Raw genomic sequence first — 57,671 nt, forward strand, 5'->3', positions numbered from 1 at the left:
CTCTGGTCCTCTCAATGGGCCAGAGCTTACTTCAAAATGGATTATTTCAACGGGGCAAGGTCATCCCCCGAAACCGGTTCCTACTTTCGGGAGACATGCTCTAGACGCAATTATGTAGTGAGTTCCGCGATTAGGTGATTTAAAGCCATTCTAAGTTAATAGTGTATTCGGTAGGTAGCCCAGGATAGTATAATTTGAACTATACCGAAAATAACCTCAGAGTATATTTATCTCACCGTGTTGATCGGTCTCGTTGCGAAAATTTGATCGGCATGTAGCACGCCTTAACGTGACAATACCTTTATCTGCTATTTATCAAGTGTTTGTTGAGTAATTTTTGCGAAATCAGCGGGCGTTTTGTTCAGGTCCCGTGCTGGCTCTTCCGCATCAATCAGGGGCGATGGAGACGCAAATGCCTTAAGTTTTTCATAATCGATAATCTTAACAGCTGATGCCTGCACGCTTACACCATGTGCGCCAAGATTGGCAAAGCTGCGCGAGAGGTTCTCCGGCGTCATGCCGAGATATGCCGCCAGTATGCGTTTTTCATAAGGAATGGTAACGACATCCGTTCCGTTGTTGGCGAGAGATTCCTTGACGATCCAGTTGGCTAACCGCTGGATACTGTTGCGCAATTTCTGCGTCTTAAGTTCCTTGACGAGCCGCCGGTAAGACCGCGCCAGTTCGAAAACGATGGCCTGCATAAAGCCTGAATCTTCGCTCATCATTGAGCGAACGAGCGATGACGGGATCATCAATACGCGCGCTGTGGTCAATGTCTGCGCACTCTGCAGACAGACATCATTGTTCAAAGATGCAGCCAGGATGAACACATCGCCTGAGCGCAGAATTTCCAGTGCCGTTTCAACTTCATCCGAGCGGGCGGACATCAAGACCAAACCATCAAGCACGACGAAGAGAAAGTCAGACGGCTGATTTTCTTCTATCAATGTTGTTCGTGGCGGAAAGGACTGCGCAAAGCTGGGAGCTATGAGGAACTCGAAAGTGGTCTCCTGCATCTCAAGAAAGAGCGGAAGTGTCTTTAGAGCTAGGATATCCTCACAGCGCATTTAAACCCTACCTTTCATATCTAGTTTTATTATAGCAAAATTATTGATAAATATCAATCAACAAGTATTGTTTTATCAATTATGCCGTAAAATTAAATCTATTTTTGGTTGGTGACTATAATCAATCATAAAATCTCTTGATTGATTTTCAAATGTTGATCTTAATCAATGTATTCATCTGAAAGTCGACGCATAAGTGCATACGAAACCTCCCATGGTATTCAATTCGGAGTACGCCTATGCAACATGTCGCAGGGGAAAATCCCAGGGCGCAGACCACGGCGCTAGCGATGAGTACGACCGCTTTCACAGTGTGTTTTGCGGTCTGGACCATCTTTGCAATCATCGGCATTGAAATTCGATCCGAGCTGGGCTTAAGCGAAACCCAGTTCGGCCTGCTCGTCGGTACGCCGATCCTGACGGGATCGCTGATCCGCGTCATTCTGGGCATCTGGGCTGATCGCTATGGCGGTCGGGCCATCTTCACGCTCACAATGCTGGTCTCGGCGGTTGCCACCTATCTTCTGACCTACGCCACCACCTATCCGCAAATGCTGATTGCAGCGCTTGGCGTTGGCGTGGCGGGCGGGTCGTTCTCGGTTGGCGTTGCCTATGTCTCGCGCTGGTATCCGCCGGAAAAGCAGGGCGTTGCGCTTGGCATTTTCGGCGCGGGCAATGTTGGAGCGGCGGTGACGAAGTTCTTCGCGCCGATGGTCATGGTTGCATTCGGCTGGCATACGGTTGCCGAAGTCTGGGCGGCCGCGATGGTCGTCATGGCGCTGATTTTCTATTTCACCACGAGCGACGATCCGGTCCTGGTCGAGCGTCGGCGCAAGGGCGAAAAACCCGCCAGCACCTTGATGGAGCTGGAACCGCTGAAGAATATTCAGGTCTGGCGTTTCTCGCTTTACTATTTCTTCGTCTTCGGCGCCTTCGTGGCTCTCGCGCTGTGGCTGCCGCAATATCTGATCCATGTCTATGGCGTCGATATTCGCCTCGCAGGTATTATCGCTGCGTTCTTCTCTGTCCCGGCAAGTCTTTTCCGCGCCTATGGCGGACATCTTTCGGATGTCTATGGCGCGCGCCGGGTCATGTACTGGACCTTCGCCGTCTCGCTGGTCGCGACATTCATACTGTCCTATCCGCCGACCGATTATGTCATCCAGAGCGATAATGGCCCACTGGCCTTCCATGCCGAAATGGGCGTGATCGGCTTCACGATCACCGTCTTCATCCTCGGCTTCTTCATGGCCTTGGGCAAAGCAGCCGTCTTCAAGCACATTCCGGTCTATTATCCGGGCAATGTCGGCTCCGTCGGTGGTCTGGTGGGCATGATCGGCGGTCTTGGCGGCTTCATCCTGCCGATCCTGTTCGGTGTACTTCTGGACCAGACCGGCCTCTGGACGAGCTGCTTCATGCTGCTCTTTGTCATCGTCGCGGTTTCCTTTGCGTGGATGCATGTCTCGATCCGCCAGATGGAGCGCGCAGCCGAGGGCAAGACGACGGAAGAGCTTCCGGCCTTTGCTGAATTGCAGGGCTTGAAGAAAGCCGACGTCAAGCCGGCAAAGGGCGATTCCGTCCTGACCGACTGGCGTCCGGACGATCCGACCTTCTGGGAAGAGAAGGGAAGGAGGATCGCCAAGCGCAACCTGTGGCTTTCGATCCCGGCACTGCTTCTGTCCTTCGCCATCTGGCAGGTCTGGTCCGTGGTGGTAGCAAAGCTGCCGCTGGTGGGCTACCAGTTCACGACCGATCAGCTGTTCTGGCTGGCGGCGCTCCCCGGCATTTCGGGCGCGACCTTCCGCATCTTCTATTCCTTCATGGTGCCGATCTTCGGCGGCCGCCTGTGGACCACACTGACCACCTGGTCGCTGGTCATTCCGGCCATCGGTATCGGCTATGCCGTGCAGAACCCGAATACGCCTTACTTCATCTTCCTGCTGCTGGCGCTCTGCTGCGGCTTCGGCGGCGGTAACTTCGCCTCCTCCATGTCCAACATTTCCTTCTTCTTCCCGAAGAAAGAGAAGGGCAATGCGGCAGCGCTCAATGCGGGCCTCGGCAATCTCGGCGTCAGCGTCGTGCAGTTCGTGGTTCCGCTGGTCATCACCGCCGGTATCTTCGGCAAGCTTGGCGGCGATCCGTCAATGGTTGCGACCGAAGCGGGCAGCACGCCACTCTGGCTGCAGAATGCCGGCTTCTTCTTCGTACCGTTCATCATCATAACGGCTTTCGCCAACTGGTTCGGCATGAACGATATCGCGTCGGCCAAGGCTTCCTTTGCCGATCAGGCCGTCATTTTCCGCCGCAGGCACAATTGGATCATGTGCTGGCTCTATACCGGCACGTTCGGCTCGTTCATCGGTTATTCGGCTGGCTTCCCGCTTCTGACCAACATCCTGTTTCCTGAGGTGAATGCGCTTCAGTTCGCCTTCCTTGGACCTCTCGTCGGCGCACTGTCGCGATCGGGTTCGGGCTGGCTTGCCGATAAATACGGCGGCGGACGCGTCACCATCTGGGCTTTCGTCCTGATGATGATCGGCGTGGCGGGCGTGCTGTACTTCGTCGGCATCAAGGATCAGCCGAATGCGTTCTGGGGCTTCTTTGCTTCCTTCATCCTGCTGTTCTTTGCAACCGGCATCGGCAATGCCTCCACCTTCCAGATGATCCCGGCGATCATGTCGAAAGAGATGGACAGGCTTATGCCCAATGCCACCCCGGAACAACGCCGTCACGAAGCAGACAAGGAATCTGCGGCCATCACCGGCTTCACCTCGGCCATTGCTGCTTTCGGTGCTTTCTTCATCCCGAAGGGTTACGGCACCTCGATCAGCATGACCGGCGGACCGGAAGCTGCGCTCTGGGCCTTCCTGATCTTCTACGTGACCTGCCTCGTTATCACCTGGGGCGTCTACACCCGAAAAGGCGGTCTGCTCTACGACGTGGAGCACCGCAGCAAACCAGCCGCTGCAGCTGCCTAACGATATAAAGTGAGGATAAAATCATGAGTCTACTCCTCGATCGCCTGAATTTTCTTGCGCGGAAGAATGTCGGCACCTTCTCGGAAGGTCATGGCGTCACGACCAATGAGAACCGTGACTGGGAAGACGCCTATCGCAAGCGCTGGCAGCACGACAAGATTGTCCGCTCCACCCATGGTGTGAACTGTACCGGCTCCTGCTCGTGGAAAGTCTACGTCAAGGGCGGCATCATCACCTGGGAAACCCAGCAGACGGATTATCCGCGCACCCGGGCCGACCTGCCGAACCATGAGCCACGCGGCTGTTCGCGCGGGGCAAGCTATAGCTGGTATGTCTATTCTGCCAACCGGGTGAAATATCCGCTGATCCGCTCCCGTCTCCTGAAGCTGTGGCGCAAGGAACGCACGCTGAAAACGCCTGTCGCGGCTTGGGCCGCGATCCAGCAGGATCCCGCCAAGCGTGCCGACTATATGAAGGTGCGTGGTCTCGGCGGCTTCGTTCGCGCGACGTGGGAAGAGGTCAACGAGATCATCGCCGCGGCCAATGCCTATACGGCCAAGACCTATGGACCGGACCGCGTGATCGGCTTCTCGCCAATCCCGGCCATGTCGATGGTGTCCTATGCGGCAGGCTCACGTTACCTGTCGCTGCTCGGCGGCGTCTGCATGTCGTTCTATGACTGGTATTGCGATCTGCCGCCCGCTTCGCCCATGACATGGGGCGAACAGACCGATGTGCCGGAATCGGCAGACTGGTACAATGCCGGTTTCCTGATGCTCTGGGGTTCCAACGTACCGCAGACCCGCACGCCGGATGCGCATTTCTATACGGAAGTGCGTTACAAGGGTACCAAGTCGGTCGTGGTCTCGCCCGACTATTCGGAAGCAGCGAAGTTCTCCGATCTGTGGCTGCATCCCAAGCAGGGCACCGATGCCGCGCTTGCCATGGCGCTTGGCCATGTGATCCTGCGCGAATATCACCTTGACCGGCAGGTTCCCTATTTCGAGAATTACTGCCGTAAATATTCCGACTTCCCGATGCTGGTCATACTCTCGAAGAAGGACGGACGTTATGTGCCGGACCGCTTCCTGCGCGCTTCCGACTTCAAGGGCGATCTCGGCGAAGGCAACAATCCAGACTGGAAGACGGTCGCCTTCGACCCGAAGTCGGGCGCCTATGTTGCGCCGCAGGGCTCCATCGGCTTCCGCTGGGGTGACGATGGCCAGTGGAACCTCGAAGAAAAGGACGGCAAGGGCAAGGATGTGGAACTTGCCAAGAGCTTCATCGACAAGGACAGCCATGATGCCGTCGCCGATGTGGCTTTCCCATATTTCGGCAACCGTGAGCACGATTATTTTGAAGGCACGGACCATGACAGCGTGCTGGTGCGCAAGGTTCCGGCCCGCAAGCTGAAGATCAAGGGCGGCGACGTCATGGTTGCGACGGTGTTCGACCTGTTCGCGGCCAATTACGGCCTCGATCGCGGGCTTGGCGACGAGAATTCCGCCAAATCATACGACGAAGGCCTGCCATATACCCCGGCCTGGGCGGAGAAGATCACAGGTGTCCCGCGCGACCAGATCATTGCTGTCGCCCGCGAATTCGCAACCAATGCCGAAAAGACTAATGGTCGTTCCATGGTCATCCTCGGTGCCGGTCTCAACCACTGGTACCACATGGACATGAACTATCGTGGCATCATCAACATGCTGGTGATGTGCGGCTGTATCGGCCAGTCCGGCGGCGGCTGGAGCCATTATGTGGGGCAGGAAAAGCTGCGCCCGCAGACCGGCTGGACAGCGCTTGCCTTCGCGCTCGACTGGAACCGTCCGCCGCGTCATATGAACTCCACCTCGTTCTTCTATGCGCATACTGATCAGTGGCGCTACGAGACCGTGAAGGTGCAGGACATCCTTTCGCCCACCGCACCCGATGGTGCGTGGGACGGCACGATGATCGACTACAACATCCGGGCCGAGCGCATGGGCTGGCTGCCTTCCGCGCCGCAACTCCAGACCAACCCGCTGGAGCTTGCCAAAGAGGCAGCCGCATCCGGCAAGGAGCCGAAAGACTTCATCGCGAATGCTTTGAAGAACGGCACTGTCACCATGTCCTGCGAGGACCCCGACCACGAGGCCAACTGGCCGCGCAACATGTTCGTCTGGCGCTCGAACCTGCTTGGTTCGTCGGGCAAGGGGCATGAGTATTTCCTGAAGCACCTGCTCGGCACGTCGAACGGCCTGCTTGGCAAGGATCTGGGTCAGGAAGGCGCGCAGGAAAGCCGTGAGGCCGTGTGGCATGAGAATGCTCCGGAAGGAAAGCTGGACCTTCTGGTCACGCTCGATTTCCGCATGTCCACAACTTGCGTCTATTCCGATATCGTTCTGCCGACTGCCACCTGGTACGAGAAGAACGACCTCAATACTTCCGACATGCATCCCTTCATCCATCCGCTGTCAAGCGCAGCCGACCCGGCTTGGGAAGCACGCAGCGACTGGGAAATCTTCAAGGGTATCGCGAAGAAGTTCTCGGAAGTGGCGCCGGAAGTGCTGGGTGTCGAGAAGGACATTGTTCTCGTGCCGACCCTGCATGACACGGCGGGCGAACTGGCGCAGCCCAAGGACGTTCTCGACTGGAAGAAGGGCGAAGTCGAGCCGATCCCCGGCAAGACCATGCCATCGGTCGTGGTTGTGGAGCGCGATTATCCGAACCTCTACAAGCGTTACACCTCCGTTGGACCGCTTCTCGACAAGCTGGGCAATGGCGGCAAGGGTATTTCGTGGAACACCGAACACGAGGTTGACCTGCTCGGCAAGCTGAACGGCAAGGTCCAGGAGCCGGGGGTAAGTGAGGGACGTCCGCGTATCTATACTGACGTCGACGCAACCGAGGTTATTCTGTCGCTCGCGCCGGAAACCAACGGTGAAGTGGCGGTAAAGGCATGGGAAGCGCTGTCGAAGTTCACAGGTCGTGACCATTCGCATCTCGCGATCCCTAAGGAAGACGAGAAGATCCGCTATCGCGATATTGTTGCGCAGCCGCGCAAGATCATCTCCTCGCCAACCTGGTCGGGCATTGAATCCGAAACCGTCTGCTACAATGCAGGCTATACCAACGTGCACGAGCTGATCCCGTGGCGCACGCTGACCGGCCGTCAGCAGCTCTATCAGGATCATCTGTGGATGCGCGCTTTCGGCGAAGGCTTCTGCGTCTATCGCCCGCCAATCGATACCAAGACGGTCAATCCGGCAATCCGTGAAAAGGCGGACGGCCAGCCGCATCTGGTGCTGAACTTCATCACGCCGCACCAGAAATGGGGCATCCACTCCACCTATACGGACAATCTCCTGATGCTGACGCTCAATCGCGGCGGGCCGGTTGTCTGGATTTCGGAGCCGGATGCCGCAAAGGCTGGCATCGTCGATAATGACTGGGTGGAAGTCTACAACGCCAACGGCGCCATTGTGGCCCGTGCGGTCGTCTCCCAGCGCATGAAGGACGGAACCGTCTTCATGTATCACGCACAGGAGAAGATCGTGAATACGCCCGGCTCGCCGCTCACCGGCCAGCGCGGCGGCATTCACAACTCCGTCACCCGCATCATCACCAAGCCGACGCATATGATCGGCGGCTACGCCCACCAGTCCTATGGTTTCAACTATTACGGAACCGTCGGCTCAAACCGCGACGAGTTCGTGGTCGTGCGCAAGCTTGAGAAAGTGGACTGGATGGAAGGTCCGCTTGAAGAAGGCAACCAGAGCTCCGCAGCGAAGGAGGCAGCAGAATGAAAATCCGTGCGCAAATTGGAATGGTGCTCAATCTCGACAAGTGCATCGGCTGCCACACCTGCTCCGTGACGTGCAAGAACGTCTGGACCAATCGTGAAGGCGTGGAATATGCCTGGTTCAACAATGTCGAGACCAAGCCCGGCATCGGTTTTCCGAAGGAATGGGAAAACCAGAAAAAGTGGAACGGCGGCTGGGTTCGCAAGAAGAACGGCAAGATCGAGCCGAAGATGGGCTCCAAGTGGCGCATCCTCGCCAAGATTTTCGCCAATCCGGACCTGCCTGAAATCGATGACTATTACGAGCCGTTCGACTTCGATTATGGCCATCTCCAGACGGCAGGCGAAAGCAAGACCATGCCGACCGCCCGTCCGCGCTCGCTGATTTCCGGCGAGCGGATGGAAAAGATCGAATGGGGTCCGAACTGGGAAGAAATTCTCGGCGGTGAATTCGCCAAGCGTTCGAAGGATTACAATTTCGAAGGCGTGGAAAAGGAAATCTACGGCCAGTTCGAAAACACCTTCATGATGTATCTGCCGCGCCTTTGCGAGCACTGCCTCAATCCAACCTGCGTTGCGGCCTGCCCGTCGGGTGCGATCTACAAGCGCGAGGATGACGGCATTGTCCTGATCGATCAGGAAAAGTGCCGCGGCTGGCGCATGTGCGTCTCCGGCTGCCCTTACAAGAAAATTTACTACAACTGGAGCTCCGGCAAGTCCGAGAAGTGCATCTTCTGCTATCCGCGCATCGAAGCCGGCCAGCCGACCGTATGTTCGGAAACCTGCGTTGGCCGCATCCGTTATCTGGGTGTGATGCTCTATGATGCCGACCGTATTTCGGAGGCCGCTTCCACGGCCAATGAACAGGATCTCTATGAGGAACAGCTCAATATCTTCCTCGATCCGAATGATCCTGCCGTGATCGAACAGGCGCGCAAGGATGGTGTGCCGGAAGCCTGGCTGGAATCCGCCAAGCATTCGCCGGTCTACAAGATGGCGATGGACTGGAAGATCGCCTTCCCGCTCCATCCTGAATATCGCACCCTGCCTATGGTCTGGTACGTACCGCCGCTCTCGCCGCTCCAGTCGGCTGCCGCTGCGGGCAAGCTTGGCATGGATGGTCCGCTGCCGGATGTCCGTTCCATGCGTATCCCGGTCCGCTACCTTGCTAATCTTCTGACGGCAGGCAAGGAAGAGCCGGTCATCTCGGCGCTGGAACGTATGCTCGCCATGCGTGCCTATATGCGCGCCAAGACCGTCGATGGTGTTATCGATGAGGCGATTGCCGACCGCGTCGGCATGAGCAGCGCGATGATCGAGGAAATGTACCACATCATGGCGATTGCCAATTACGAAGACCGCTTCGTCATCCCGACCACGCATCGTGAAATCACCGAGGATGCCTATGACGTGCGCGGCTCCTGCGGCTTCACCTTCGGCAATGGCTGTTCGGGTGGAACGTCGACCGAAGACCTGTTCGGCTCCAAGCGCCAGAAGGTGGTCCAGACGCCAACCGATATTTTCAGGGAGCGGGTGTAATGAACAAGACCCTGAAAATCATTTCGCTGCTGCTTTCCTATCCGACCGCAGAGTTGCAACTCGGCGGCGAGGAACTGAAAACAGCATTGGCCGGGGAAAAGCTTTCCCCCGGCATCCGCAGGCTGCTCGACAGCCTTGTCGATTATGTCTGCGACTGCGATCTCTATGAGGCGCAGGAACGTTACGTGCATCTTTTTGACCGCACGCGCTCGCTGTCGCTGCATCTTTTCGAGCATGTGCATGGTGAAAGCCGCGACCGCGGCCAGGCCATGGTCGATCTCATGAAGATGTATGACGACAACGGCTTTGTCGTCGATGCCAAGGAACTGCCTGACTATCTGCCGCTGTTCCTCGAATTCCTGTCGACACGCTCGCCGGAGGAAATCCACGATCTCCTCACCCAGACCGGCCATATCTCGGCTGCTATCGGTGAGCGTCTGCGCAAGCGTCAGTCGCCTTATGCCAACGCCTTTGCGGCGCTGCTGCATGTCGCCAATGCCAAGCCGGACAAGAACCTCGTCGGAGAATTGCTTCGGCAAGAGGAAGACGACCCGAACGATCTCGCCGCGCTTGACCGCATCTGGGAAGAAGAAGCGGTAACGTTTGGCGGCAATGCGGGCGACAATTCCTGCGGCCCGGACCGGTTGCGGACGCAGATGCGTGCAGCACAGCGCAAGCCCGGCAACCCGTCCAACCCTTCACATATATAGGAGACGGAAAATGGCTTATCTCCATATGTTTCTTTTCGGCATCTATCCCTACATCGCGCTGAGCGTGCTCGTGCTCGGTTCGATCTTCCGCTACGACCGCGAGCCCTATACGTGGCGTTCCGGCTCAAGCCAGCTCTTGCGGCGCAAGCAGCTCATGTGGGGTTCGGTTCTGTTCCACCTTGGTGTGCTGTTCATCTTCGCCGGTCATTTCGTCGGCCTGCTGACGCCGATCTGGGTTTTCGACATGCTCGGCGTCAGCCATGAGGCAAAGCAGCTTCTCGCTGTCGTGGCGGGTGGCATTGCCGGTGTGATGGCAATCGTTGGCGCCAGCATGCTGGTACATCGCCGCTTGTATGATCCGCGCGTTCGTGCGTCCTCGCGGCCATCCGACACGCTGATCATCATTCTGTTGTGGTTGCAGCTTTTGCTGGGTCTCAGCACCATTCCGATCTCGCTGCAGCATCTGGACGGCGGCGAAATGGTGACATTCATGAACTGGGCGCAAGGTATCTTTACCTTCAATCCGGCTGCATCAAGCTACATCACCAATGCGTCGATCATCTTCAAGATGCATATCTTCTTAGGCTTGACCATTTTCCTGCTGTTCCCGTTCACGCGTCTTGTGCATATGTTGAGCGCGCCGGTGCGCTACATCTGGCGTCCGGGCTATCAGGTCGTGCGTGAGCGCAACCATACCGCTCAGCCCTCGCATCTGCGTATTCCTGCGGAGTAAGGCTCATGACGACGCTTTTTGATCGAAAACAGCCAAACGAACAGCCGCACGGCGCACATGCTCATAATACGGGCTACACCACCTATCAGGCACCGGATACGCGCGTGCCACCGAAGCCGCGCCCGGTCTTCGATGCGGTGTCCGTCAATGGTGTGGCGATCAACGAAACCGACATTCTGACGGAGGCGCAAAACCATCCGTCGGAAAATCCCGGTTCGGCGCTGCTTGCCGCAGCGCGGGCGCTCGCGGTCCGTGAGCTTCTTCTGCAGCGTGCAAGGGAAACCGGCATCGTACCCGAACACGAGAAGGATGCAGAAGGGCGCAGCGAGACCGACGAGGATGCGCTGGTGCGCATGGTGATCGAACGGGAGGTCGAAGTGCCTTCCGCCACGCGCGAGGAAGCCTTGCGCTTCTACGAAAACAACCGCCATCGCTTCACCAGTGCGCCCATTCTGGAGGCAAGCCATATCCTGATCGCTGCTGATCCTGCCGACCAGCAGGAACGTGAGAAGGCCCGCACCACCGCATCCCATCTGGCGTCCTCGGTGATTGCCGCGCCTGCCACTTTTGCCTCGGTTGCGCATGAATATTCGTCCTGCCCTTCGGGCGCGCAAGGCGGCAATCTCGGTCAGCTCACACGCGGCAGCACGGTGCCTGAGTTCGAGCGGGCGCTGGAGCGCCTCACAGTTGGTGAAATAACGCCAGCCCCGATTGAAAGCCGTTTCGGCTTTCATATCGTGCGGCTTGACCGCCGTATTGAGGGCGAGGAACTGCCCTTCGATTATGTCGCCGACAGGATTGCCGGCTGGCTGGAGGCCTCCACCTGGTCGAAGGCCGTGTCGCAATATATCGCGATCCTCGCAGCCGATGCCGACATTACCGGCATCGATCTGCTGTCGAACGAGGGAGCCGAGGCATGACCCGCGAACCGACACTTGCAGCCATCCTGGCCGCAAGTGTCAGTGGACTGACTGTTGGGGGTGCGGATAAAAACTTGGACTGGTTTTACGTTACAATGCCAAGACTGTTTCGATATTCGATTGGGCTTCGTGCTCCAAGTGATGTCTTGATCCGCTTCTCGTTGTACCACCGAATGTAGCTATCAACTTCTTTGATAAAATGCTCGAGCGTGGTTGTCTTCCAATCGCGGGGGTAAAAGAGCTCCGTTTTCAGTCTTCCGAAGAAGCCTTCGCACGCAGCGTTATCTGGGGAGCACGCCTTGCGGGACATTGAGCGCACCAGCTTCGCATCACTGATCCCCTATAGCCAACCCGGCCAGCGATAGTGTGCACCGCGATCAGAATGTAATATTGGCCGCTCATCTTTACCTGTGACGGTTTCGATGGCAGCATCGAGCATGCTGTTGACCAATTCCGCATCTGGTCTCGTTCCGATAGACCAGCTGATAACCAAGCCATCGAAACAGTCGATGATGGGTGAGAGATATACCTTGCCAGCCGGGATATGGAATTCTGTGATATCGGTCAGCCATTTCTCGTTCGGGGCTGTGGCCTGGAAGTCGCGATTTATGAGGTTCTCAGGTGCCGGACTGATTTCTCCGAGATAAGAGCGATATCGCCGCCGCTTTGGCGTGGCAACGATCAGGTTCTCCTGCTTCATCAAGCGCTACACAACCTTCTCTGAAATTGTAACGGATTGTTTGGCTAATGACGCCTGTAGCCTGCGGTAGCCATAGCATCGACGGTTGGCTTCGAAGATTTCGGTGATGTTTTGACGAATAATGAGGTACTTGTGGCTCATCCTCATGCGGGCTCGATGGTAAAAATATGAGCTGCGCGCCAGTCCCAACTGGGCAAGCAGATCGGGGAGTTGATAAAGGTATTTGAGGGCGTCAACCAACAGCGTTTTCTCCCGATTATTCAGGAGTTGCAGATCGACGCCCAGGTCTTTTTTTAGAATTTCATTCGCTTTCTTCAAAAGGTCGTGCTCAAGCTGCAGTTTCTGAATATCGTGCTGCAGTGTTTCGAGCTGGCGCTCTAATTCTTTTCGCTCTGGCACTGGCGGTGAGTTGTTCTTGTGTTTCATGATTGCGGGAGCCTCCGGACCAAGTAACTGGCTTTTCCAGTTATACAGTGTCGGTCTGCATACGCCGAGCTTTTCGGCTAAGGCCTGCGCGCTTTCTTGCCGATTATAAAGTCCGACGACGCCAGCCTTCTTCAATGCGTCAGGGTATCGTGGACGTCCAGTTCTTCCAGTGACAGCTTTGCTAGTTTCGGGAAACGCCTCACGAACCCATGCTGTCAACGTTGCACGACCTGGATAGCCTAAGGCGCGCATCGTTGCAGAAACACAACGACCATGCGTGCGGTAGTGCTCAACAGCCGCTTCCTTCTGGGCCTGTGTGAACTTTGGGGCTCGAGGCGCAAATCCTAAACGCAGATCAAGATGGTGCTCATATTCCAGGTACCAGCCCTTCAAAGCATTCTTGCTTGGATAGCCCAACTGGCGAATAGTCGCTTTCGGGTGCTTTCCCAGCTTGATGTAAAGCGCAACAGCTCGCATCCGATCTTCGTAGGAATACATGAACTAACTCCATGATAGTCCAAGTTTTCGTCCGCACCCCCAACGGGAAACCGATCGCCGCGCTCAAGCGCATTGCGAGCGCGGTCCATGTTGGAAGGATGCTACATGCCTCCTCCTGATGCATCATTTGACAGGAGGATAGCGTTCTGTCTGAACCCTCGTAATAGACAGAAACTGAACACTGACTATGAGTGATCGTTCATCTGCTGAACGGAGTTATCTGACGCCTGCCTTTGTAGCTATTTGAAATATATATGTTTTTATAGCTGGCATGAGGATTGCTGTTTCCTAGTGGCGACGGGGCCATTCCCGCCATGGAGGAGACACCGCAATGAAGGCACAGGTACTGACGAACTGTGACTACGCGCTGACCGCGGACCAGTGGGGTACATTGCAGGATGTCACAGACCCGAAAATCGAGAAGTCGACGGATGTGATCGTTCGGATCGGTGGCGCAGGCGCGTGCCGCACGGATCTGCACATTATTGAAGGCGCCTGGCGTCCGCATGTGGACCCCATAGGAGATAGCCTCCTGCCCCTGATGATCGGGCACGAGAATGTCGGGTGGGTCGAAGCGGTCGGAAAGGATGCGGAGGGAAACAAGATCGGTGATCCGGTTATCGATCATCCGAAGATATCCGGGGACACCTACCTTGCCTGCCGCCACAGTTTCGACATGCATGGGCCGGGTAAGCTCCCCGGTCTCGACTGCAACAGCGGTTACTCCGAGTTTCTCTGCGCGTCTGAACGCAATATCGTCCCGCTACCCAAGATGCTGACTCCGAAGGAGGCCGCAACCTATTCGGACGCAAGCCTCACCGCGTATCGTGCGGTAAAGAAGGCGACGCGGCACCTGCTTCCCGGTGAGAGCTGCGTCGTGATCGGCGCTGGCGGGCTAGGCCATATCGGCATCCAGTGCCTGAGAGCGATGTGCGCTGCCGACATCGTCGTCATCGACAAGTCAGACGCTTCGCTCGCCCATCGCGGGCTCATCGATCTGACAACTGTCGAATACCGTCTCGCCGACGCCAATCAGGCTCTGAAGGACCTGCACGACGGCAAGATTCATGGACGCGCGGTTCTGAATTCCTGTGTTCCTTGAAGTTCCAAACAGTGGGAGGAGACCACACATGACAAGAAAGCAGTTCTTGAAGGCATCCATCTGCGCCTTGGCGATCTCGTTCGTCCAAAGCGCGGCGGCTGCCGATATCGACTACAGAAAATTCGGCGACTACGCCAAATACGGCTCAACACCGGATGTCGCCGGCGCCTGCTCCTATGAGGCGATCGACCAGAAGGACTATTCTGGTCGCACGTTGAAAGTGATCAGCCATGCCGTGCCCGTCATCGGCGAGCCGACCGACCTGCATGCGAAGCAATTCGAGGCGCTGACCGGTGCTAAGGTCGATGTCGTGCATATTCCTTTCGGCGATCTCTACCAGCGCATCATGATCCCGTTCCAGACGCAGCAGGCCGCTTATGACGTGCTGTTCTATCCATCGCTTTGGATCGGTGATCTGCACAATTTCCTCGCCCCCGTTCCGCCCACCTATATGGAGGTGAGTGGCATGAAGGACGTGACTGCCAACTACCGGGACGTCGCGACCTGGGGGGACGAGATGGTGCAGTATCCGGTCGACGGCGACCGGCACTACATGAAGTACCGCTCCGATATCTTCGACAACCCCGATATGCAGGCGAAATTCAAGGCCGAGACGGGCAGTGACCTGCGCGTGCCGCAAACCTGGGAAGAGTACAACGCGGTTGCAAAGTTCTTTTCGGGATGGGATTGGGCTGGAGATGGTCAGCAGCATTTCGGTAGTGCTGAGGTCACCAAGCGCGATGACCTGATGTTCTCGGCGTTCATCAGCCGTGTGGCAGCCTACGCGAAAAACCCGAACGTCAAGGGCGGCTTCTTCTTCGATTTGGAAACCATGGAACCACAGGTCAACAATCCGGGTTGGGTCAAGGGCCTGGAAATGTTCATCGATGCGCAGAAGGCCTTCCCCCCCGGCGGCGGCAATTTCGGCCTGGGTGACGAGATCTTCTCGTTCGGCGGTGGGCAGACGCTCATGAGCTATTCCTGGGACGATGCTTTTATCCAGGCGCAGGAAGCCGACAGCCCGATCCGTAACAAGGTGGCGGCAGCGCCCCTGCCGGGTGCCAACGAGGTATGGAATCGCACGACCAAGAGCTGGGACAAGTTCGAGACGCCCAACGCACCACCCTACATCACCTGGGGCTGGACCTCCGCCGTGGCCAAAGCATCGAAGAACCAGGATATGGCCTTCGATTATCTCTGCTTCTTCTCGAACGAGGCGAATACCACGCTCGATCTGCAGATCGGCCGATTTGGGGTGAATCCTTATAGGACGACGCATTTCGACTCGAAGTTCTGGCAGGAGAAGCTCGGCTGGGAACAAAAGGTGGCGGAAACCTACGTTCAGACCCTCAGCGGTATGGATGACAGCACCAACCGCGTCTTCGATCTACGCGTGCCGGGCGTCAATCAGTTCATGTCTTCGCTCGCCAATGGTGTGGCCGAAGCTATGGCTGGCCAGAAGAGCGCACAGGAAGCGCTTGATGGCGTTGCGGCGCAGTGGAAGGAAATCCGCGACAAGATTGGTGCTGATCGCGTGCAGGAAGCCTATGCCAACGTCGTAGTGCTTGAGGATCGCGGCCGCTAGGGCGCGTTTCCCCGACTGCCCGGGGCTTCTCGCAGGGCGGGGCGGCGTTGACGCCTCGCCGGATCTCTCTCTCATAATCAAAACGGACGGCCCGTCATGGATCAGACTGGACTTCGGTTCTACAAGACTTCCTTTCTCTTGCCAGGTTTACTGGTGCTGCTGGCAATCATCCTCTTTCCGTTGATCTTCACCATCCGCGTGTCGCTCTCCGGCTGGGATGCCATTTCGCCGGGACTCGACTGGGCAGGTATCAAGAACTATGCCGTCGTATTCTCCGATCGTCGGTTCTGGGAAGCAATGATCAGGCTCTCCGCGATGGCAGTCGGGACTGTGCTCGCGCAATATGTCCTCGGTTTCGCACTTGCCCTGCTCGTGTGGCGGGAGGTGCGGTTCCGCCGTTTCTTCCGCGTCCTGTTTCTTATCCCGATGATGACCACGCCGGTCATCATGTCGGTGATCTGGCGCACGATCTTTCACGAGTCGCTCGGGCCAGCGAATGATTTCCTCGGCCTGTTCGGCCTTGGCCCCTATCCATGGCTGACCTCGACCAACTGGGCGTTCGCGGCAGTGATGCTCGTCGAGATATGGCAGTGGACGCCGTTCATGTTTCTGCTGCTTCTTGCCGGCCTTCTCAGCCTGCCGCGTGAGCCGTTCCTGGCTGCGGCAATCGATGGCGCAGGTCCGGTTCGCACCTTCTTCAACGTGACATTCCCGATGCTCGCGCCGGTCTCCATCGGAGCGCTTGTTATCCGCTTGATCGAAGCTTCGAAACTCATGGAAACTGTTTACGTGCTCACGTCCGGTGGGCCTGGAACGGCCACCGAGACGGCAGGCTACTATATCTACATCCGCGGTCTGCGCGACTTCGAGATTGGCTATGCCGCAGCACTTTCAATCACTTACCTGGTCGTGATGATCGTCCTGATGACAATCGTCGCCAAGCTTCTCGTACACGTTCTTATTGGAAGGAGCGCCTGATGTCCCTTATCTCCACCATGAAATATGTTGCCATCCTCGCCTGGAGTTCCTTCGTGCTGGCACCCCTCATGTGGGCCTTGACGACGAGTTTCAAGACGGCGAACGCTGTTACCAGCGGTCCGACCTACTTGCCCTGGATCGGCTATGAGCCGTCGCTTGCCGGCTGGCGAAGCCTTTTCGGCGGAACCGGCGGCATCGATATAGTCCGGCCCTATCTTAACAGCGTGATTGTTACCGGCAGCGCCAGCCTGATATCCATTGTGCTGGGCACACTTGCGGCCTACGGTCTGTCGCGCTTCACCTATCGCGCGGGCTTCGTCAGAAACGCGGATATCGTGTTCTTCTTCATTTCCCAACGCATCATGCCGCCGATCGTGCTCGCGATCCCCTTTTTCCTGATGCTACAATTCCTTGGACTGCTGGATACTAAGTTCGGGCTTATCGTCGTTTATATCGCACTCCTGCTGCCGATCGCCGTATGGATCATGGTAGACTTTTTCGACGGTGTACCGCGACAGATCGACGAGATGGCGATGCTTGACGGCTGTACGCCGTTTGAAGCCTTCCTACGTGTGGTGCTGCCGAATTCTTTTTCGGGCGTGCTGGTGGCTTCGATGTTCTGCCTGATCTTCGGCTGGAACGACTTCTTCTTCGCCTTCACGTTGACCTTTACCGATACCCAGCTTCTGCCCGTGGCGGTGGTCTCGCTAAATTCGTCCGTGACACCATGGTGGAGTTTGTCCGCTTCGGCCCTGATATCCGTTGCTCCCCTGATTCTGATCGCGGTGGTCGTCGAGCGTCTTCTTTCACGCGGCACGCTTGCCGGTGCTATTCGTTAGGATATCCAATGAGTCTGGTGCTTAACTCCCTTTCGCTCGCCCGTAACGGCGAGATTCATCTCGACGATGTTTCCTTGGATTTCGACCGTGGTTGCCTCACAACTGTGCTTGGCCGAACGCTTTCAGGCAAGACGACGCTGATGCGTGCCATAGCAGGCCTTCAGGAGATCGACAGCGGAACACTGATGCGGGATGGCCACTCCTTTGGTGATCTGCCAGCCTGGAAGCGCGACGTTGCAATGGTCTACCAGCAGTTCATCAACTACCCTCATCTGAACGTCTTCGAGAACGTGGCTTTTCCCTTGCGTAAGCGAAAGGTGGCGGAGGAAGAGATGCGCCTTCGTGTGAACGCAGTACTCGATACGGTCGGGCTGGGCGCACTTCTGGAGCGCAAACCATCGCAGCTTTCCGGTGGGCAGCAGCAGCGCGTCGCACTGGCCCGTGCGCTCGTTCGCAACGCTGATGTGCTTCTCCTCGATGAGCCGCTGGTTAACCTGGACTACAAATTGCGCGAGCAGCTTCGGGAGGAATTCCGTGGGCTTTTGACGAGTCGAGCCGACGCAACTGTGATCTACAGCACCACGGAGCCGGCGGAGGCGATGATGTTGGGCGATCGCCTCGTCGTGATGCACGAGGGGCGCGTGCTCCAAGTCGGGGCACCGATGGCCGTCTTCCAGCGCCCTGCCTCGGCGTTGGTCGCGCGCATTGTCACTGATCCGCCGATGACGATCGTTACCGGCGACCTGTTGGACGGTCGTATCCTCTTCGAGGGTGGTCTCGTTCTGGCTGCACCCGCAGGATTGGCCACTTTGGAACAGGGGTGTTATCGCTTCGGCATCCGGGCGAACGAGATTGAGCCGGTGGATAACGGTGGTATTGCCGGACGTGTAACTTTCGGTGAGGTGTCCGGATCGGAAACGTTCCTCCATGTCGATACGGTGCTGGGGGAATCCGTTGTTCAACTTGAGGGTGTGCACCGGATTGAAATTGGCAGTTCACTCGGTCTGTCCCTTGCGCCCGAGCGGCTTTTTATCTTCGCGCCCGAGGGCGAGGGCGCATTGTTACGCGCTCCCGGAATTGGAGAAAGTTGATGGCGACGATACATCTTGAACAGATCGGTCATTCCTATGGCGCCGCAGTATACGCGCTGGAGAAGACGGATATATTTTTCGAGGATGGCAAGACATACGCGCTGCTTGGCCCCTCCGGCTGCGGCAAGACGACGATGCTCAATATCATATCGGGCCTGCTCTATCCCTCGGACGGTCGTGTTCTTGTCGGCGGCAAGGACATGACGCGCACGCCGACCGCGAAACGCAACATTGCGCAGGTTTTTCAGTTTCCCGTCATCTACCAGTCAAAGACTGTCTATGAAAACCTGGCCTTTCCGCTACTATGCCGAGGCTGGGACAAGGCGCGTATAGGGCCGCGCGTGGCTGAAATCGCCGAGCTCCTCGGGCTTTCTTCTAGGCTCGGCCAGTCATCGCGGCGACTGACCGCAGATGAGAAGCAGCTCATATCGCTCGGCCGGGGGCTGGTGCGAAACGACGTTTCAGCGCTCCTGATGGACGAACCTCTCACAGTTATCGACCCGCACATGAAGTTCGACCTGCGCCGCCGTATCAAGCAAGCGAATGACAAGACCCGGCACACTGTCGTCTACGTGACGCATGACCAAAACGAGGCGATGACATTTGCGGACGAGGTTCTCGTCATGAGTGCTGGCCGGATCCTACAGCAGGGCACACCGCAGGATTTGTTCGAGAACCCTTGCAATCGATATGTCGGCAACTTCATCGGCTCCCCCGGCATGAACTTCCTTAACATGCGGCGCAAAAATGACCAGCTTCAGTGGCAAGGCCATCCGATCCATATCGACCGCAGCCTTGTTGGCCTGCCAGCGGAACAATTCGTTCTGGTCGGTATCCGGCCGGAACATGTCAGCCTTGCCGCTGCGGGTGAAGAGGGGATTCCTGCCTTGGTGCAAGGCGTCCAACATCAAGGCAGCATGAGTGTCGTCGATGTGGCAGTCGGAAGTGAACGGCTGAAATTCAAGGTGAAAAGCGATGTTGCCATGCCGGAGGGCAGGATACACATCACTCTGCCGCCGAACAAAATCCGAATCTACGTCAACGATGCGCTGATATAGAGATACGGAGGGGAGGCGGTCGGTCGGCCGGTATATCTCCCCAGACACATTACGATCGATGGAAGATTGCTTTAACCTTGATATAGGTCCGGTCAGCTCCGAAGAGAGGATAGAGCTGACGCTGTACCAAAGCTTGAGGTGCAAGAGATCATCATCCGTGAGCGAACGGCTGCCTGAGCGAGACGCACCTCCTCCGGCTTACTTCTGGGTGAAAATCAACAGCAGATGTGTATTGTAGGAGATCGCCCGCAGATTTCTGCATTCATTGCCCGCCACGGCAACAAAGTCGGGATTGTTCAAATGCTAATCTCGGCCTTACGTTTTTAAGGCATCGTGCCATAACGTTTCGCTATACGTACCAGTATGGCATTGAGGTCCTGGATAACGGGACGGAGGTCATTCCTTCGCCACGCGAGCGCGGAGGGGGTTGGCGGAAGATCGATTTCGACAAAGCTGATACCGGGCGTAGTATAATAGTTTCCTGCGCGTTTGGTGAGCATTACCAGCCCCTGTCTGGAGGCAACCGCGGCAATGGCTTCGCGGATGGTGCGCACCACCGGACCTTGAGCAATCGTCTTGCCAGCAGGCGTATGTTTGGGAAAGTGGAAGTTGTCCCACTCCTCCGTCACTGATCCGGGTGTAACTCGAACCAGCATTTCCTCGGAAAGATATTCAGGATTAAGCAGCGAGAACTTTGTAAATGGATGGCCGTCCGGAACGCACAACATGCGTTGATCACGCATCACCACCGGCCCATGTTGCAGGCTTTCCGCCCCCAACGGAAGGCGGCAAAATCCTATATCCACAGTGCCATCGGCGATGGCTGAAAACTGATTGAGATATGATAGTTCGACAAATTCAAGCTTTATGTCAGGGTGTCGCTCTTCAAACTCGATTACCAGGGGTGAATGAAGTTCATAGAAACCGCCGCCAAGAAATCCGATCCGCAATTGCCGCATTTTGCCCGCTGCTTGTCTTTTGCAATCCAAGTAGACTGCGCGCAGCGCTATAATAGCGGGTTCGCTTCCATTCTTCAGATTTTCACCAAGTCGCGTCAATGAAACTCGACGGCTGGTGCGATCGAAAAGTGTCCCTCCGAGAAGTCTTTCGAGTGCTTTAATTGTTTCTGAAATACTAGATTGGCTCATTCCGATTTTTTCGGCAGCTCTTCCGAAATGAAGCTCCTGTGCAACAGCCAAAAAGCACTCGAGTTGGCGCAGTTCCATGATTTTCCTCGGACTTTTTCTACAAGCGTCAGATATTCGTTTTATCTACCTTTAGAATAACGTTCCCTTAACGAAAATCAATCGGCAATTCCGATCAATGTGGTTCAAAATTCACCTTGATCGTACCGAGCTCGCATGAAATTGAATTAAAACGCTGATGTATTAGTGTATTTTGCAGGGAGGAGTTATGATGTCTCACGCATCTGGTGCCAAAATTGCTGCCAATAGATCGGCAGAGCCGATTGAATTCGTTGTGGAAGGAAGTCGTATACGAGGCACATTCTACAAGCCTCATGAAGCAGCACAGAAGTCGCCTGTGGTGGTTTTTGCTCATGGCTGGGGTATGGTGGCTGGTGGCGATCTTGAGGACTATGCGGCAAAAGCTGTTAATGCAGGTCTTGCGGCACTAACGTTTGATTTCCGCAATTTGGGTCTCAGTGAGGGTATACCTCGTCAGGAGATTGATCCGCATCGCCAGGTAGAAGATATCCGCGCGGCAATCTCTTATGTAAGGACCCGACCGGACGTCGATTACGACAAGATCGGCCTATGGGGTTCAAGCTATAGCGGCGGCCATGCCCTCTACGTCGCCGCTATCGATAGGCGCGTGAAATGTGTCGTTGCGCAGGTTCCCACCATCAGCGGGTTTCGTGCTGCAAGACGTCGTGCAAGTGGTGACAAGGCAACAGCAATGCGCCTTGCATTCGAAGCTGACCGTGAAGCCCGCTTTGCAGGTGCGGCTCCTGCTACGATCCAGACCGTCGATCCAGACCCGAACGCATCAGTGGCCTATCCGGGGCCTGAATCTCATGATTACATGATGAGTGAAGCGGAACGTTGCCCGAGCTGGGTCAACAAAATCACCCTCCGGTCTCTTGAACTCGCCCGCACCTATGAGCCAGGGGCTTATATCAAGCGCATTGCGCCGACACCGATGTTGATGATTGTCGCAACAGACGATGCGCTCACACCGAGTGACTTGCAGCAAGAAGCTTTCAATGAAGCTTACGAACCCAAAAAGCTCATGCTTCTGTCGGGCGGGCACTACTGCGTTTATCGAGAGCATTTCGACAAGACAAGCACCGCTGCTGCCGATTGGTTCACAGAGCACCTGCTGTGACGCGGCGTATACTGAATTCAGGGAGGATTAATAAATGACGACAATGATCGACAGGCAACAACGCCTTAAATCACTGCGTGCTGTTTCAGCAGGCAATGCGCTCGAATGGTTTGACTGGACGCTTTATGGAATTTTCTCTGTATATCTCGCGCGCAATCTGTTCGACAATTCAGACAAGGCATCCGCTTTGCTTGCTACATTGGGGGTTTTTGCAGGCGGATTCATCGCCCGTCCGATAGGCGGATGGGTGTTTGGTATGCTCGGCGACCGTTATGGCCGCAAGCTCACACTGGTGTTAACCATGAGCCTGTTGGCGCTTACCAGCCTTGGAATTGCGCTTATTCCTTCTTATGAAACGATAGGTGTTGGCGCTTCCGTTCTTTTGTTTCTGTGCCGTCTCACCCAAGGGCTCGCTCATGGCGGGGAATCCGGTGTTGCGTTCGCCTATGTCGCCGAAATCGCACCAAAGGAACGTCGTGGTTTCTGGTCAAGCAGCGTTTTCGTCAGTGTGACACTCGGGGTGATGGCTGCTACGGCGCTCGCAGCACTTTTGAGCTCTTCGCTCAGCCCAGAAGCCATGGAGACGTGGGGCTGGCGCGTCGGCTTTGCGACAGGAGCATTGCTCGGACTTTACGCACTGATCCTGCGTCGTAGCGCTGCCGAATCCGAAGTCTTTGAGGCGGCTTCGGAAGATGCCAGCCGTGCCAAACTGGAGATAACCGGACGTCAGGCTGCAAGGATTGCTGTTAACATCATCATGCTGGGTGCTGCTACCAATGCAGCTTATTACACTTGGGTCACGTTCGCGCCTGCAACGGCGATAGCCACCCGTGGTATGAACCCTTCAGGAGCATATTTTGCCAGCCTGCTTGCGCAGGTCGCCTGTATCATCTGGCTACCGATCTGTGGCTTGCTTTCCGACCGTTTCGGTCGCAAACCAATGGTCATGGCCTGGGGGCTCGCCGTTATCATCTTTACAATTCCGATCGATCGCATTGTTACCGATGAACCGTGGACCTTGTTTGTCGCTCAGTTGATGGGACTGGGTTCATGGGCGCTCCTCGCAGCTATTTTCCCGGCCCTAGTTGCTGAACAGGTTCCCACACAGGCGAGAGCTAGAGGTATTGGCTTTGTAACCTCCTTTTCAGTTGCGATTTTCGGAGGAACAGCGCCCTATCTCAATACATGGCTCAATTCAACGGGATATGGCTATATCTATCTCGGTTACGTGATGGTACTCGGCTTGATTGCCTGCATAGCGTCGATGATGATCCGGGAAACAGCAGGTGTCGATCTCAACGACATTACGGTTCCTGCATCGGACAAAATTTTATCCGGGAATAAAATTCTTCCCGACAGCGCTTGATCCAGTCTCAAGCATACAATGCATGCTTTCAACACAAAAACGAAAGTGTATCCGGTAAGTGGATATACACGAAGTAATTCAAAGCAACTTCAACACAATTTGCTTTATTTAAACAGGAAATACCAATGCAGAATACGAATTCTATCGATCTCAGTGGCAAAATCGCAGTCGTAACAGGTGCTAACGGTGGCATTGGTTGTGCAACAGTGGAAGCTTTGTGTGCTCAGGGTGCCCATGTCATCATGACGGATATGAAGGAGCCTGAAAATCTACCTTCGGGAGCAGAGTTTCAGTTTCTGGACGTGACAGATGTAGAAGCCCTGCGCGACCTTGCTGAAAAGGTTACTGCTCAATACGGCACCTTGGACATTTGGGTAAACAATGCTGGAATGTTAAATCGGCAAGATTCACTCGAACTTGAGCTCGATGGTTGGCTCAAGACGCAAGCCGTCAACCTTCAGGGCACCTTCTTTGGCGCGCAGGCTGCAGCCAGGCAGATGGCGAAGCAGGGTAGCGGCGTGATCGTCAACCTTTCCAGCTATGCAGGCGTCAAGGCCCGCCCCAACTGCGCTGACTACGCTTCCGCCAAAGCAGGTGTCGCACATCTTACCAAGTGTTTAGCATTAGAATGGGGGCATCTCGGTATTCGGGTCAACGCCATTGCGCCCGGTTATATCGAAACGCCAATGAGCAGCTGGATGCACGGGGATCCCGAAAACTACAAAACCTATCTCGCAAAAATTCCGGCCGGACGTCTTGGACAGCCTGAGGAGATTGCCAAGACCGTTGTCTATCTGGCTTCAGACCTTGCATCCTATGTAACCGGGCATGTTGTGGCAGCTGATGGTGGAGCTTCAAAGGCCTGATCGGCTTAACACATATTTTTGCAATCAAGTATCAGAGCGCATGTGGAGAGTTGGAAGGGACATCGATATGCGCCTCAGGGAGGTATGGATGGTACAAGACTACTGGATTGGCAAAGCTGCCGTTGTGACGGGAGGAGCCCGTGGGCAGGGAGCTGCTGAGGTCATCAGGCTTTTGAATGCTGGTGCTACTGTATATGCCGCCGATATTTTGCCCGATAACGACGAAAGCTGGGGCGAATTACGCTTAGCCACTGATGCCTGGACAGACCGTTTGCATATCGTTCACATTGACGTTTCATCGGTCTTCTCCTGGACTGAGCTGGCAACTCGCTTGAAAAATGACGATGTAAGCCTCTATGCCCTCGTCAATAACGCGGGAATAACCTTGCGTAAAACCGTTACTCAAACCAGCCCCGAAGAGTGGGAAAAGCTGATCAGTATCAATCTCAATGGAGCGTTTCTGGGAATTCGCGCTTTGGCTCCCCTTATGAAAAACGGTGGAGCAATTGTGAACATTTCGTCGACAGCCGGATTAACAGGGTATTTCAGCGCCGCTTATTGCGCGAGTAAATGGGGACTCTTGGGCCTGACACGCGCGGCGGCTCTTGAACTTGCTGATAACGGAATTCGCGTTAATTCGATTTGCCCAGGACTGGTTGAGACGCCTATGGCGTTACGTCCCAATGCCGAACATGACGAGGAAAAGGCCAAAGCCTTCTTCGAAGGAAACCGCGATGCAACGTTGCTCGCCCGTGGTGCCCATCCAGATGAAATTGCCGCTGCAGTGATGTTCCTGCTGGGTCCCGATGCGTCCTTTGTGACCGGAGCAGACTTGCCCGTGGACGGGGGTATGACTGGTGGTGGAATTTATTGGCGTATTGGAAAGGCGACTGGAAATCTTTGATCCTATCAAAAAAGATGTCCATTCATCCAATGAGACTTCAACCGCTGTGTTGTTCGCAACGTCCATCTCCGATTTTGCAGCTGTTGAAGTTCGCTCGGTAGATATTCGATAGACATCTGAAGGCTTTTTAACTCTCCGGCAAAGTGGATCAGGAGCTAGGCGGTGGTGAGTCGCAGATCTGTATCGCCGATCTTGTTCAGAACGAAATCAACTCCGTTTTCGAGGCTGCTTACAGTCATCTATCCCTCTCAAAATTGTTAATGATAAATCTCAAACTGCAATGGTCCAGACTAAATGCATACGCGAACCGCTTTGAGTCTGGAGCGCATTCGAAGTCCAGGTTCTCAGGAAAGGAACTCCGCTATTCAAGTGGGTGAAAGTTGCCCATCTTAAAAAAGTCAAACCTGGATGTTTATCTTCATGTCAATGAATTGTTTGATATTAATCTATGTTAATAAAATATCGTCTCGGCCGAGAAGTCTATGGTCATAATATAAACCAAAGATCAAATGGATTCTCGCTCGTCATTTGTGGTAACGTATATCGTTCAAATATTACGCAGGACTGGAAAGAAATCACATCTTTATTGGACCTATCCCAACCCTCTATCAACATTTTGGAGCTATGGAGAAGAGCTCCGCGATTGGAGAAACGGGGCCTGTAGTGTCAAGCGAGCACAAAATAATACCGCGCGCAGTGCGAAAACGTTCGACGATGATCATCGTGGCCAAGCACACGCTCGCGCGCACAAGCATCGTAAAATTCCTTGAATATGAACTTACGGATTGGGAGTTTCTTGGGCTGGGCTCAACAACCGAACTGACCAAAGCCAGCGGAAGAGACGTGGCTCTCATTGCGTTGGATCTGGGAGGCAGGGCGATGGATAGCTCTGCACTGCGGGAAGAGCTCCTCACGGTTGAAGAACACTTTCGAGGAGCGTCGATTGCCCTTTTTTCCGACAAGGACGATGTTCTGCTGGAGTCGCAGGCAATCAAAATGGGCGTGCGAGGGTTCTTTACGTCATCCCTTCCGGTGGAAATCGCCCTTGCCGGTATTCGGCTGGTGCTCGCGGGAGGCGTATTCTGCCCGCATCCGCAGGGTGCTCAAAGCACGATCCAAACAAAGATCTCCCTCAAGGACAGGTCAACGACTGAATTCACCGACGATGGAACCGATAATGTGAACTACAGCTGGTGCCAGCCAGCCATTGCCGGTTTCACACCGCGGGAAGTTGACGTTCTGACTGAGTTGCAGCGCGGTCATTCAAACAAGGTCATTGCTGAGAAGCTCAATCTTTCCGGTAATACCGTGAAGATGCACTTGCAGCATATTATGCGCAAACTGCGTGTTCAGAACAGAACTGAAGTTGTTCTATTGCTTGGTGCCAAAGCGACTGCCAATGGGAGCGCCATTCAATAGGCGCAGATAATTCAGTTTTCGCGGAAAGCCCGGTGAAAACTGTCCAGCAATGGCCTGACAGCATAAAGTGCGACACTGCTTTCCCCGGTTTCTATCAGGGCCTGCACAGGCATTCCGGGGATCATTTCCACGTCTCCGGCCTGCATCAGTTCATCGTCGGTCACGCGGATCGTCGCGGCATAATAGGGCTGCCCGGTCTGTTTATCGATAAGCCGGTCGGCCGAAACATATGTCACTTGTCCTTCCAGAAGAGGCACGCGCCGCTGATCATAGGGCAAAAGATGCACCTGAGCGTTCAAGCCGGGGCGCACAAGGTTGATATCTTCAGGCCGAACATGCGCTGACACGATCATGTTGCCATCCTGCGGCACCAGATCCAACAACGGCTCGCCTGCACCAATAACGCCGCCCGTCGTGTGAATGCGCAAATCCATAACAATGCCATTTTCGGGCGCCTTGATATCCGTACGGATCAGCTGATCATTGATTGCGCGGTACCGCTCGCTTAACAGAAAAAGCTGGTTTTCGGTCTCGCGCAGTTCTTTCGCAATCTCATTCTGCCGGTCACTCTCCAGCTTCACGAGATTGGCCTGCGCTTCATTGATCACCTGATAAGCGCGGGACATCTGAGCTATGGTCTCTCCCAGCTGTCCATCAAGATCAGCTTTCTCTCGCGCGAGATTCAATACGCTCGTTTTGCGCTCGAGCCCCTTTTTCACAAGCGGATTTATCATGTCCAGTTGTTGGCGTGTGATCTCAATGCGGGACGACAAGGCCATTTTTTGCGCCGCCAATCCGGTTATCTCTTCTTTCACTTGCCCCATTTTCTCGTGCGTTATGGCAATTTCAGATCGATAAACGTCGCGACGGGCTTCGAATATTCTTCGTTGTCCGACGATAATGGCGTTGACGGCCGGGTTATGCGGCGCGAGTTGTTCCAACTCCGGTGGAAACAAAAGTTGCATCTCGTTCGCCTGTTCAGCGACCAGCCGAGCCCGGCTCGCCTGCGCGTCCCACAGCTGCCCCTGAATGCCAACCAGCTCCGTCCTGGGCTTGGTATCGTCCAGCTTGATCAGAGTCTGGCCGTTGGAAACCAGATCTCCATTGTGGACATAGATCTGCTGAACAATACCACCTTCCAAATGCTGAATGGTCTTGCGGCTGGATTCCGCTTCGACAACACCCACAGCGACCGCCGCACTTTTAAGCGGTGCAAAAATTGCCCATATGCCAAAGCCTGCAACGAATATCAATACGAGCAGGTTTCCTGTCCAGGCCACGCCGCGCAGCCTTGGCCGTGATGTAAGCGGCGTTGGCAAGGTGTTTTTCCCAAGCGGCAATAGCGGGAAAGACGGGAGCTTCAGCTGCATTGCTCGCAACTGAGCCCGCTGCAGCGAATACTTCAATGCATTTGCCACCTTCGCCGGGAGTTCTAAAGGAACGAGGGTCATGATGAGGCATCCCTTACGGTCCAGTTTTCGCGGGGACGCGAAGGAAAGCATCGAAGATTTTCTCGCTATCTCCAAAAGCGCTCACCATACCGTCGCGCATCACGGCAATTTTGTCGGTCACAGGCAGAATGCCCATTCGGTGCGTGATGATCACAATTGTAATTTGCCTGCACTTCATGCGCTCTATAGCGTCGAACAACAGCCGCTCTCCCTCATAGTCGAGACTGGAATTCGGATCATCGAGCACCACGAGAGGAGGGTTGCCATAGGCTGCGCGCGCCAGTCCCAATTGCTGGCGTTGCGCCCGCAGAAGCAAGGCGCCACCTTCGCCGATATCGGTTTCGTATCCCTGCGGCAATCGCATGATCGTCTCATGCAACCCAACGAGCTTGGCGGCCTCGATAACCTTACGCGGATCCGAGCCGTCGAGCCGACCGATGACGTCTTTGATCGCACCGCCGAAAAGTTCAATATCCTGCGGGAGATAGCCGATATGGCGGGCATTGTCGCAATGGCGAAGCAGTGAAATATCAATGCCACCCAGAAGAGCACACCCACACGTGGGCCGTGAAACGCCGGCCAGAATTCGTCCGAGCGTGGATTTTCCCGATCCTGAAGGGCCGATCAAGGCAACACAATCGCCAGGAGCGACCTGAAACGACACGCCTCGCAGAATGAACCGATCCGATGAGGGGAACCGATAGCCGACATTGTCGAGAACGAGCTGGCCTTTGGGCTCCGGTATCAGAATGGTTCGCTTATTATCTCCGGGAGCAACCAGAGTGAGCATTTTGTTCAGACGATTGAATGCACCGCGTACGAAAGCCAGTGCTCGCCACGCGCCTATGGCTCCTTCTACAGGTGCCAATCCACGTCCCAGCAACAGACTGGCGACAAAAATAATTCCGGGGTTGCTGTTGTTCTGAAGCACGAGCCATGTCGCGGCTCCCATCATCAAAATTTGTGTCAATGCCCGTACCGATTTCGAGAATGCCTGAAGCACCTCTGTTCGACGCGCTACACCGTCCTGGGCTGCTCTGACTGCCTCGGCGTCCCGATAAATGAGGTGAGCTGCGCCGTGTTGCATACCCATAGCGCGGATTACGCCGATATATTTGAGAGCCGTTGTGAAGCGGGAATAGCTTCGTGCCTGCGCAATATTTGCCTGTTCATTCAATTCGCGCGTTGTGAATTCATTCAACAAAGCCAAAAGCAGCAAGCACAATGCACTGCTCAAACCGATAAATCCAAGGAGCGGGTGAACCAGAAAAAGCAACAAAAGAAAAACTGGAGCCCAAGGAATATCGAACAACAGCGCACATGATGGGGAATCCAGAAACTGGCGCAAAACGGAAAGGTCACGATAATTCTCAGCTGCTATTCCGGCATCGGTGCGCGCCGCATATTCGAATGATGCATTCATGACGACAGGACGTAGCTGACGGTCGAGCCAGCTGCCGATCCGCGAAAGTGCAGCGCGGCGTACGATATCGAGCAAAGACCCGACAACAACAGCTACCGCGATGATGATCGTCAGCATCAGCAAAGTATCGACGCTGCGGCTCGACAGAACACGATCATAGATCTGAAGAAGATAGAGGGAGGGAGCAAGCAGAAAAATATTGTAGCCGCAGCTATAGGCGAAGACCAAACCAAAGGCACCGGCACACCGACGCAAGGCAGCGACCAATGGGGTCACCGTATAGCGCGCTTGCGTAAATGCCACTGTCATACCTCGTCTCCGTCGATATCTCCAATGTTATCGTAGGTTCGCAATACCCATTGGTTTGTTGGACAATGTCAGCGTACTGGGTCAGCGTACTGGCAATGCATGGGTAAAAGGGGGAGCAACGATCTCAACCGTCGCTCCCAAATCGGACTTCTCGACTACCCAGGAAAAGCCAACTACCGATCAGAATGGCAGATGGCTCAGATCGATATCGTGAAAATTGTCGTTAAAGCTGTCGATAAAATTCGCTATATCGTTGGTCGTCGTAGTGGTTGTCGTGGTCGTCGTTTCCGGATTGGAATGCACGAGCGCAGATGAAATATCACCGCCACGAGCCATGTTCCCATCGCCGCCGTTGCCGCCGACCCCTGCAAGGATCGTTGCGTGTTGATCGGCCAGAAGTTCGGTATATTGAACGGCACTGGTGTCCGCCTGACCGGCTGCTACATTGCCGCCGCTCGAAGAACCCATACTGCCGCTGGAATTCGCGTCGCCGCCAGCGCCGCCATGACCATTGTTGGTGATGTTGGCGAGAAAGCCATTCGCGGCATCGGCTCCGCCGCCATCTCCGGCATGGCCTGCGTCCCAGCTGGCGTTTAACCATGGGGAATCGCCACTATGCACATCAACGGCTGCACCAGTTACGTTTTGCGTATTGGCCACGACCGCGCTTGGATTGTAGTTGATATTCCCAAAATTATAGCCGTCAGCCCCGTTACCGGCATGAGCGTCGCCTGCATAAACGTCACTGAGATGGATTGTGTCGGAAACTCTCGGAATAGGCATTTTTAAATTCCTCCCTGTTGAGCCCCAGCCCTGTTTCGGATTGAACATCAGTCTTGATGGTCGGCATTCCCAGATAAGAGATTGGTAAAATCGCGTTACCGACCGTGTTCTAAAGAGTGCGCGTGTTGATGTTACGGGACTAGCTAGAAATTCGGGTACCTACTTTAGGGTGGGAACGGACCGGGACATATCAAACATGAAGAAGGCCAAGAATATCACTTGCAAGAAGTGCATCATGGCCTGTGTCGGTCAGATTGTCGTGCCCGCCAGAGCCCCCGATACCGGCAATCTGCAAAGCATGCTGATCGACAAGCAGATGGTCTATCTGCTGGGCATCGGCCACTCCACCAGCCGGAACCGCAATATTGATCGGGTGGAAATATCCGATATTCACGTCCACCATACTGCCCAGAGAAATACCGTCACCACCGCTTCCTGCAGCTGTATTGCCGGTGAAAATTGTGTCCGAGGCCATGTTGAAGCCGCCGCCATTACCGCCGATCCCGGCAATCTGCGTGCCGCCCTGATCGAAAATCACGTTGTTTGTCTGGTGCGCTTCTGCATTGCCGCCAGCGGCAGCGACAGCGATATTGATGGGGGAGAAAATCGCCACGTTCACATCGATCATGGTGCCGGCAAAAATACCCGCGCCACCATGACCTGCATAATTATCACCGGTGAAATAATAGGAATTTCCAGCGTCTGTATGTATCGGAGAGACTGAAACGGACCCGGCGGCGTTGTGGTCTCCACCCGAGCCTCCAATACCCGCCATCTGGTCCGCGCCTTGCAGGAATGCAGCGTTGTTGGTCTGGTTGGCAGACGCTACGGAATTGGATCCGCCTGCAACCGCAGCATTGACGGGAGCAAAAACCGCGACGTCGGAGCTGACAAGCCCGCCAAAGAAAACCCCGTTGCCACCGCTTCCTGCATGATTGGAGGTCGCGCCTTCTGTACCTCCGATCACGGCGTTGCCGTTTCCGCCGTCTCCCCCCATTCCAGCCATTTCAACGACATGCTGATTAATCAGCGCATTGTTGAACTGGTCCGCGCTCGACGCGGCTCCTGGACCGGCAATTGCAGTATTGGACGGAACGAATACGGCGGAAGCATCGCTGCTGATCACACCGAAGCTCAGTCCCATTCCGCCGCTTCCGGCAGAATTACCGGTTGTGCCTGATGCGACACCAAAAGGGAGCCATGTCGGCACGAGCGCCAAATGTCCGGCCGCAGTAGTTAAAGACGTCCCTTGGACGCCGCCTACATTGAGGGTCTCATTGAATATGGGACGTAGTTCATTCATCACCATTTCTCCTCGCAGGCACCTAATTCTCAATGGTGTTGAGAAATATTCGGCTCCGTGGCTTATTGTGCCGTTAAATGATGCAAAAGAAGAGCCGGTAATTTGTCTACATCTGTTTGGGTGTATTTTAGGCTATCTGGAATACTTTTAGACGACGCTTACCCCGGCCATTTCTCTTATTACGGGTGATATGCCTGCAACAAACCGGTTGAACACAATAAGTTGCCCGCAGAAGTCTGACTGGTGTTCAAATCTCAAACGTGAATGAGTGCCATGACGAGCAAGCAGATTGTCCTGTCCTTGACGAACCGCAATGGTTCGTTATCAATCAAATCGAACGAAGGAGGACAATAATCATAACTGCCGTGCGTGTTTGATCGGCAAGCACAGTTGTCATTGTTTTGCAGTTTGTTCAGAGAAAAAAGAAAAGATGTTTCAATTTCAATTAGATTTCAGCATATAAGGCACAGATCAACCAAGCCATGAAGATTGCTTTCTTTTCCCCGTTGAAATCGCCGTACCATCCGGTTCCTTCTGGAGACCGGCTGATGGCTCGATTGTTGATTGCTGCATTGGGACGTGCCGGCCATGAGGTAGAAGTCATATCGGAATTCCGCAGCTTTCTGAAAGCGCCATCAACCGAACTATTCGCCGCATTAGAGATGCAGGCCGAACGAGAGATTGAACGGATTTCGGCGATTTGGCAGGGCAACGCCGTACCTGATATGTGGCTGACATATCATCCTTACTATAAGGCACCCGATCTGCTCGGGCCGAAGCTTTCATTCTCGTTTGGCATACCTTACGTGACAGCAGAAGCATCGTATTCCGCGCGGCGCAATACGGGGGTATGGACGGAGATACAGCAAAGCCTGCTGAAAACTGTCGAACATGCCGTCGTCAACATCTGCCTGACCGAGCGCGATCGCAGAGGATTGCGGGAGGCGGTGCCCGGAGCCCGCGTCGCGATGCTCGCGCCATTCATCGATTGCGCCGGGTTTGCGGAGGTTGTGCCCTATCCAAAGCGTGATCGGTTGATAACGGTGGCGATGATGCGCAGCGGCGACAAAATGGACAGCTATCGGATGCTGGCGGGGTCGCTGGCATTGCTCAATGATGTTCCGTGGTCACTCTCCATTGTTGGAGATGGTGCCTGTCGCGCAGAAGTCGAGACGTTGTTTACCGGCTTTTCGCCGAAACAAATCCAGTGGCACGGGGAGATGGGACCCTCGGAAATCGCTTCGTTGTTTGCGCAAAGTGCTCTTTACGTGTGGCCTGGATGCGGCGAGGCTTACGGGCTGGCCTATCTGGAAGCACAGGCAGCGGGCCTGCCAGTCGTCGCCCAGGCTATCGCTGGCGTACCGGAAGTCGTGGTCGACGGGCGTACCGGCATTCTCACGCCACCAGGTGACATGGTCGCATATGCTCAAGCGATACGCTCAACGTTGGGGAACGTCCAGACCCGCAACGACATGGCCTTTGCAGCTCGACAGTTCGTGCAGGACGAGCGGTCGTTGGAAGTGGCGTCCCGACATCTTGATGAAATTCTCAAATATCATGTGGGCATAGTGTAATGGTGACTGACATCTGGGAACCGTTGAACCGCGAACTGGATCGATGGCAGAAGGCTGGCAAGGTCGCAGATTTTTGGTTGCGTGATGACGATGCCGTTTCGCCAACACCGGCGTTGACACAGCTGCTTGCTCTGAGCGCACGTCATTCTGTTCCTGTGGCGCTGGCCGTGATTCCTGAACATACGGGACAATCGCTCGCGGAGTACCTTGACGACTGGCGGCTAGCGACGGTGACAGTCCACGGCTGGTCACACACCAATTTTGCCGCCGAGTATGAGAAAAAACAGGAGTTGGGTGAGCACAGGCCAATTGAAGTGATCGCAGCTGAACTGAAAGCCGGGTTAAACCGTCTTGAGGCACTTCATACTGGCCGTTTCGCTCCGGTTTTGGTGCCGCCATGGAACCGTATTGCGCCGTCGGTGGTGAGGGCGCTTGCTGGACTTGGGTTCCGCTCCCTTTCGGTTTTCGGACTAGAGCAGCTTGGCCCGTTGCCGATGATCAACACCCATGTTGATCTGATGGACTGGCATGGAACGAGGGGTGCCCGTGATTACGGAGCGCTAATTGATGATATCGTCCATCGATTGCAAGTTATGTTCGATGGCGGCGGCAGCATGGGGTTCCTGACCCATCATCTGGTTCACGACGAGGCCGCCTGGCAATTTCTCGACGCGTTCTTTGAACAGACAGCCTCTCATCCCGCCAGCCGCTGGATAGCGCTACCGGATCTGCTCAGTCAGACTTAGGAGCACATCTCGAAAAGTGGGAACCGGTTTTCGGAACAAGATGTGCGTTAAAACAAAAAGATAGAGTATTTCTGGTGATCCAACTTAATCCGGAAGTGTCTAGGTTTAGACGTCGAATATTTGCCCTTCTCTGGCAGAGAAGGCGCCAGCAAACTCGCTGGCGGCTAGTCGATCTATAGCTTCGATCTCTGCGTCTGTGCGCAGCGGTGAATGGTGAATGAAAGCAACGTTCTTTGCGCCGGCTGCCTTGGCGAGCCGGATAGCATGCTGCCATGAAGAGTGACCGTAGCCGATATGCAGGGGCATTTCCTGGTCAGTATAGGTGGTGTCGTAGAGAAAAAGGTCCACACCTTCGATCAGGTTCAGCACGGCGGGATCGAGGATGTCAGGTTCATGCTCGGTATCGGTGATCAGCGCTACGGAACGTCCACTCCATTGCACCCTATATCCGATTGCGCCGCCGGGATGATTGAGACTTCCGGTCATAATCTCAATGCCCGAGTATGGTCTCAGAATGTCGCCGGATTTAAAATCCTTACAAACCATTTTTGCGGGACAGAGGTCTATTTCAATGGGAAACCAGGGGGGGCGGATAAAATCCGCGACAATTTCGCGCGTGTTCATCTTTCCATACATATGCCCCGACCAAAGTTCTACCGTCGAGCGGGCATCAAAGAGTGGTGCGAAATAGGGCAGGCCTATAATATGGTCATAATGACAGTGGGAAAAGAACAGGTTGAAGTTGGTGATACCTTCGGCGAGCAACGATCTTCCGGCGGGCAGCAGACCTGACCCGGCATCGAACAACAATCTGTGTTCACCGCATTGCATCTCGATACAAACAGTATTGCCGCCATATTGCCGAAAATCCGGTCCTGAAACCGGCAGGCTGCCTCGTACTCCCCAAAAACGCACCCGAAACACTGTGTCGCTCTCTCTTTCTGCCGTCGCGCGATTCCGAAGGCCGCCGCTCCGTTGGTGCACTGGACCTTCGGTAAGAAAATCAACGTTTGTCCGACCGTTTCCGGTTTTGCCGCAATCATGGCATGTTAGCCAGGCGGCGAAGCATATGCGAGTACCGAATCTAGGTTGCTACCAAATATGTAGCACTCTCGTCGGTGGCACGGAATGTAAGAAGTTGAGAAGGAAATCTCTAAAGGATGACATCTGAGCCTCCTTCCATTGCCGTGATTGCCGACGCGCACTTCCACGACATTTTCGCCGACTACGGCATTGCTGGCGTTACCGTGAACAACCGGGCCGCGGCATTGCGTCCCTTTGCCAACACGGTGCGCTCGACGCGTGTGTTCAACGAGAGTTCTGCGGCATTGCGGTACACGCTGGATGATATAGCTGCACGCGGTATCCGCCATGTTGTCCTTCTGGGTGACTATTCCGATGACGGACAGACGGCGACGATGACAGGCTTGCGAAATCTTCTTGACGATTGCACGAGCCGTTTCGGAATGCAGTTCTACGCGGTGCCGGGTAATCACGATATTTTCGGCCCTGGTGGGAGACATCGGTCGAAACGTTTTCTGAATGCTCGCGGCGGTCATGATCTGGTGACCAGCAATCCGGCCTACAGGTCCGTTCCCGACGACGATACCGTGATCATCAATGAGAGCTTGCATTGTGCGGGCTATCCGCTCGGCCTCCAATCGTTGGGCGATGTCGGCTTTTTTGGAAAACCGCAATATCTACATTGGGAAACCCCTTTCGGCACTGAGGATCATCCGTCAGCGAGGGAGTTCGAAATTCGCTCACTTGACGGTCTCACGGTTCGCAAGCTCATGGATGCTTCCTATCTTGTCGAACCTTTCGAAAACCTATGGATGCTGATGATCGATGCCAACGTGTTTGTGCCGGTAGGGGGAGAAGCAGGCGATGCAGAGGAGGCTTTCACCGACAGTACCGATGCCGGTTGGAACGCCATGCTGATCCATAAACGCTTCATTCTGGACTGGGTAAAGTCGGTCACTGATCGTGCGCGGAAACTCGGCAAAACAGTCATCGCATTTTCCCATTATCCGGCACTTGATCCGCTGGATAGCACGCGTACTGACGAACTGGCAGTTCTTGGGCAAACAAGCCTCTTGGCACGCATCCCGGAACTAAATGTTGGTGATGCTCTGATCGATGCCGGTGTCCGCATGCATTTCAGCGGTCATCTTCACATCAACGATACTGCCCACTATCGTAATACCAATGGCTTTCTGTTCAATGTGTCCGTGCCCTCGCTGGTTGCTTTCCCCGGCGCTTACAAGATCGTGCGCGTCCCGCCCAACCGGGTGGATATCGAGACAATCAGCATTGACGACATGACGCTGGACGCTGACATCCTCTCTCAATATGCAGCCGAAGCCGAAAGGGACAATATCAACCCTGGCGAGCTGTTTAACGCTGTCAATTATGGGGAATTCCTGTCGAGCCACCTTACGCATCTCATCGGGAGGCGGCTTTTGCGTCGGGAGTGGCCGGAGGAGCTGGCGGAAGCAGTGAGAAATCTTGGACTTTTGGATCTGGCCGCCTTGGCGCTGATCGAATGTTCCGTCACGACCGCTACGCTTGCCGATCTCAAAGTAGCGATTGCCGACGCTGGCGTCCAGCGCCAACTGACCATCTCTGCCGTGGAAGACGGACTTGATCCGGCCTTGTTGTCGCGGATTGGAGCGATGACGTTTCTGAGCGATTGGTATCATGTTCGAATGGGCAGCGATCTGGGGCTGGATGTCATATCTGAGTCACATCTCGCAGCCTACAAATGGATATCGGACATCTATGCCCGCCGTATCGATGCGATGGCGAGCGGATCGATACAAGAAGCCTTCGGCAGGCTTTTTCAGATGTTCGACCGCTTCATTTCCGGTTTGCCGTCACGGAATTTTGCCATCGATCTAACGACAGGCGAGTTACACCCGACATAACCGGTACGGTTCTATATACAATAGACACCACCATCAGAAATCAACTTGAAGGAGTTAGTAAATCGGGCACTGGAATTGACCGGCATTGCTTGCACTCCATAAATGTCTGGCCTACAACATATTAATGACGGAAACCCTCCACGCGAACACGACTACCATTGATTGGCATGAAAACACATTTGACATTCTGCGTGGTGCTGCCGCGTACACGTCAAGCCCACTGATCAAGGGTTTGTCGCGGGTCATTGCCCGCCACCCCGAGGCAGACCTCGGCAACGCCTTCAACCACAAGCAAGTGGCCTGCAAAATATGGGCACGGCAGTCGCTCTTTGAAACGTTCGGTGGAAAATTCGACCGCATCGCCATACTTGGTGGCTGGTATGGCGTTCTGTCTGCGATGTTTTTCGAAGATCAGCGCTTTGAGATCGAGGCGATCGACAGTTTTGATATTGATCCCGATGTCGGCGTTGTCGCCGAAACCTTGAACGGCGCATGGAAGGGCCGGTTTCGGGCATTGACCGCCGATATGTATGAGATTGCATATCCGAAACTCGGCGCCGATCTGGTGATCAACACCAGTTGTGAACATATTGCTGACCTGCCCGCCTGGCTGTCGCTGTTGCCCAAGGGAACCCGCGTTCTCCTGCAATCGAACGACTATTTTAGCGAGCCGACACATGTGAATTGTGTCTCGTCGCTGGATGAATTCATTGTCCAAGCGTCGTTGGAAAAGACCGCGTTCGCGGGCGCTCTCCCAATGAAGAAATATACCAGATTCATGTTGATCGGCACCGTCTAGAGCATTTCCAGCAAAAGTGCGAAGCGGTTTTGCGTCGGATAATGCGAAAAAACAAAGAGATAGAGCATTTCCAATGATTCAAGAAAAACAGGAAATGCTCTAGCGGGATGCCAGAAGTCCATGCAGAATCTCCGCAGTGCGATGCGCGCCATCGAGATCAAGAGTGTGAGTGGACAAACGAGGCGCGGCAAGCGACTTGCCTATGGCATCGGTCATGCTATCCGCTGATAACTCATCTTCCGTGAGAACCGACGCGAGGCCGAGCTTCTCCAGATGTCGTGCGCGTGCCGTCTGCTCGGTTTCTCCACCCGCCGTGAATGGAATAAGCAACGATTTGCAACCTGCGCGAAGGATATCGCAGACCGTATTGTAACCGGATTGAGAGACCGACAGGCAGGCACCAAACAGCAGGCTCGTAAAACCCTGAACGAAGCGGAAGATACGGACATTCTTAGGGGCTTCGGCTGCGATATCGTCAAAATCCGTTTGCTGCAGATTGGGACCGGTCACGATGCACCAGGAAAGATCGGACGACAGGCGCTTTGCTGCCTCAAGTGCTGCACGGATCAACAAGGCGCCGACAGCGCCGCCACCAGCCGAAACGACAATATCGAAGGTCTCGGAAGGCGGCGAGGGCGGTGGCGCTGCAACAAGGCCGGTATAGATGACCTTGTCGGCAATATCTGCATGCAGCGGAAAGCTGTCTTCCAGACGGGCAAATTGCGGATCGCCGTGAACCAGAACGTGATCGAAATAGCGTTGAACGAGGGCTACGCTTTCCTCGTCGCGACCGGGCTTGGTGCGCTCCTGCAGTATATCGCGTAACGAGGTCAGCACCAATGGCCTTGGCGTCATTCCGTTTATCTCATCAAGCAAAGGGATCAGCTCGAAGCGAACCTGCCGACGTCCGAAGGGAAACGCCTCAATGATGACGATATCGGGCCTGACATCTCGAAATGTGGCAAGCAGCTTGTCACGACGTCCAGCCTTGAATTCTTCATCCAGCGGCTTGCCGAAGGCATCGGCAAGGCCTGAAAAGCCTGCATCACCTGAAGCAATTGCCGGTAATGCCACGTGGTTTACTTCAGGCCCTGGAAAGCCTGGAACAGGCATGCCGCCGGTAACCATGGTGACGTCGAAACCATCTTGCGTCAGAGCGCGGGCAATACGACTGGCGCGCGCAAGATGACCGATGCCGAGCAGATGCTGGACATAGAACAACACGCGCGGTCTTGCCGTCGATTGTCTCATTTGCTCGGCTGCCATTCTGTTTCGAACAAGGATTTCAATTGACGGATGCTGTTGTGGAAGTTGAATTCCGTTCGCACCCGCTTTTCGGCGGCACGCCCCAGACGATGGCGGAAATTCGCATCGCGGATCGCTGTTTCCATGGCTCTAGCCAAGGCTTGGGGATCCTCAGGCGCAACAAGCAGGCCATTCTCCCCGTCTATCAATAACTCCGGCACACCGGAAATGTTGGTGGAGACCGAGATCAGCCCCTGGCTCGACGCTTCCACCAATACGTTCGGCAGACCATCCCTGTCGCCATCCGTCGTGATCCGACAGGCAAGTACGAAAATATCGGCGGCTTGATAGCCAGAGAGAACTTCCTTCTGGTCAAGCGCGCCCTTCCATATGATTTTTCCGGCTATCCCCAGCTCGCCTGCAAGTGCTTTCAAGCTGGCAATCCTGTCACCATCACCGATGTGTTCGAACCGCCAGTGGAGATCTTGGGGCAACAGACTGAGTGCTTTGAGCACAATGTCATAACCCTTCTTCTCGACGGCGCGGCCGACACTTAGAATCCTGACGGGATCGTCCGCTTCACTTCCGTTGCGTAGCGAGCGGCTTCCCTCGAAGGGCCCGAACCGGGCAAGATCGAGGCCGTGGTAACTTAGATGCACATTGGACCTGGGGCCTCCAAGTTGGCTCAGATGGTTGAAGCCTGAATGCGTGCAGGTTACCGTCCAGCGTGTGCTGGTGAGCTTGCCCTGCAATTCCCAGTCCGGCGAAGTCCAGATGTCCTTGGCATGAGCGGAGCATGTCCATCCAATGCCGGTGATCTGGCTGGCATAGGCGGCAACGGATGCGGGGGTATGGATAAAATGCGCGTGAATCCATTCTGCTCCATCCGGCCACTCCGCGGCAAGAACTGCGGCCTGTCCGAAGCGCCTGATACGATTACGTGTCGGGTCCTTCAGAAAGTCCTTGAGGACAGTCGTCAGACCACGCCAGAAGCCGGGTCGCGGCATACAGGCGATCAACGCCGAAAGAACACGGCGAGGTTCCTCGCGGAGATATTCAGGTAGGTAGTGTACTGGTGCACGAATTTCGTCGTGCACCGGATGGGTCTTCTTATCCGTCGGTCGCCTCAGAGCCACGAGAACCAGATCGAAGCCCGACTGTTCCAACCCAAGCAATTCCTGGGCGATGAAAGTTTCCGACAGGCGTGGATATCCCTTTAACACTACAACCGTTTTTCGACGATATGACACGTGATTATCCCTTGACGAGTGATAGGTGGTTCGGCTGACGTCGATCCATCAGATCCCCGACAATTTGTGAGATATGCGGCAAGCCTTCGAGCCTGAAACCCTTGAGCGCACTCTTGGAAGGTGCGGGTCTGCTGGGCAGGGCTTTGAGCGCGCCTGCCATGCGAACTGGGTCTTCGGATTCGCTTGGGAGTAGCATGTCGATCAGTCCCAGCTCTGCGGCGCGCCGGGCGCGGATCAACTGTTCTTCACGCGGAAGGACGCGCGGAACGATCAGCGCTGGCTTGTCGAAGGACAGAATCTCGCAATAGGTATTGTAACCACCCATGGCGACGACCGCCTTGGCACCAGCCACCAATTCTTCCATCCTGTTATCGAACTCGATAACCTCGATATGGGGGATCGCCTTGCTCTTGCTTATCATCTTGCGACGCTTCTTCGCGGGCATGTAAGGTCCGAGTACGACCAGCGACTTGTGCTGGAGCGTATGATCATGCTGGTAGGCCCGTATGACGTCGTTGACGAGATCAGCACCATCACCACCTCCACCAGTGGTCACAAGAATATAGTCACCCTTGGGACGATGGTCCGGGATTTCCTGTTTGGAGACGCTGCGTTGCAGGAAGCCGACGAAACTCATTTTGTCGCGGACACTCTTTGGGACGTTGAGACCAACCAGCGGATCGTAGAAATCCGGCGGTCCATAGACCCATACCGCATCATAGAGCTTGTCGATCTTGTCCATCACATTCTTGCGCTTCCATTCGGCATCGAGCAAATGTGGTGCATCCATGACTTCGCGCAGCCCGAGGATCAGCATCGCTCCACGGGTCTTGAGATAGGTAAGTGTTTCCTCGACTTCGCCTTTCATGCCCATAGGTTCTTTGTCGACGATAAAAATGTCGGGCTGGAAGGTTTCGGCCGTATGGCGGATGATCGATTGGCGCATCTTCAGCGTGTCATGAAGATCGGTGTGCCGCTCCATCGACTGATATTCACCATTGCGCAGCTTGATCACGCTTGGAATTTTGACGAAATCGACACGCGCGCGATAGTCAAACGCACCGGCGATTGTAGCGCCCGATATGATCATGATATTCAGACCACGATAGTCTTCAACCAGCGAATGGGCGATCGTTCGGCAGCGTCGCAAATGGCCTAGTCCAAACGTGTCATGGCTATACATCAGAATGCGGACATGCTCCAGGCGACGCGTCATGATGCGAGTCTCACAGTAATTTGGTGACGCAACCCGTGATATGGTAAATTTTTCAGCATATGAACATCCATCTTAACTATACGGATCAGCGACGTCGCGGAGACCGTCACCTAGAAAATTGAAGGCCAGAACCACCAGGATCACCGGAATGATCGGAAACAGCAGCCAGGGGTAGAAGACAATGACACTTACACTCCGGGCTTCCGTCAGAAGGATGCCCCAGCTCGTTATCGGTGGCCGCAGCCCCAATCCGAGAAAGCTCAGTGCGGTTTCACCGAGGATCATGCCCGGAATAGACATCGTTGCAGTCGCGATCAAGTGCGACATGAAACCAGGAATGAGATGCCGCCCTATGATGCGGCGACCGCTTGCACCCATCAACTGAGCCGCGAGCACATAGTCTTCTTCACGAAGTGAAAGCAATTTGGAACGCACGGCGCGCGCCAGTCCAGTCCAGTCGAGTAAGCCGAGGATGGCGGTGATACCGAGGTAAATCAGCATGGGGCTCCATGTAATCGGCATGATGGCAGCAAGGGCCATCCACAGGGGAATGCTTGGAATCGATTGAAGTACCTCGATGATTCGCTGGACGATAAGGTCGAAAACTCCACCATGGTAACCGGCAAGGCCACCGATAACAATTCCCAGAGTAAAGCTGATGACGATGCCGATCACCCCGATTGTAAGCGAAATGCGAGCACCATAGAGGATGCGTGACAGCACGTCGCGCCCGAGCCGGTCAGTACCGAGAAGGAAAAGCTGGCCGTCCTTTGCAGGGCAGACAAGGTGGAAATCTGCCGCGATTGCTCCCCAGAATTTGTAGGGATCACCCGAGCAGAAAAACCGCAACGGCTCGACCTGATCTTTCTGATCCACGTAAACGCGCCGCAGCGTGTCCATATCAAGCGTCATCTTGCGGCCATAGACGAAGGGTCCGATGAAATCGCCATTGTGAAAAAAGCGGACCGCCTGTGGCGGTGCATGGATGAAATCGACGTTGCGTGTGTGGAGATTGTATGGTGCTAGGAATTCGACGAAGGCGATCATCACATAGAGCACACCAAGGAAAATGGCTGAGGCAAGGGCCAGCTTGTGTTTTTTAAATTTCCACCACATCAGCTGCAGTTGCGACGCCCGATAGAGCCGGTTCTGCTCCTCGGTCATGACATCGACCGAATGCGGATCGAAAGGTTCTGTCGAGACAAAGTGAGGTAAGGGTGAGCCGGAATCGGGAAGCGGTGATGTCATTTTGTGCTTCCGCCTTGCAGTCTGATACGCGGATCGAGAAAGGCGAGCGCGATATCGGAGATCAACACGCCAATCACCGTCAATGTTGCAAGGAACATCAGGAAAGAACCCGCAAGATACATGTCCTGACTTTGCAATGCCTTGATGAGCATCGGTCCCGTCGTCTCCAGGGAAAGAACGATGGCTGTGATTTCGGCGCCGGAAATGATTGCGGGCAGGATCGAGCCGATATCCGAAATGAAAAAGTTGAGTGCCATGCGCAGGGGATATTTCACCAATGCACGGAAAGGGTGCAAACCCTTGGCGCGTGCCGTCACCACGTACTGTTTCTGTAGTTCATCGAGAAGATTGGCGCGCAAACGCCGGATCATGCCGGCAGTGCCCGCGGTGCCGACGATCAATACCGGAATCCAGAGATGGGAGAGGATAGAGGACGCCTTGGCCCAACTCATCGGTTCGGCCAGGTATTTCTGATCCATGAGATGCCCAATCGAGGTCCCGAACCAGATATTGGCAAAATACATTAGGATCAAAGCGAACATGAAGTTAGGGATCGCAATGCCAAGCAGGCCAATAAGCGTCAGCCCGTAATCTGCCCAGCTATATTGATGCGTCGCTGAATAGATGCCGATGGGGAAAGCGATCAGCCAAGTGAAGATAATCGTGAAGAACGACACCATCACCGTCAACCACAGTCTGTCGCCGACCACCTCACTGACGGGAAGCTGATACTCGAACGAATAGCCGAAATCACCCTGAAGCATGCCGGCAACCCAGTGGAAGTAGCGCAGCACCGGCGGCTTATCGAAGCCATACTGGACGCGTAGCTCCTCGATTTCCTGCATATCGACGGCTTCGCCCTGAGCACGAAGTTCCGACACATAGCTTTCGAAGTAATCGCCGGGCGGCAGTTCGATGATGGTGAAAACCAGAGCAGAAATGATGACTAGTGTGGGGATCATCGCTGCGATGCGCCAGAGGATATATCGCAGCATGGTCAGGCATCCTTACCATACCAGAACGCATCTGGCATAAAAACTCCGAGAAAGCTGGTCGGGTCGAAGCCGTAGAGTCCCTTGTCAGGCACATTGCGGAGGCTATCTGCCCGCAAGATCGGTTGCGGCGTGCTGTTGACGATACCGATTGAAAATACCTCCTGCGAATAGATATTCAGCATCTGCGTCCAGATAGCGGTTCTGTCAGTCATGTCGCTGGAACTCCGCCATTGGCCAAGAAGCTCGATAAGCTGCTTCACCTCGGGAATTTCCGGAGGCTGGCCCTTCATCCCGTTCGACATGTAGTGCATGCCCCACACCGGCCACTGCAGTTGGTCGTCCGAGGTCGGGGCAAGCTCGCCTGGGTTCATGTCCGCAGTCGGGATACCGTTATCGAGCCCGGACCACATTGACATCATGATTTCACCCCCCATCGCTCGGCTGCGGAACACGTCACGCTGAGATGTCCGGATGAACAGCGCTATGCCCACATCCAGCCAGTGATCTGTGATCAGCTCAAGGATATCTGTCTCCAGCGTGCTTTCACCAGCGGTTTCGACCACGATTTTTGCCGGCCGACCGTCGGGCAGCAGGCGTATCCCGTTCTCGTCACGCATTTGCAGGCCTGCGGCGTCCAGCAGGGCGTTTGCTTGGGCCGGATCATGCCCGCTCCACGCAGTCTTGTATTCAGGTTTGAACAGCGGACTTTCGGGCAGGATGGCGTTTGCGCTGTCAACGGCAAGCCCGTAGAACACCGCCTTGTTGATTTCGGTCCGGTCGATTGCCAGCGACAATGCGCGGCGCACCCGTACATCCCAGAAGAGTGCCCGCCAGGTGGCATCAGCACAGTTGAGGTTGGGTAGCAGGCTCACTCGTGAGCCTTCTGTGCGTTTCCATAAACTGACCTTGACCGGAAACCGCTTCTCGGAATCCTTCAGGAAGGCGTAGTCGGAAAAATCGAGACCGTGCGCCTGCAGGTCGCTTTCGCCAGCACCTGTCTTGGCGGCAATGATCGCCGGAGAGCTGATATTCAGAACCACTTTATCAACATAGGGCAATTGCAGGCCGTTTTCATCGACACGGTGGAAATACGGGTTGCGCTCAAAAACGAACTGCTCTGCTGGCGATGCAGTGGTGTTGCGCCACGGATCGAGCGTCGGCAGCTCCGGGTTCTCGGGACGATAGCTGCGCGCCATATTGAAGTGAAGATCAACCCATTTTTTGACGCGGTATTGCTTCATCAATGCCGAAAGCCGGAAATTGTCCTGATACTTCTTGTGAAACTGCTTCATGTATTTTGACGGCAGGACGATCATCAGCGCCTGTGGCGCAGCCAGTTGCGGCAGAAAGTCCGGATTGGGCGCGTCCCAGCTATATCGGACAGTCAATTCGTCGAGGACTTCGAAACGTGGTGGCCTTCCATTGACAAGCAGGACCCGCGGCGGGCCGCCGCGCTTCAGCTCCGTGTTGAGCATCACATCTTCCCAACAATAGCGAAAATCCTCCGATGTCAGATAGGACCCATCCGACCAGCGATGTCCGGGGCGAATTTTGAAGGTGAAGACCCTGTCCTCGATCACTTCGAAGCTTTCGAGAATATCCGCATGCATGTTGAGCTTTTCGTCGTAGCCAACCAGACGGGAATAGCCATAAAGCGTCATCAACCGGATATCTTTCTGGTTGCCGATCAAGGTCCGGATGACACCGCCATTGACACCGGGCTTTCGACCAAGGGCGGCCATGTTGATGACTCTCGGTGTCTTGGGGAGGCGGTCGGCCATGTCGAGCCGATCCCAAGCACCCGGCTGCGGAAATGAATAGTTCCAGTCAAACGATCTCGCCTGCGAAACACCAGGCAGAACGCAGGAAGCAAGCATGCCCAAAGTGGTACGGCGATTGATCAAGGCTTCAGCTCCCGCACATCTGCCGTTCTGCGTGCAAGGACGAGGTGCCCGTTGCCCAGATCCGTCGGTGTCAACATGTCTTCTGGACCATCGTTGCGGAACTGGATGCCCCAGTTGCGCTTGTCGGACGCGCCGCTGGCCCTCAGCTTGCCGAAATCGAGTGGACGGTCGAGATCGGGAAATGGAATCGCCGCGAGCAACGACTTCGTATAGGGATGGACAGGCGATCGCATCAAAGTACTGCGCGGAGCGATTTCGACGATCCGTCCGGCACACATCACGGCGATCCGGTCTGCCATATAATCCACCACCGCCAGATTGTGCGAAATGAAGATGTAAGTGAGCCCAAGCTCCTTTTGCAAATCCTTGAGAAGGTTGAGAATCTGTGCCTGCACAGACACATCGAGGGCTGATACGGGCTCATCGCACAGGATCAGCTCCGGGCCGAGCGCCAGGGATCGCGCGATCCCGACGCGCTGGCGCTGGCCGCCCGAAAGGCCGTGCGGGTAGCGATTAAGATAGCGCCGGTTCAGGCCTACGACATCCATCAGGTCACAAACTTTGTCCAGCCGGGATTTAGCGTTTCCGCGCCCATGGATTTCCAGCGGTTCGCTGAGAATGTTCTGGATTGTCATTCGCGGCGACAGCGACGATACCGGATCCTGGAACACCATCTGGATCTTGGTACGCAGCGCTTGCAGTTCGCTGCCGCGGGCGTTGAGGACATTGATCGGACCTGTGTCGCCGTTGAATGTCACTGAGCCGGCTTCTGGTGTGATGGCGCGCATCAGGATCTTGCTGAGTGTGGTTTTGCCGCAGCCGCTCTCGCCTACCAGACCAAAGCATTCGCCGCGCAGCACATCGAAACTGACATCATTGACTGCGCGTGTTGGCGGTCCGTCATCTTTTGCGAAGAGTGTTTTGCGGGCTGCGAAGGTCTTGGAGACATCACGTACGGAGAGCAGCACATCATTGCGATCCTCATTGAGGGCCTTGCTCTTTCCCATCAATTTGGTGACATCAACAGGCACGTCCCGCAAGGATTTCAGTCGTTCGCCTGGCTTCATGTTGAAATGCGGTACTGCGGCCATCAGCCCCTTGAGATAGGGGTGGGTTGGTTTGCGGAAAATCGTTTCGACAGGTCCCGATTCCATGATCTCGCCGTGATAGATAACGACGACTTCGTCTGCGACATTGGCAACGACACCGAGATCGTGGGTTATGAGCAACATTGCCATGTTGAGCTTGGCACGTAGTTCGCCCAGCAACTCGAGAATCTGTGCCTGGATGGTTACATCAAGCGCGGTGGTCGGTTCATCGGCGATCAGCAGTGATGGCTTGCATATGAGCGCCATGGCAATCATGGCACGCTGACGCATACCACCGGATAGCTCGAATGGATATTTGTCATAGGCGCGCGCCGGGTTCTGAAAGCCTACAAGTCCCAGCATCTGCTCGGTCTGCTCGCGGCGCTCGGCCTTTGTATCTTTAGTATGGATCGACAGCACTTCGGAAATCTGGTTGCCGATCGTATGGAGCGGTGACAACGAGGTCAGAGGTTCCTGGAAAATTTTGCCGATACGGCTGCCGCGCAAGGCGCGTATCTCGGGACCATCGGCTGGCAGGCTGAGAATGTCGACCGGTGGCTGGCCGGGCACGGCAGTATCTTGGAAAAGTATCTTTCCGCTCGCGGACGCAGTGCGCGGCAGAATTCCCATGACGGACTGACTTATAACAGATTTTCCTGAGCCGGATTCACCGACAAGGGCTGTGACTTTGCCTGGCAGGACACGTAGATCCGCTTTTTTCACGGCCATGATTTCCCCGCCCAGCAAGCTGAAGGAAATGCTCAGATTTTCGATCCTCAAGAGATCCGTACCAGAGATCATGCTTGTGGGCCTTCACAGTTACTTGTTTCCGGTGCGGATACCCCGACATGAACGCTAGCGTACGAAAGCTAATGAGTCTATGACTAGATTCCATTCGTCCTGTAGTTGCCATGCCGTAATGGAAAGATATGCGGTGAGAACTGCTTCCCGTCGGGAAGGGGTTACTTGATGAGGCTGCATGCGTTGCTGTCGCGAAGGACGTCCTTGCAGTCGGCTGATCTGCGGAAGTCATCATAGAACAGTGACCATTCGCCGGTTCCAGCCGCACGATATGGCCCAAATTTGAAGTACTGGTTCTTGCCCAGTCCAGCATCGTTGTGGCCAATATGGCCCTTGACCGTCGCGATCCAGAGGTTGTTGGCAAAGATCTCGATATGGCCGGTTCCGTCCGGTCCGGGTTTCGTCATGATCGCAAAGTCGATCCATCCGGAATCGGGGGAGGGAAGGCTGTTGCCGCGCGGCGTAACCGTGATTTTGTCCGTGCAAGCCGCGAAGAGGCCGCCATCTTCCGCAACCCAGTTGATGTCGGTCGCGACGACTGCTCGCATCTGGTTGGTTTCGGGTCGCAACCATACCGGTGTCGAACCTGTGTCGCACGTCGCTGCTGTATCCTTGGTCCCCGTGGAGATGGGCGCGTGATAATTCGTTTCTACCGTGACGAAGAGCTTGCCCTTATTGAGACGCACCGCCAGAAACGGGCTAAAGTCACCTTTCGCTTCGGGGCCGATCTCACGCTTCCATTGGGCGATCACGTAGCGATGGTCATCCCGGGGGATGGGGTCAGCAAACTTGACGGCGAAACCATACCAGACAGCTTTGTCATAGGGTACGCGGAGTGCGGTTTTTTCCCAGATCTCCGCCCGTTCGCTGCAATTTTCGGTTGTCTTTTCGCAACCGGCTCGCACGCTCAGTTTCAGCGCCCCAGTCCCTGTACGTGTGACCGCACTCTGGAACTCGACCGATCCGGCTTCTTGTTCGCGATTGTCGCGATAGTAAAGCCCGCCTGTGGGCGAGAAATCTTCACCGTCGAAAGTGTCGAAAAGGGTTTGGCTCAATGGATCGGCAATCGCTGGGACTCTGACGAAGAATGTAAATATAAGTAATGCTACAGCACATGTCTTCATCATTGCACGAAGTTTCCCTCAAGTTTTCGGGGCTTCTTCTGATTGCGCGAATTGCGGAAAAGCATCATCACCTGCTCGGCCTCGGAGCTTGCATCAGACTTGCCTTTGCCAACCGCCTCGACGTTGCTCATCTTCATGTTCTCTTCGCCTGGCGCCAATATCGTCACCTTGTCCTGGACACCGCGCAGTTTCTTCTCGCCGAGCATCACCCAGTCGCCGCCGCAATAGGTGGTGAACGCCTCGCTGGCGATGATCGGGTGGTCGGGATAGAGCCTGCTCAGTCCCTGTAGCCGCGACACTTCATTGACCGCGCTCCCGAAGGTAGAGAACGTCAGCCGATCCTTGAGGCCGACATTGCCGAACATCACGTTACCGACATGCAGACCCATCCCGTAGCGGATTTCGTCGAGGCCCTTCTTCTTTCGCTTGTTGTTCATGTCAGCCATGGCCGCAACGGCTTGCCGCACTGCCGCCATTGCTGCGCGCGCGGCGATCTCGGACGGTTCCCGGTGACGCCCGCATGGGTAGACTGCAAGGAACCCGTCTCCGATAAAACTCAGAATTTCGCCACCATTCTTGTTGAACGGCGTGGCGATTGCGTCAAAAAATTCGTTAAGGGTGTCGATATAGACCTGTCTGCCTGCCTTGTCGGCGAGGGTGGTCGACTGCCGCATGTCACCCATGACGAGTATTGCGCGAATGGTCTCCCCATCTCCGCGGCGTATTTGGCCAGACAACACACGCTTGCCAGCATTGCTGCCGAGATAGGTGGTGACCATGTTGTCCGCGAGCTTGCCCAACATTGCCATCTTCGCTGCAACTGCAAGGCTGTTCTGGATTCTCAGCAGTGTCTCAACCACTTCGTCGCCGAAGCCACCCGGGGCATCCGTCGTCCAGGAACCCATCATGCCCTGGCTGTCTCCGTCACTAAAGGAGTGTACAAAGGCGAGATAGTCGGTGGCGCCCATTTCCTTCAACTCATCAAAAACCCCAAATTCCGACGGTGCAGACGGATCAATCTGACGACGCAGATGCTCCAAGTTGTTGCTGAGAAGATAGAAATAGGGGCTGTTGAGAAAACGTTCTGTATTCTTCTCGCTGGCCGACGCACGAAATCCTTCGATTTCCATGCCCTTGCCGCGTATCCAGGTGAAGCCGAGCGCGTCGTAGAGCGGATGCAACATTGAGACACTCAGATGGACGCGCATCAGCGGCACACCGGCTGCAGCCAGCCTTTCGCAGAATCCTTCGGTCAGGGTTTCGAGGCTCGCGCCTTTAAGCGCGGATTGTTGTAGCCAGCATAAAACTGGACTGAGCAATGTTTCGGAAACAGTAATCCGGGGGACATCCATCGCTTTTGTTCTTTCCAGCCATCAGCCGCTTCATGGCGTGTCGTCGGTAAATCACGCCGATTAATATAGCGTGTATTAGTCGCAAAACCAGTTTTACCAAAATAAAATGGCAAGGATTTTCGGTAAACGTGCGATGGCCGCCAGGTTGCATGCTTGACATCAAGCCCGCAAATCCGTCACTGAAGGACATTAATTGCCGGAGAGTCATGATCTTGACCGATTCTGCCCCGCTTCACCAAAACCTGTTTACTGCTATCACCAATCGCTCGGCGCGAGTGGGCGTCATCGGCCTCGGCTATGTCGGCCTGCCTCTGGCGATGACCATCGCCAATGGCGGTTTTAGTGTCATTGGCTTTGATATCGACCCTGGCAAGATCGTCATGATTGACGATGGCAAATCTTATATAGAGTCCGTATCCAATACGCTGCTGGGACGCCATGTCGGCGAAGGCCGGTTCCGTGCTACGACTGATTTTGCGAGCCTTGGCGATTGCGATATCATCATCATCTGTGTTCCAACTCCGCTGACCAAACAGCGGGATCCTGACCTGTCATTCGTCGTCAAAACCTGTGACGCGATTGCCCGAACGTTGCAACCCGGGCAGTTGATCGTGCTGGAATCCACTACCTATCCCGGCACGACGGATGGTGTGGTGCGACCGATCCTGGAACAGACCGGGCTGCACTCTGCCAGAGATTTCTTCCTTGGCTTCTCGCCGGAACGCGAGGATCCTGGCAACCGCGATTTCGGAACCTCAAACATCCCGAAGATTGTGGCTGGCGATGGACCGGAAGCATCCCAACTCATGACTGTCTTCTATGGCGCGGTCGTTGAAACAGTCGTTCCGGTCTCGTCCAACGCCACTGCCGAGGCAGTGAAGCTGACGGAAAACATCTTCAGAGCGGTCAATATCGCTCTCGTCAACGAATTGAAGGTCGTCTACGAGGCTATGGGCATTGATATCTGGGAAGTGATCGAGGCTGCCAAGACCAAACCGTTCGGCTATATGCCATTCTATCCGGGGCCGGGACTTGGCGGTCATTGCATTCCCATCGATCCGTTTTACCTGACCTGGAAATCGCGCGAATACGAGCTGCCAACGCGCTTCATCGAACTTGCCGGTGAGATCAATTCGGCGATGCCGCGTCATGTCGTCGACCGGCTGGCTGAAGCACTCGATCGCCGTCACGGCAAGGCCGTCAGCCGCTCGCGCATCCTGATTGTCGGACTCGCCTACAAGAAAAATGTTCCGGACATTCGCGAAAGTCCGTCATTGAAGCTTATCGAGTTGATTGAAGCCCGCGGCGGGTCGACCGACTATCACGATCCGTTCGTCACGACGATTCCGCCGACACGCGAGTATATCGAACTTCGTGGTCGTAGCTCAGTCGCACTGACAGAAGAGGCTGTCAGCGAGTTCGATGCTGTGCTGATCGCCACCGATCACGATCAGATCGATTATCAGGCGCTGGTCAACTGGGCACCGTTGATTGTCGATACGCGAAATGCCTTCGGACGCCGGGACATCAGTGGCGACAATATCGTCAAGGCATAATGCGGCACGTTGTTGAAGAAGGCGGTCGCGGTCATCATGCAGGACCGCGACGAGACTTTGGGAAGCGTTCAGGGCAAAAGCAGCACATCGAACTGTTCCCTGTTGAGCGGGATCTCGCGAACCTTGATTTCGGAAATCTCGTCTCCGAGGAAGATCAGACAATTCTCGTAGAATGACGAAAGCATTTCGACAAATTTTCGGGCTGTTTCGGGACCGTAGAATTCGGATGTAAACTCGGTGTAGATCGGCACGCGGCGGGACATCAGTTCCTGCATGGTGCCGATCGCCACCGGCTCGTAACCCTCAATGTCCATCCAGACAAGGCCGACATCGTTGGCGACAATACCGTACTCTTGCAGGATGCGTGTTACCGGTTTGACCGGCACGAAAATGGAAACATCTTTCGGGCTGCGGCGCATCATGCTGCTTTTGCCGTGATTGTTGAGGTGCTGGAAGAATTCTATCTCACCTTCGCTGTCACCTGCAGCACAGCGGACCGGCGTGACGTTTCCATTCAGGTCATTCTGCGCGATGTTTAATTGCAGGAGCTTGAAATTGCGCGGATCCGGCTCGACGCTGACGATGCGCGTAAAGGCTTTGCTGAGTGCAAAATAGACGGTCTGAGTGCCGATATTACCACCAATTTCCAGCAGCACCTTCCCATCCGTCGGCAACCCACGATTCTGCATGATGGTCAGCAGTCTTGTGACGTGATCGCGCTCAAAATGACCCTTCCGGAAGACTTTCCTGCCAATATAGTCGGAAGGTGAGAACGTCATGACATGGTCGCCGCAATCGACGGTCATCGACAGGGTGCGGGGGCCGATACCATGGATCAACAATTCGCGACCGTATCTGGTGTTGAAAAACCGGGTTGCGAGCCTGTCGCGGAGTTTACGAAAGTGACGCTTCAAGAATTCACCTTGTACCAGAGGACGGATTGCATTTTGTCTGCTTTTAGAGTGGATTCTTAAAACACGCCATATCAGTCATGGTCGACTCCAAGTTCGACGTTGTGTAAGCCGGATGTTTCGGACACTATTCAGATTGAAGAACAAATCATGAGTCGTCTCGACAGTTTCATTCGCCGTCTCTGTGCCCAGCGTGATATCCTGAACAGCATTGCAGATGACATACGCACAATCCCGGGCACTATCATGGAACTCGGTCTCGGCAATGGTCGCACATATGATCACATCAGGGAGCTGTTTCCTGATCGCCGTATCATCGCCTTCGATCGCGTTACGCGATCCTTTGAAAGTTCGACGCCTGACAGCGACAATCTAGTGGTGGGTGAAATCAAAGACACCATCCGTGATTATTTCGGCATTGAGGCAGCGCTTGTGCATGCCGATATAGGCACTGGCCATGACGATCTGGACGCAATGACGCTAACATGGTTGCCTGATGCCGTAGCCTGCCTGTTGAAGACGGGTGGTATCGCGGTCAGCGGTCTGCCGCTCGAACACCCGGATTTGACGTCAATGCCGATACCACAGAATATCCCCGCGAAGCGCTATTTCCTATATCGCCGTAGTTAGCCACGTAAGCCCTGGCAGCCCGCAGTGTGAAGCAGCGTGAAACGTCGTTATTTCGGCTTTATGTAATATGAGATACTTCCATTTTGCAGCAAAGGCACTAGAAATATACTGGCACGGGCGGAAGAGGTTTCGCTAAATGCATAGGTATAAATAGATAGAGCGATTGACCGCGTTGGCACCATAGCAGCCCATCGATCTTAAAAACGGGACTTCATGGAAAAGAACCTAGCCCGCTATATCTGGTCCACGACACGCGCCCAGCAAGCCTGGATTCTTTTCGTCGTCGCCGTCTCGATGATCCCCTATTTCCTGTCATTCGACCTGCCCAAGCAGATCATCAACGGTCCTATTCAGGGCATAGGTTTTGAGAAACCGGGCGCCACGCAGACTTTCATGCGTATCACCTATGATTTCCCGATTTTGGGTGAGGTGGTCTTCTTCGGTGGACTGCAGCTTAACCGCGTCCAGATGCTCATCGGCCTCAGCATGGTGTTCCTGCTGCTGGTTGTGATCAACGGGCTCTTCAAGCTCTACATTAATACCTATAAGGGCAGACTCGGCGAGCGGATGCTGCGCCGCATTCGCTTCGAACTGGTGGACCGGGTACTGCGTTTCCCACCGTTCCATTTCAAACGCGTGCGCTCGGCGGAAATCGCCACCATGATCAAGGACGAAGTAGAGCCGCTCGGAGGTTTTACCGGCGACGCCTTCGTGCAGCCAGCGCTCCTCGGGGGGCAGGCGGCGACGGCGCTCGTTTTCATCCTGATGCAGAATTTCTGGCTTGGCATGATTGCTGCGATCATTGTTGCCGCGCAGGGCATTATCATTCCCCGGATGCGCAAGCGACTTCTGGAATTAGGGCGTCAGCGCCAACTGACTGCTCGCGAGCTTTCGGGCCGCGTCGGCGAGATCGTCGAGGGCATCAACGCCATCCACAGCAACGACACGTCGAATTTCGAGCGTGCCGATATCGCCCACCGTCTGGGTCACATCTTCGCCATCCGCTATGATCTCTATCAGTGGAAATTTCTGGTCAAGTTCATCAATAATTTCCTCGCACAGGTCACGCCGTTCCTGTTCTACATGATCGGCGGCCTTCTTGCCCTGCAGGGCCGACTTGATATCGGCCAGCTCGTCGCCGTCATCAATGCTTACAAAGACCTGCCCGGTCCGCTCAAGGAGCTGATCGACTGGGACCAGAGCCGGCAGGACGTTCAGGTCAAATATGCGCAGGTGGTCGAGCAGTTCAGCGTTGATAATCTTATCGACCCGAAGGTGCAATCGGTCTATTTCGATACAGTTTCCCCGCTTGACCAGCCGCTCGTCGTCACCAATGTCACGGTGTCGGACGATAGCGGCGCGCCGCTTCTGGAACATCTCAATATCGAGTTGAAGCCGACCGAGACCGTTGCACTGATCGGGCCTGCGGGTAGCGGCAGCGACGTGTTTGCCGAACTGCTTGGCCGGCTTGTCTGGCCCTCGACAGGGCGGGTTGCAATCGACAATCAGGATTTTCTTGAGCTCCCGGAATCTGTCACCGGGCGGCGCATCGCCTATGCATCGGGCGATGGTTATTTCTTCCGCGGTTCCCTCCGCGACAATCTGCTCTACGGACTGAAACACGCGCCGTTGACCAAGGTCACCTATGAGGGCGACGATGCGGTAAAACGGCGTTGGCAAATCGCAGAGGCGCGCCGTGCACGCAACGCCGATTTCGATCTCAACAGTGATTGGGTCGACTACGCGGCGATGGGGATCAAGGGGCGGGACGATCTTTATGCCATTGTGCGTCCCGTCCTCGATGCCGTGATGATAACCCATGACATTTTCGATATAGCGCTTCTGTCAAAGGTCGATACGGTTGCCCATCCTGAATTCATCACGCACATCGTGGAGCTGAGACAGGCGCTGCGCAAGCGGCTTGACGGCAGCGATATGGCTGAGCTTGTCATTCCTTTCGAGCGGGATGTCTATAATGTGCAGGCGACAGTGGGCGAAAATCTTCTGTTTGGCGTACTCGACCGCTCCTCCTTGACGATCCGGCAATTGGCGGCGCATCCTTTTTTCCGCGAGGTAATCGCCGAGAACGATCTTCTCGCCGATTTGTACGCTATGAGCCTCGAAATAGCGGAAAACGCTATCGAGCTTTTCCGGGACCTGCCTCCGGATCACCCCTTCTTCCAGCAGCTGACCTTCATGCGTTCAGAAGACATTCCCGATTATGAGATGCTTCTGCAGCGGTTGAAGGGCTTAAGCGTTGATGCGGTCTCGGACGAAGATCGTGTCAACATGGTGCGTCTTAGCTTCGCCTATATAGAGCCACGGCATCGTTTCGGCTTTCTGACCGACGAGTTGAAAGCCAAGATCATCAACGCCCGGACCCGCTTCCTGAGAGACACGCCTGAGGATCTGCGCGCCGTGATCGAACCTTACGAGCCGGACCGCTTCATAAAGCACGCCACACTTCTCGACAATTTGCTGTTCGGCAAGATAAGCTATGGACAGATGAATGCGTCGGAGAAGATCCGGTCGACCCTCATCGATTTATTCGAGGATTTGGGTCAGCAGCGCACCATCATGATTATCGGCCTCGATTTTGATGTTGGTTCGGGCGGCAAGCGGCTGACCAGCGTGCAGCGCCAGAAAATCAATATGGCACGCGCTTTGCTCAAGCATGCCGATTATGTGGTGTTCAACCGGCCGCTGCCATCACTGGATCAGCGTATCCAAATTCAGATCGCGGGAAATATCATGCACACTCTGCATAAAGAAGGTCATAAACCTGCGATAATATGGGCGTTGAGCAATTTTCCGCTCGCCAGAGACTTCGACCGGGTTATCGTATTCGATCACGGACGCGTGGTTCAAGATGGTACCTATGAGGCACTGATACGGGAGGACGGACCGCTCAAGAATTTGCTGTTATAAGTGTGATGAAGGGAAAGATTGATGTTGTTGAAGGATGAGGTCGAAATGCTGCGGCGCATGCCGCTCTTTGCCGATGTAGAGCCGGCGAGGCTGAAGCTTCTTGCCTTCACCTCCGACCGCATGACCTTCAAATCTGGTGAGACGCTGTTCCACCAGGATGACATATCGGACGCTGCCTATGTGATCCTTTCGGGTGATGCGGATATTCTGGTCGATACACCAGGCGGGCCAATCAGAGTCGCCGGAGCCCAGCCCAATTCAATTGTCGGTGAAATCGGCATTCTGTGCGATATGGGGCGCACCGCCACGGTGAGGGCAGCGACGCCGCTAGAAACCTTGCGCATCAGCAAAGAGCACTTCACGAAAATCCTCAGCGATTATCCGGAAATGGCTGTCACGATCATGCGGGAGTTGGCGAAACGGCTCGGCCAGACCACTGCTGAACTGACACTCGAACGCAGTCGCAACCAGAATATGCGTTCTAATTGAACAGTATGTTTGACCTGGTGCGGTTCTGTTCAATTTTCACCATTCGGTAACATGAGCTATGACGACGAAACGTCCCCGTCGAAACTCGCGCTTAGCAAGACCGGGCTGTTGAGCGGAAATACGACCTTTTCGATTTTCCGCCAGGCCAATATACTCGGCATCAGCCGAGCCATTGCCTATTACTTTCCGCGACCGGTCTCTCGATGGCCGGTCCAGCTTTGATGTGCTGGATAAACGAGTTGCATCTGGATTATCTCTCACCGGGGCCGGATGTTGTAGGAGCTTTTGAATGCCAAAGGTATGATGTCGGTCTCCTGCACATGCAAATGCTGACGAGGAAGATGGGCATTGAGACGATCTATCGTCGCCTGAATGCCTCCAAGCCTGCGCTGAGCCATGAGGTCTGTCCGTATCTTCTGAAGAAATTTGCCATCACTCGACCCAACCAAATCTGGACGATGGACATCTTGGTTATGTTGTGCGCCATAATGCTGTTGCGGCGGGAACTGTTCTTTGAGCGGAGTTAGTGGTTCAGCATCAAAGGATAATCGTGCAGAGGTTCATAATTACAAAGAGTTATATAGCGTATTGGTACCGGAGTTCCATGCCGGTTCAAAACTGGCGAGGGAGAGCCGAAAGCCCGCTTACTGCGCAATAGATTTTCATGTCATGTCAAGAAAACGGGACCATAGGGCCCCGCTTCATGT

At 54.9% G+C, this 57,671-nt stretch carries 43 protein-coding genes and 1 pseudogene; 26 read left to right on the plus strand and 18 right to left on the minus strand.

Translation table 11 applies throughout. The features are described from left to right. Nucleotides 1–308: 308 nt before the first annotated feature. Nucleotides 309–1,070 carry a cyclic nucleotide-binding domain-containing protein gene (locus tag CEV33_RS19665; protein ID WP_094542094.1) on the minus strand — a complete coding sequence of 254 codons (762 nt, stop codon included), beginning with the start codon at nucleotides 1,068–1,070 and terminating at the stop codon, nucleotides 309–311. A 239-nt stretch (nucleotides 1,071–1,309) separates the two neighbouring features. On the opposite strand from CEV33_RS19665, the gene CEV33_RS19670 reads away from it, so the two are divergent. Genes CEV33_RS19670 through CEV33_RS19695 form a run of 6 tightly spaced genes read left to right on the plus strand, consistent with a single transcriptional unit; the run spans nucleotide 1,310 to nucleotide 11,734 of the window. Further along, the gene (locus tag CEV33_RS19670) at nucleotides 1,310–4,048 is read left to right on the plus strand and encodes a nitrate/nitrite transporter (RefSeq protein WP_094542095.1); all 2,739 of its coding nucleotides are present in this window, start codon (nucleotides 1,310–1,312) and stop codon (nucleotides 4,046–4,048) included. A 23-nt stretch (nucleotides 4,049–4,071) separates the two neighbouring features. Further along, nucleotides 4,072–7,836 (plus strand): nitrate reductase subunit alpha, encoded by a 3,765-nt coding sequence (locus tag CEV33_RS19675; protein WP_094542096.1) that lies wholly within the window; start codon nucleotides 4,072–4,074, stop codon nucleotides 7,834–7,836. Continuing rightward, a complete protein-coding gene (gene narH, locus CEV33_RS19680) occupies nucleotides 7,833–9,371 on the plus strand; it encodes a nitrate reductase subunit beta (RefSeq protein WP_094542097.1) in 1,539 nt (512 codons plus the stop codon). The genes CEV33_RS19675 and narH overlap by 4 nt, the downstream gene beginning before the upstream one ends. Continuing rightward, nucleotides 9,371–10,081, plus strand: a complete 711-nt coding sequence (narJ, locus tag CEV33_RS19685; RefSeq protein WP_094542098.1) for a nitrate reductase molybdenum cofactor assembly chaperone — start codon at nucleotides 9,371–9,373, stop codon at nucleotides 10,079–10,081. The genes narH and narJ overlap by 1 nt, the downstream gene beginning before the upstream one ends. 10 nt (nucleotides 10,082–10,091) lie before the next feature. Then, nucleotides 10,092–10,814, plus strand: coding sequence for a respiratory nitrate reductase subunit gamma (gene narI, locus CEV33_RS19690; RefSeq protein ID WP_094542099.1), 723 nt, complete (start codon nucleotides 10,092–10,094; stop codon nucleotides 10,812–10,814). A gap of 5 nt (nucleotides 10,815–10,819) precedes the next feature. Beyond that, nucleotides 10,820–11,734 carry a peptidylprolyl isomerase gene (locus CEV33_RS19695; protein ID WP_094542100.1) on the plus strand — a complete coding sequence of 305 codons (915 nt, stop codon included), beginning with the start codon at nucleotides 10,820–10,822 and terminating at the stop codon, nucleotides 11,732–11,734. A gap of 85 nt (nucleotides 11,735–11,819) precedes the next feature. Here CEV33_RS19695 and CEV33_RS19700 read toward each other — a convergent pair. Further along, a pseudogene (locus CEV33_RS19700) lies at nucleotides 11,820–13,358 on the minus strand (IS3 family transposase). Between the two features lie 331 nt (nucleotides 13,359–13,689). Between CEV33_RS19700 and CEV33_RS19705 the strand changes: the two are divergent. The 6 genes from CEV33_RS19705 to CEV33_RS19730 all read left to right on the plus strand — a co-directional run bounded on the left by CEV33_RS19705 (nucleotide 13,690) and on the right by CEV33_RS19730 (nucleotide 20,011). Continuing rightward, on the plus strand, nucleotides 13,690–14,460 hold the full coding sequence (locus tag CEV33_RS19705; protein WP_094542101.1) for an alcohol dehydrogenase catalytic domain-containing protein: 771 nt from the start codon (nucleotides 13,690–13,692) through the stop codon (nucleotides 14,458–14,460). Nucleotides 14,461–14,488: 28 nt separating this feature from the next. Next, entirely contained in the window at nucleotides 14,489–16,045 is a 1,557-nt protein-coding gene (locus CEV33_RS19710; protein WP_141211608.1) for an ABC transporter substrate-binding protein, read from the plus strand. Nucleotides 16,046–16,141: 96 nt separating this feature from the next. Beyond that, the gene (locus CEV33_RS19715) at nucleotides 16,142–17,023 is read left to right on the plus strand and encodes a carbohydrate ABC transporter permease (protein WP_094542102.1); all 882 of its coding nucleotides are present in this window, start codon (nucleotides 16,142–16,144) and stop codon (nucleotides 17,021–17,023) included. After that, on the plus strand, nucleotides 17,023–17,862 hold the full coding sequence (locus tag CEV33_RS19720) for a carbohydrate ABC transporter permease (protein WP_094542103.1): 840 nt from the start codon (nucleotides 17,023–17,025) through the stop codon (nucleotides 17,860–17,862). Before CEV33_RS19715 ends, CEV33_RS19720 begins: the two co-directional genes overlap by 1 nt. Before the next feature lie 8 nt (nucleotides 17,863–17,870). Further along, nucleotides 17,871–18,953: an ABC transporter ATP-binding protein gene (locus tag CEV33_RS19725; protein ID WP_094542104.1), complete on the plus strand. Its 1,083-nt coding sequence runs from the start codon at nucleotides 17,871–17,873 to the stop codon at nucleotides 18,951–18,953. Further along, the gene (locus tag CEV33_RS19730; protein WP_094542105.1) at nucleotides 18,953–20,011 is read left to right on the plus strand and encodes an ABC transporter ATP-binding protein; all 1,059 of its coding nucleotides are present in this window, start codon (nucleotides 18,953–18,955) and stop codon (nucleotides 20,009–20,011) included. Before CEV33_RS19725 ends, CEV33_RS19730 begins: the two co-directional genes overlap by 1 nt. A 323-nt stretch (nucleotides 20,012–20,334) precedes the next feature. Here CEV33_RS19730 and CEV33_RS19735 read toward each other — a convergent pair whose 3' ends face one another. Beyond that, nucleotides 20,335–21,237 (minus strand): LysR family transcriptional regulator, encoded by a 903-nt coding sequence (locus CEV33_RS19735; RefSeq protein ID WP_094542106.1) that lies wholly within the window; start codon nucleotides 21,235–21,237, stop codon nucleotides 20,335–20,337. A 187-nt stretch (nucleotides 21,238–21,424) separates the two neighbouring features. Between CEV33_RS19735 and CEV33_RS19740 the strand changes: the two genes are divergently transcribed. From CEV33_RS19740 to CEV33_RS19760, 5 genes are all read left to right on the plus strand, one after another. Further along, entirely contained in the window at nucleotides 21,425–22,357 is a 933-nt protein-coding gene (locus CEV33_RS19740) for an alpha/beta hydrolase (RefSeq protein WP_235818465.1), read from the plus strand. 34 nt (nucleotides 22,358–22,391) lie between these two features. Continuing rightward, nucleotides 22,392–23,723, plus strand: a complete 1,332-nt coding sequence (locus CEV33_RS19745) for an MFS transporter (protein WP_094542107.1) — start codon at nucleotides 22,392–22,394, stop codon at nucleotides 23,721–23,723. A gap of 125 nt (nucleotides 23,724–23,848) precedes the next feature. Then, entirely contained in the window at nucleotides 23,849–24,589 is a 741-nt protein-coding gene (locus CEV33_RS19750) for an SDR family NAD(P)-dependent oxidoreductase (protein ID WP_094542108.1), read from the plus strand. Nucleotides 24,590–24,677: 88 nt separating this feature from the next. Further along, nucleotides 24,678–25,493 carry an SDR family NAD(P)-dependent oxidoreductase gene (locus CEV33_RS19755; RefSeq protein WP_094542109.1) on the plus strand — a complete coding sequence of 272 codons (816 nt, stop codon included), beginning with the start codon at nucleotides 24,678–24,680 and terminating at the stop codon, nucleotides 25,491–25,493. A 714-nt stretch (nucleotides 25,494–26,207) separates the two neighbouring features. Then, entirely contained in the window at nucleotides 26,208–26,912 is a 705-nt protein-coding gene (locus tag CEV33_RS19760) for a response regulator transcription factor (RefSeq protein WP_094542110.1), read from the plus strand. A gap of 11 nt (nucleotides 26,913–26,923) precedes the next feature. Here the strand turns inward: CEV33_RS19760 and CEV33_RS19765 are convergent, their stop codons facing one another. The 4 genes from CEV33_RS19765 to CEV33_RS19780 all read right to left on the minus strand — a co-directional run bounded on the left by CEV33_RS19765 (nucleotide 26,924) and on the right by CEV33_RS19780 (nucleotide 32,181). Further along, on the minus strand, nucleotides 26,924–28,363 hold the full coding sequence (locus tag CEV33_RS19765; RefSeq protein ID WP_094542229.1) for an HlyD family type I secretion periplasmic adaptor subunit: 1,440 nt from the start codon (nucleotides 28,361–28,363) through the stop codon (nucleotides 26,924–26,926). A gap of 13 nt (nucleotides 28,364–28,376) precedes the next feature. After that, nucleotides 28,377–30,095 carry a type I secretion system permease/ATPase gene (locus tag CEV33_RS19770; RefSeq protein WP_094542111.1) on the minus strand — a complete coding sequence of 573 codons (1,719 nt, stop codon included), beginning with the start codon at nucleotides 30,093–30,095 and terminating at the stop codon, nucleotides 28,377–28,379. Between the two features lie 180 nt (nucleotides 30,096–30,275). After that, nucleotides 30,276–30,878 carry a PE-PGRS family protein gene (locus CEV33_RS19775; RefSeq protein WP_094542112.1) on the minus strand — a complete coding sequence of 201 codons (603 nt, stop codon included), beginning with the start codon at nucleotides 30,876–30,878 and terminating at the stop codon, nucleotides 30,276–30,278. A 190-nt stretch (nucleotides 30,879–31,068) separates the two neighbouring features. After that, nucleotides 31,069–32,181 (minus strand): hypothetical protein, encoded by a 1,113-nt coding sequence (locus CEV33_RS19780; protein ID WP_094542113.1) that lies wholly within the window; start codon nucleotides 32,179–32,181, stop codon nucleotides 31,069–31,071. 482 nt (nucleotides 32,182–32,663) lie between these two features. On the opposite strand from CEV33_RS19780, the gene CEV33_RS19785 reads away from it, so the two are divergent. Continuing rightward, nucleotides 32,664–33,755 carry a glycosyltransferase family 4 protein gene (locus CEV33_RS19785; protein WP_094542114.1) on the plus strand — a complete coding sequence of 364 codons (1,092 nt, stop codon included), beginning with the start codon at nucleotides 32,664–32,666 and terminating at the stop codon, nucleotides 33,753–33,755. Between the two features lie 2 nt (nucleotides 33,756–33,757). Further along, nucleotides 33,758–34,501 carry a polysaccharide deacetylase family protein gene (locus CEV33_RS19790; protein ID WP_094542230.1) on the plus strand — a complete coding sequence of 248 codons (744 nt, stop codon included), beginning with the start codon at nucleotides 33,758–33,760 and terminating at the stop codon, nucleotides 34,499–34,501. 105 nt (nucleotides 34,502–34,606) lie between these two features. Here CEV33_RS19790 and CEV33_RS19795 read toward each other — a convergent pair whose 3' ends face one another. Next, nucleotides 34,607–35,416, minus strand: coding sequence for an MBL fold metallo-hydrolase (locus tag CEV33_RS19795; RefSeq protein ID WP_094542115.1), 810 nt, complete (start codon nucleotides 35,414–35,416; stop codon nucleotides 34,607–34,609). A 245-nt stretch (nucleotides 35,417–35,661) separates the two neighbouring features. On the opposite strand from CEV33_RS19795, the gene CEV33_RS19800 reads away from it, so the two are divergent. Next, the gene (locus tag CEV33_RS19800) at nucleotides 35,662–37,428 is read left to right on the plus strand and encodes a metallophosphoesterase family protein (protein WP_094542116.1); all 1,767 of its coding nucleotides are present in this window, start codon (nucleotides 35,662–35,664) and stop codon (nucleotides 37,426–37,428) included. Between the two features lie 124 nt (nucleotides 37,429–37,552). Then, nucleotides 37,553–38,227, plus strand: coding sequence for an SAM-dependent methyltransferase (locus CEV33_RS19805; RefSeq protein ID WP_094542117.1), 675 nt, complete (start codon nucleotides 37,553–37,555; stop codon nucleotides 38,225–38,227). Nucleotides 38,228–38,326: 99 nt separating this feature from the next. Here the strand turns inward: CEV33_RS19805 and CEV33_RS19810 are convergent, their stop codons facing one another. The 9 genes from CEV33_RS19810 to CEV33_RS19850 all read right to left on the minus strand — a co-directional run bounded on the left by CEV33_RS19810 (nucleotide 38,327) and on the right by CEV33_RS19850 (nucleotide 50,450). Then, complete coding sequence (locus CEV33_RS19810) at nucleotides 38,327–39,478, minus strand: glycosyltransferase family protein (RefSeq protein ID WP_094542231.1); 1,152 nt, start codon at nucleotides 39,476–39,478, stop codon at nucleotides 38,327–38,329. Continuing rightward, the gene (locus tag CEV33_RS19815) at nucleotides 39,475–40,722 is read right to left on the minus strand and encodes a glycosyltransferase (RefSeq protein ID WP_094542118.1); all 1,248 of its coding nucleotides are present in this window, start codon (nucleotides 40,720–40,722) and stop codon (nucleotides 39,475–39,477) included. The genes CEV33_RS19810 and CEV33_RS19815 overlap by 4 nt, the downstream gene beginning before the upstream one ends. A 4-nt stretch (nucleotides 40,723–40,726) precedes the next feature. Continuing rightward, the gene (locus CEV33_RS19820) at nucleotides 40,727–41,938 is read right to left on the minus strand and encodes a glycosyltransferase family protein (protein WP_094542119.1); all 1,212 of its coding nucleotides are present in this window, start codon (nucleotides 41,936–41,938) and stop codon (nucleotides 40,727–40,729) included. Nucleotides 41,939–42,010: 72 nt separating this feature from the next. Continuing rightward, nucleotides 42,011–43,186: an ABC transporter permease gene (locus CEV33_RS19825; RefSeq protein ID WP_094542120.1), complete on the minus strand. Its 1,176-nt coding sequence runs from the start codon at nucleotides 43,184–43,186 to the stop codon at nucleotides 42,011–42,013. Continuing rightward, nucleotides 43,183–44,181, minus strand: coding sequence for an ABC transporter permease (locus CEV33_RS19830; RefSeq protein ID WP_078340101.1), 999 nt, complete (start codon nucleotides 44,179–44,181; stop codon nucleotides 43,183–43,185). Before CEV33_RS19830 ends, CEV33_RS19825 begins: the two co-directional genes overlap by 4 nt. A gap of 2 nt (nucleotides 44,182–44,183) precedes the next feature. Next, a complete protein-coding gene (locus tag CEV33_RS19835; protein ID WP_167388191.1) occupies nucleotides 44,184–46,085 on the minus strand; it encodes an ABC transporter substrate-binding protein in 1,902 nt (633 codons plus the stop codon). Continuing rightward, on the minus strand, nucleotides 46,082–47,974 hold the full coding sequence (locus CEV33_RS19840) for an ABC transporter ATP-binding protein (RefSeq protein ID WP_094542121.1): 1,893 nt from the start codon (nucleotides 47,972–47,974) through the stop codon (nucleotides 46,082–46,084). The genes CEV33_RS19835 and CEV33_RS19840 overlap by 4 nt, the downstream gene beginning before the upstream one ends. A 161-nt stretch (nucleotides 47,975–48,135) precedes the next feature. Further along, complete coding sequence (locus CEV33_RS19845) at nucleotides 48,136–49,101, minus strand: polysaccharide lyase (RefSeq protein WP_094542122.1); 966 nt, start codon at nucleotides 49,099–49,101, stop codon at nucleotides 48,136–48,138. Beyond that, a complete protein-coding gene (locus CEV33_RS19850; RefSeq protein WP_094542123.1) occupies nucleotides 49,098–50,450 on the minus strand; it encodes an adenylate/guanylate cyclase domain-containing protein in 1,353 nt (450 codons plus the stop codon). The genes CEV33_RS19845 and CEV33_RS19850 overlap by 4 nt, the downstream gene beginning before the upstream one ends. A gap of 206 nt (nucleotides 50,451–50,656) precedes the next feature. Between CEV33_RS19850 and CEV33_RS19855 the strand changes: the two genes are divergently transcribed. Continuing rightward, nucleotides 50,657–52,006: a nucleotide sugar dehydrogenase gene (locus CEV33_RS19855; RefSeq protein ID WP_167388192.1), complete on the plus strand. Its 1,350-nt coding sequence runs from the start codon at nucleotides 50,657–50,659 to the stop codon at nucleotides 52,004–52,006. Between the two features lie 68 nt (nucleotides 52,007–52,074). Here CEV33_RS19855 and CEV33_RS19860 read toward each other — a convergent pair whose 3' ends face one another. Next, nucleotides 52,075–52,947 (minus strand): FkbM family methyltransferase, encoded by an 873-nt coding sequence (locus CEV33_RS19860; protein ID WP_094542125.1) that lies wholly within the window; start codon nucleotides 52,945–52,947, stop codon nucleotides 52,075–52,077. Nucleotides 52,948–53,067: 120 nt separating this feature from the next. Here CEV33_RS19860 and CEV33_RS19865 point away from each other — a divergent pair, with 120 nt between their 5' ends. From CEV33_RS19865 to CEV33_RS19880, 4 genes are all read left to right on the plus strand, one after another. Next, nucleotides 53,068–53,547: a class I SAM-dependent methyltransferase gene (locus CEV33_RS19865; protein WP_094542126.1), complete on the plus strand. Its 480-nt coding sequence runs from the start codon at nucleotides 53,068–53,070 to the stop codon at nucleotides 53,545–53,547. A gap of 213 nt (nucleotides 53,548–53,760) precedes the next feature. Next, nucleotides 53,761–56,475, plus strand: a complete 2,715-nt coding sequence (locus tag CEV33_RS19870; protein ID WP_094542127.1) for an ABC transporter transmembrane domain-containing protein — start codon at nucleotides 53,761–53,763, stop codon at nucleotides 56,473–56,475. A gap of 21 nt (nucleotides 56,476–56,496) precedes the next feature. Continuing rightward, nucleotides 56,497–56,964 (plus strand): cyclic nucleotide-binding domain-containing protein, encoded by a 468-nt coding sequence (locus CEV33_RS19875; RefSeq protein WP_094542128.1) that lies wholly within the window; start codon nucleotides 56,497–56,499, stop codon nucleotides 56,962–56,964. A gap of 203 nt (nucleotides 56,965–57,167) precedes the next feature. After that, the gene (locus tag CEV33_RS19880) at nucleotides 57,168–57,491 is read left to right on the plus strand and encodes a hypothetical protein (RefSeq protein WP_094542129.1); all 324 of its coding nucleotides are present in this window, start codon (nucleotides 57,168–57,170) and stop codon (nucleotides 57,489–57,491) included. The last annotated feature ends 180 nt before the right edge of the window (nucleotides 57,492–57,671 follow it).

Origin of the sequence: Brucella grignonensis (assembly GCF_002252505.1) — a bacterium.
Taxonomy (GTDB): domain Bacteria; phylum Pseudomonadota; class Alphaproteobacteria; order Rhizobiales; family Rhizobiaceae; genus Brucella; species Brucella grignonensis.

Excerpts from the sequence above, each read along its gene's own strand:
- CEV33_RS19665 (WP_094542094.1), bottom strand. The coding sequence starts at position 1,070 with ATGCGCTGTGAGGATATCCTAGCTCTAAAGACACTTCCGCTCTTTCTT.
- CEV33_RS19670 (WP_094542095.1), top strand. The coding sequence starts at position 1,310 with ATGCAACATGTCGCAGGGGAAAATCCCAGGGCGCAGACCACGGCGCTA.
- CEV33_RS19675 (WP_094542096.1), top strand. The coding sequence starts at position 4,072 with ATGAGTCTACTCCTCGATCGCCTGAATTTTCTTGCGCGGAAGAATGTC.
- narH (WP_094542097.1), top strand. The coding sequence starts at position 7,833 with ATGAAAATCCGTGCGCAAATTGGAATGGTGCTCAATCTCGACAAGTGC.
- narJ (WP_094542098.1), top strand. The coding sequence starts at position 9,371 with ATGAACAAGACCCTGAAAATCATTTCGCTGCTGCTTTCCTATCCGACC.
- narI (WP_094542099.1), top strand. The coding sequence starts at position 10,092 with ATGGCTTATCTCCATATGTTTCTTTTCGGCATCTATCCCTACATCGCG.
- CEV33_RS19695 (WP_094542100.1), top strand. The coding sequence starts at position 10,820 with ATGACGACGCTTTTTGATCGAAAACAGCCAAACGAACAGCCGCACGGC.
- CEV33_RS19705 (WP_094542101.1), top strand. The coding sequence starts at position 13,690 with ATGAAGGCACAGGTACTGACGAACTGTGACTACGCGCTGACCGCGGAC.
- CEV33_RS19710 (WP_141211608.1), top strand. The coding sequence starts at position 14,489 with ATGACAAGAAAGCAGTTCTTGAAGGCATCCATCTGCGCCTTGGCGATC.
- CEV33_RS19715 (WP_094542102.1), top strand. The coding sequence starts at position 16,142 with ATGGATCAGACTGGACTTCGGTTCTACAAGACTTCCTTTCTCTTGCCA.
- CEV33_RS19720 (WP_094542103.1), top strand. The coding sequence starts at position 17,023 with ATGTCCCTTATCTCCACCATGAAATATGTTGCCATCCTCGCCTGGAGT.
- CEV33_RS19725 (WP_094542104.1), top strand. The coding sequence starts at position 17,871 with ATGAGTCTGGTGCTTAACTCCCTTTCGCTCGCCCGTAACGGCGAGATT.
- CEV33_RS19730 (WP_094542105.1), top strand. The coding sequence starts at position 18,953 with ATGGCGACGATACATCTTGAACAGATCGGTCATTCCTATGGCGCCGCA.
- CEV33_RS19735 (WP_094542106.1), bottom strand. The coding sequence starts at position 21,237 with ATGGAACTGCGCCAACTCGAGTGCTTTTTGGCTGTTGCACAGGAGCTT.
- CEV33_RS19740 (WP_235818465.1), top strand. The coding sequence starts at position 21,425 with ATGATGTCTCACGCATCTGGTGCCAAAATTGCTGCCAATAGATCGGCA.
- CEV33_RS19745 (WP_094542107.1), top strand. The coding sequence starts at position 22,392 with ATGACGACAATGATCGACAGGCAACAACGCCTTAAATCACTGCGTGCT.
- CEV33_RS19750 (WP_094542108.1), top strand. The coding sequence starts at position 23,849 with ATGCAGAATACGAATTCTATCGATCTCAGTGGCAAAATCGCAGTCGTA.
- CEV33_RS19755 (WP_094542109.1), top strand. The coding sequence starts at position 24,678 with ATGGTACAAGACTACTGGATTGGCAAAGCTGCCGTTGTGACGGGAGGA.
- CEV33_RS19760 (WP_094542110.1), top strand. The coding sequence starts at position 26,208 with ATGATCATCGTGGCCAAGCACACGCTCGCGCGCACAAGCATCGTAAAA.
- CEV33_RS19765 (WP_094542229.1), bottom strand. The coding sequence starts at position 28,363 with ATGACCCTCGTTCCTTTAGAACTCCCGGCGAAGGTGGCAAATGCATTG.
- CEV33_RS19770 (WP_094542111.1), bottom strand. The coding sequence starts at position 30,095 with ATGACAGTGGCATTTACGCAAGCGCGCTATACGGTGACCCCATTGGTC.
- CEV33_RS19775 (WP_094542112.1), bottom strand. The coding sequence starts at position 30,878 with ATGCCTATTCCGAGAGTTTCCGACACAATCCATCTCAGTGACGTTTAT.
- CEV33_RS19780 (WP_094542113.1), bottom strand. The coding sequence starts at position 32,181 with ATGAATGAACTACGTCCCATATTCAATGAGACCCTCAATGTAGGCGGC.
- CEV33_RS19785 (WP_094542114.1), top strand. The coding sequence starts at position 32,664 with ATGAAGATTGCTTTCTTTTCCCCGTTGAAATCGCCGTACCATCCGGTT.
- CEV33_RS19800 (WP_094542116.1), top strand. The coding sequence starts at position 35,662 with ATGACATCTGAGCCTCCTTCCATTGCCGTGATTGCCGACGCGCACTTC.
- CEV33_RS19805 (WP_094542117.1), top strand. The coding sequence starts at position 37,553 with ATGACGGAAACCCTCCACGCGAACACGACTACCATTGATTGGCATGAA.
- CEV33_RS19810 (WP_094542231.1), bottom strand. The coding sequence starts at position 39,478 with ATGAGACAATCGACGGCAAGACCGCGCGTGTTGTTCTATGTCCAGCAT.
- CEV33_RS19820 (WP_094542119.1), bottom strand. The coding sequence starts at position 41,938 with ATGACGCGTCGCCTGGAGCATGTCCGCATTCTGATGTATAGCCATGAC.
- CEV33_RS19825 (WP_094542120.1), bottom strand. The coding sequence starts at position 43,186 with ATGACATCACCGCTTCCCGATTCCGGCTCACCCTTACCTCACTTTGTC.
- CEV33_RS19830 (WP_078340101.1), bottom strand. The coding sequence starts at position 44,181 with ATGCTGCGATATATCCTCTGGCGCATCGCAGCGATGATCCCCACACTA.
- CEV33_RS19840 (WP_094542121.1), bottom strand. The coding sequence starts at position 47,974 with ATGATCTCTGGTACGGATCTCTTGAGGATCGAAAATCTGAGCATTTCC.
- CEV33_RS19845 (WP_094542122.1), bottom strand. The coding sequence starts at position 49,101 with ATGATGAAGACATGTGCTGTAGCATTACTTATATTTACATTCTTCGTC.
- CEV33_RS19850 (WP_094542123.1), bottom strand. The coding sequence starts at position 50,450 with ATGGATGTCCCCCGGATTACTGTTTCCGAAACATTGCTCAGTCCAGTT.
- CEV33_RS19855 (WP_167388192.1), top strand. The coding sequence starts at position 50,657 with ATGATCTTGACCGATTCTGCCCCGCTTCACCAAAACCTGTTTACTGCT.
- CEV33_RS19865 (WP_094542126.1), top strand. The coding sequence starts at position 53,068 with ATGAGTCGTCTCGACAGTTTCATTCGCCGTCTCTGTGCCCAGCGTGAT.
- CEV33_RS19870 (WP_094542127.1), top strand. The coding sequence starts at position 53,761 with ATGGAAAAGAACCTAGCCCGCTATATCTGGTCCACGACACGCGCCCAG.
- CEV33_RS19875 (WP_094542128.1), top strand. The coding sequence starts at position 56,497 with ATGTTGTTGAAGGATGAGGTCGAAATGCTGCGGCGCATGCCGCTCTTT.
- CEV33_RS19880 (WP_094542129.1), top strand. The coding sequence starts at position 57,168 with ATGGCCGGTCCAGCTTTGATGTGCTGGATAAACGAGTTGCATCTGGAT.